Origin of the sequence: Sinomonas sp. B1-1 (genome assembly GCF_050474465.1) — a bacterium.
Taxonomy (GTDB): domain Bacteria; phylum Actinomycetota; class Actinomycetes; order Actinomycetales; family Micrococcaceae; genus Sinomonas; species Sinomonas flava.
The window spans coordinates 1-54,593 of sequence record NZ_JBCHVF010000012.1; the positions used below are offsets into that span (position 1 = coordinate 1).

The 54,593-nt window shown below is 71.3% G+C and carries 55 protein-coding genes and 1 pseudogene (1 of these 56 running past the window's edge); 26 read left to right on the top strand and 30 right to left on the bottom strand.

Annotated elements, in window-relative coordinates:
• The 4 genes and pseudogenes from ACQ5BE_RS15280 to ACQ5BE_RS15295 form a co-directional block, all read left to right on the top strand.
• Positions 1–200 (top strand): annotated as a pseudogene (locus ACQ5BE_RS15280) (phosphoenolpyruvate--protein phosphotransferase); the annotation flags it as partial.
• Between the two features lie 56 nt (positions 201–256).
• A complete protein-coding gene (locus ACQ5BE_RS15285) occupies positions 257–913 on the top strand; it encodes a GrpB family protein (protein ID WP_430297865.1) in 657 nt (218 codons plus the stop codon).
• 2 nt (positions 914–915) lie between these two features.
• The gene (locus ACQ5BE_RS15290; RefSeq protein WP_430297866.1) at positions 916–2,001 is read left to right on the top strand and encodes a lactonase family protein; all 1,086 of its coding nucleotides are present in this window, start codon (positions 916–918) and stop codon (positions 1,999–2,001) included.
• A 44-nt stretch (positions 2,002–2,045) separates the two neighbouring features.
• A complete protein-coding gene (locus ACQ5BE_RS15295; RefSeq protein ID WP_430297867.1) occupies positions 2,046–4,496 on the top strand; it encodes an HAD-IC family P-type ATPase in 2,451 nt (816 codons plus the stop codon).
• 18 nt (positions 4,497–4,514) lie between these two features.
• Here the strand turns inward: ACQ5BE_RS15295 and ACQ5BE_RS15300 are convergent, their stop codons facing one another.
• From ACQ5BE_RS15300 to paaZ, 3 genes are all read right to left on the bottom strand, one after another.
• Positions 4,515–5,933, bottom strand: coding sequence for a CoA transferase (locus ACQ5BE_RS15300; RefSeq protein ID WP_430297868.1), 1,419 nt, complete (start codon positions 5,931–5,933; stop codon positions 4,515–4,517).
• Positions 5,934–6,087: 154 nt separating this feature from the next.
• Positions 6,088–6,492: a VOC family protein gene (locus ACQ5BE_RS15305; protein WP_430297869.1), complete on the bottom strand. Its 405-nt coding sequence runs from the start codon at positions 6,490–6,492 to the stop codon at positions 6,088–6,090.
• A gap of 133 nt (positions 6,493–6,625) precedes the next feature.
• Positions 6,626–8,800 carry a phenylacetic acid degradation bifunctional protein PaaZ gene (paaZ, locus tag ACQ5BE_RS15310; protein ID WP_430297870.1) on the bottom strand — a complete coding sequence of 725 codons (2,175 nt, stop codon included), beginning with the start codon at positions 8,798–8,800 and terminating at the stop codon, positions 6,626–6,628.
• Between the two features lie 250 nt (positions 8,801–9,050).
• Between paaZ and ACQ5BE_RS15315 the strand changes: the two genes are divergently transcribed.
• The 3 genes from ACQ5BE_RS15315 to ACQ5BE_RS15325 all read left to right on the top strand — a co-directional run bounded on the left by ACQ5BE_RS15315 (position 9,051) and on the right by ACQ5BE_RS15325 (position 11,985).
• Positions 9,051–9,863: an SGNH/GDSL hydrolase family protein gene (locus ACQ5BE_RS15315; RefSeq protein WP_430297871.1), complete on the top strand. Its 813-nt coding sequence runs from the start codon at positions 9,051–9,053 to the stop codon at positions 9,861–9,863.
• Between the two features lie 190 nt (positions 9,864–10,053).
• Positions 10,054–10,875 carry an SGNH/GDSL hydrolase family protein gene (locus ACQ5BE_RS15320; RefSeq protein ID WP_430297872.1) on the top strand — a complete coding sequence of 274 codons (822 nt, stop codon included), beginning with the start codon at positions 10,054–10,056 and terminating at the stop codon, positions 10,873–10,875.
• Between the two features lie 204 nt (positions 10,876–11,079).
• On the top strand, positions 11,080–11,985 hold the full coding sequence (locus ACQ5BE_RS15325; RefSeq protein WP_430297873.1) for an SGNH/GDSL hydrolase family protein: 906 nt from the start codon (positions 11,080–11,082) through the stop codon (positions 11,983–11,985).
• 64 nt (positions 11,986–12,049) lie between these two features.
• Here the strand turns inward: ACQ5BE_RS15325 and ACQ5BE_RS15330 are convergent, their stop codons facing one another.
• The 6 genes from ACQ5BE_RS15330 to ACQ5BE_RS15355 all read right to left on the bottom strand — a co-directional run bounded on the left by ACQ5BE_RS15330 (position 12,050) and on the right by ACQ5BE_RS15355 (position 17,155).
• The gene (locus tag ACQ5BE_RS15330) at positions 12,050–12,640 is read right to left on the bottom strand and encodes a GNAT family N-acetyltransferase (protein ID WP_430297874.1); all 591 of its coding nucleotides are present in this window, start codon (positions 12,638–12,640) and stop codon (positions 12,050–12,052) included.
• Positions 12,641–12,660: 20 nt separating this feature from the next.
• The gene (locus ACQ5BE_RS15335; protein ID WP_430297875.1) at positions 12,661–13,377 is read right to left on the bottom strand and encodes a tyrosine-protein phosphatase; all 717 of its coding nucleotides are present in this window, start codon (positions 13,375–13,377) and stop codon (positions 12,661–12,663) included.
• Between the two features lie 29 nt (positions 13,378–13,406).
• Positions 13,407–14,066 carry a hypothetical protein gene (locus ACQ5BE_RS15340; protein WP_430297876.1) on the bottom strand — a complete coding sequence of 220 codons (660 nt, stop codon included), beginning with the start codon at positions 14,064–14,066 and terminating at the stop codon, positions 13,407–13,409.
• A 153-nt stretch (positions 14,067–14,219) separates the two neighbouring features.
• Positions 14,220–15,089, bottom strand: coding sequence for a 3-hydroxyacyl-CoA dehydrogenase family protein (locus ACQ5BE_RS15345; RefSeq protein WP_430297877.1), 870 nt, complete (start codon positions 15,087–15,089; stop codon positions 14,220–14,222).
• A 2-nt stretch (positions 15,090–15,091) separates the two neighbouring features.
• Positions 15,092–15,874: an enoyl-CoA hydratase/isomerase family protein gene (locus ACQ5BE_RS15350; protein WP_430297972.1), complete on the bottom strand. Its 783-nt coding sequence runs from the start codon at positions 15,872–15,874 to the stop codon at positions 15,092–15,094.
• A gap of 54 nt (positions 15,875–15,928) precedes the next feature.
• Positions 15,929–17,155, bottom strand: coding sequence for an acetyl-CoA C-acyltransferase (locus ACQ5BE_RS15355; RefSeq protein WP_430297878.1), 1,227 nt, complete (start codon positions 17,153–17,155; stop codon positions 15,929–15,931).
• 158 nt (positions 17,156–17,313) lie between these two features.
• Here ACQ5BE_RS15355 and ACQ5BE_RS15360 point away from each other — a divergent pair, with 158 nt between their 5' ends.
• Together ACQ5BE_RS15360 and ACQ5BE_RS15365 are read left to right on the top strand one after the other, a co-directional pair.
• Positions 17,314–18,048, top strand: coding sequence for a CPBP family intramembrane glutamic endopeptidase (locus tag ACQ5BE_RS15360; RefSeq protein WP_430297879.1), 735 nt, complete (start codon positions 17,314–17,316; stop codon positions 18,046–18,048).
• A gap of 6 nt (positions 18,049–18,054) precedes the next feature.
• Positions 18,055–18,756, top strand: a complete 702-nt coding sequence (locus ACQ5BE_RS15365; RefSeq protein ID WP_430297880.1) for a YceI family protein — start codon at positions 18,055–18,057, stop codon at positions 18,754–18,756.
• A 42-nt stretch (positions 18,757–18,798) separates the two neighbouring features.
• Here ACQ5BE_RS15365 and ACQ5BE_RS15370 read toward each other — a convergent pair whose 3' ends face one another.
• Positions 18,799–20,514, bottom strand: coding sequence for an ATP-binding cassette domain-containing protein (locus ACQ5BE_RS15370; RefSeq protein WP_430297881.1), 1,716 nt, complete (start codon positions 20,512–20,514; stop codon positions 18,799–18,801).
• 132 nt (positions 20,515–20,646) lie between these two features.
• Positions 20,647–22,083, bottom strand: a complete 1,437-nt coding sequence (locus tag ACQ5BE_RS15375; protein ID WP_430297882.1) for a hypothetical protein — start codon at positions 22,081–22,083, stop codon at positions 20,647–20,649.
• A 186-nt stretch (positions 22,084–22,269) separates the two neighbouring features.
• On the opposite strand from ACQ5BE_RS15375, the gene ACQ5BE_RS15380 reads away from it, so the two are divergent.
• Complete coding sequence (locus ACQ5BE_RS15380; RefSeq protein WP_430297883.1) at positions 22,270–22,707, top strand: VOC family protein; 438 nt, start codon at positions 22,270–22,272, stop codon at positions 22,705–22,707.
• A 55-nt stretch (positions 22,708–22,762) separates the two neighbouring features.
• On the opposite strand, the gene ACQ5BE_RS15385 is transcribed toward ACQ5BE_RS15380, so the two are convergent.
• Positions 22,763–23,716, bottom strand: coding sequence for an L-lactate dehydrogenase (locus ACQ5BE_RS15385; RefSeq protein WP_430297884.1), 954 nt, complete (start codon positions 23,714–23,716; stop codon positions 22,763–22,765).
• 77 nt (positions 23,717–23,793) lie between these two features.
• Here ACQ5BE_RS15385 and ACQ5BE_RS15390 point away from each other — a divergent pair, with 77 nt between their 5' ends.
• From ACQ5BE_RS15390 to ACQ5BE_RS15405, 4 genes are read left to right on the top strand one after another with little or no spacing between them, the layout of a single operon-like run.
• Positions 23,794–24,756: a 1,4-dihydroxy-2-naphthoyl-CoA synthase gene (locus ACQ5BE_RS15390; protein ID WP_430297885.1), complete on the top strand. Its 963-nt coding sequence runs from the start codon at positions 23,794–23,796 to the stop codon at positions 24,754–24,756.
• A gap of 8 nt (positions 24,757–24,764) precedes the next feature.
• Positions 24,765–25,937, top strand: a complete 1,173-nt coding sequence (locus tag ACQ5BE_RS15395) for an AMP-binding protein (protein ID WP_430297886.1) — start codon at positions 24,765–24,767, stop codon at positions 25,935–25,937.
• 53 nt (positions 25,938–25,990) lie between these two features.
• On the top strand, positions 25,991–26,872 hold the full coding sequence (locus tag ACQ5BE_RS15400) for a 1,4-dihydroxy-2-naphthoate polyprenyltransferase (protein ID WP_413248562.1): 882 nt from the start codon (positions 25,991–25,993) through the stop codon (positions 26,870–26,872).
• Between the two features lie 45 nt (positions 26,873–26,917).
• Positions 26,918–28,636, top strand: coding sequence for a DUF222 domain-containing protein (locus ACQ5BE_RS15405; protein WP_430297888.1), 1,719 nt, complete (start codon positions 26,918–26,920; stop codon positions 28,634–28,636).
• Here the strand turns inward: ACQ5BE_RS15405 and ACQ5BE_RS15410 are convergent.
• Positions 28,633–29,007, bottom strand: coding sequence for a DUF4229 domain-containing protein (locus ACQ5BE_RS15410; RefSeq protein ID WP_430297889.1), 375 nt, complete (start codon positions 29,005–29,007; stop codon positions 28,633–28,635). The genes ACQ5BE_RS15405 and ACQ5BE_RS15410 overlap by 4 nt on opposite strands.
• Before the next feature lie 25 nt (positions 29,008–29,032).
• Here ACQ5BE_RS15410 and ACQ5BE_RS15415 point away from each other — a divergent pair, with 25 nt between their 5' ends.
• Positions 29,033–29,296, top strand: coding sequence for a PLDc N-terminal domain-containing protein (locus ACQ5BE_RS15415; protein WP_430297890.1), 264 nt, complete (start codon positions 29,033–29,035; stop codon positions 29,294–29,296).
• A 54-nt stretch (positions 29,297–29,350) separates the two neighbouring features.
• Here the strand turns inward: ACQ5BE_RS15415 and ccsB are convergent, their stop codons facing one another.
• The 5 genes from ccsB to ACQ5BE_RS15440 are packed head-to-tail and all read right to left on the bottom strand — an operon-like array spanning position 29,351 to position 34,316.
• The gene (gene ccsB / locus ACQ5BE_RS15420) at positions 29,351–30,463 is read right to left on the bottom strand and encodes a c-type cytochrome biogenesis protein CcsB (RefSeq protein ID WP_430297891.1); all 1,113 of its coding nucleotides are present in this window, start codon (positions 30,461–30,463) and stop codon (positions 29,351–29,353) included.
• Positions 30,463–32,241 (bottom strand): cytochrome c biogenesis protein ResB, encoded by a 1,779-nt coding sequence (resB, locus tag ACQ5BE_RS15425; RefSeq protein ID WP_430297892.1) that lies wholly within the window; start codon positions 32,239–32,241, stop codon positions 30,463–30,465. The genes ccsB and resB overlap by 1 nt, the downstream gene beginning before the upstream one ends.
• A complete protein-coding gene (locus tag ACQ5BE_RS15430; RefSeq protein ID WP_430297893.1) occupies positions 32,241–32,990 on the bottom strand; it encodes a cytochrome c biogenesis CcdA family protein in 750 nt (249 codons plus the stop codon). The genes resB and ACQ5BE_RS15430 overlap by 1 nt, the downstream gene beginning before the upstream one ends.
• Position 32,991: 1 nt before the next feature.
• Positions 32,992–33,627: a TlpA family protein disulfide reductase gene (locus ACQ5BE_RS15435; protein ID WP_430297894.1), complete on the bottom strand. Its 636-nt coding sequence runs from the start codon at positions 33,625–33,627 to the stop codon at positions 32,992–32,994.
• 20 nt (positions 33,628–33,647) lie between these two features.
• The gene (locus ACQ5BE_RS15440) at positions 33,648–34,316 is read right to left on the bottom strand and encodes a histidine phosphatase family protein (RefSeq protein WP_430297895.1); all 669 of its coding nucleotides are present in this window, start codon (positions 34,314–34,316) and stop codon (positions 33,648–33,650) included.
• A gap of 208 nt (positions 34,317–34,524) precedes the next feature.
• Here ACQ5BE_RS15440 and ACQ5BE_RS15445 point away from each other — a divergent pair, with 208 nt between their 5' ends.
• From ACQ5BE_RS15445 to ACQ5BE_RS15460, 4 genes are all read left to right on the top strand, one after another.
• Complete coding sequence (locus ACQ5BE_RS15445; RefSeq protein ID WP_208710297.1) at positions 34,525–35,073, top strand: YceI family protein; 549 nt, start codon at positions 34,525–34,527, stop codon at positions 35,071–35,073.
• A gap of 121 nt (positions 35,074–35,194) precedes the next feature.
• Positions 35,195–35,929 (top strand): hypothetical protein, encoded by a 735-nt coding sequence (locus tag ACQ5BE_RS15450; protein WP_430297896.1) that lies wholly within the window; start codon positions 35,195–35,197, stop codon positions 35,927–35,929.
• A gap of 93 nt (positions 35,930–36,022) precedes the next feature.
• Positions 36,023–36,868: a hypothetical protein gene (locus ACQ5BE_RS15455; protein WP_430297897.1), complete on the top strand. Its 846-nt coding sequence runs from the start codon at positions 36,023–36,025 to the stop codon at positions 36,866–36,868.
• Positions 36,869–36,872: 4 nt separating this feature from the next.
• A complete protein-coding gene (locus ACQ5BE_RS15460; RefSeq protein ID WP_208710299.1) occupies positions 36,873–37,541 on the top strand; it encodes a hypothetical protein in 669 nt (222 codons plus the stop codon).
• 126 nt (positions 37,542–37,667) lie between these two features.
• On the opposite strand, the gene ACQ5BE_RS15465 is transcribed toward ACQ5BE_RS15460, so the two are convergent.
• Together ACQ5BE_RS15465 and ACQ5BE_RS15470 are read right to left on the bottom strand one after the other, a co-directional pair.
• On the bottom strand, positions 37,668–38,411 hold the full coding sequence (locus ACQ5BE_RS15465; RefSeq protein WP_430297898.1) for a redox-sensing transcriptional repressor Rex: 744 nt from the start codon (positions 38,409–38,411) through the stop codon (positions 37,668–37,670).
• A 152-nt stretch (positions 38,412–38,563) separates the two neighbouring features.
• On the bottom strand, positions 38,564–38,818 hold the full coding sequence (locus ACQ5BE_RS15470) for a glutaredoxin family protein (RefSeq protein ID WP_430297899.1): 255 nt from the start codon (positions 38,816–38,818) through the stop codon (positions 38,564–38,566).
• 54 nt (positions 38,819–38,872) lie between these two features.
• Between ACQ5BE_RS15470 and ACQ5BE_RS15475 the strand changes: the two genes are divergently transcribed.
• The gene (locus ACQ5BE_RS15475; RefSeq protein WP_430297900.1) at positions 38,873–39,682 is read left to right on the top strand and encodes an HAD family hydrolase; all 810 of its coding nucleotides are present in this window, start codon (positions 38,873–38,875) and stop codon (positions 39,680–39,682) included.
• 175 nt (positions 39,683–39,857) lie between these two features.
• On the opposite strand, the gene ACQ5BE_RS15480 is transcribed toward ACQ5BE_RS15475, so the two are convergent.
• The 4 genes from ACQ5BE_RS15480 to gdhA all read right to left on the bottom strand — a co-directional run bounded on the left by ACQ5BE_RS15480 (position 39,858) and on the right by gdhA (position 43,032).
• On the bottom strand, positions 39,858–39,956 hold the full coding sequence (locus tag ACQ5BE_RS15480) for a 30S ribosomal protein bS22 (RefSeq protein ID WP_003792170.1): 99 nt from the start codon (positions 39,954–39,956) through the stop codon (positions 39,858–39,860).
• A gap of 114 nt (positions 39,957–40,070) precedes the next feature.
• A complete protein-coding gene (locus ACQ5BE_RS15485; protein ID WP_208710303.1) occupies positions 40,071–40,280 on the bottom strand; it encodes a helix-turn-helix domain-containing protein in 210 nt (69 codons plus the stop codon).
• A gap of 10 nt (positions 40,281–40,290) precedes the next feature.
• Positions 40,291–41,436 carry a 3-deoxy-7-phosphoheptulonate synthase gene (locus ACQ5BE_RS15490; RefSeq protein WP_430297901.1) on the bottom strand — a complete coding sequence of 382 codons (1,146 nt, stop codon included), beginning with the start codon at positions 41,434–41,436 and terminating at the stop codon, positions 40,291–40,293.
• A 255-nt stretch (positions 41,437–41,691) separates the two neighbouring features.
• Complete coding sequence (gdhA, locus tag ACQ5BE_RS15495; RefSeq protein WP_430297902.1) at positions 41,692–43,032, bottom strand: NADP-specific glutamate dehydrogenase; 1,341 nt, start codon at positions 43,030–43,032, stop codon at positions 41,692–41,694.
• A gap of 131 nt (positions 43,033–43,163) precedes the next feature.
• Here gdhA and ACQ5BE_RS15500 point away from each other — a divergent pair, with 131 nt between their 5' ends.
• The gene (locus ACQ5BE_RS15500) at positions 43,164–44,183 is read left to right on the top strand and encodes a LacI family DNA-binding transcriptional regulator (RefSeq protein WP_430297903.1); all 1,020 of its coding nucleotides are present in this window, start codon (positions 43,164–43,166) and stop codon (positions 44,181–44,183) included.
• Positions 44,184–44,273: 90 nt separating this feature from the next.
• On the opposite strand, the gene ACQ5BE_RS15505 is transcribed toward ACQ5BE_RS15500, so the two are convergent.
• Positions 44,274–45,722 carry a sugar porter family MFS transporter gene (locus ACQ5BE_RS15505; RefSeq protein ID WP_430297904.1) on the bottom strand — a complete coding sequence of 483 codons (1,449 nt, stop codon included), beginning with the start codon at positions 45,720–45,722 and terminating at the stop codon, positions 44,274–44,276.
• Between the two features lie 134 nt (positions 45,723–45,856).
• On the opposite strand from ACQ5BE_RS15505, the gene ACQ5BE_RS15510 reads away from it, so the two are divergent.
• The 4 genes from ACQ5BE_RS15510 (at position 45,857) to ACQ5BE_RS15525 (ending at position 49,798) form a co-directional block, all read left to right on the top strand.
• A complete protein-coding gene (locus ACQ5BE_RS15510; RefSeq protein ID WP_430297905.1) occupies positions 45,857–46,879 on the top strand; it encodes a LacI family DNA-binding transcriptional regulator in 1,023 nt (340 codons plus the stop codon).
• A gap of 269 nt (positions 46,880–47,148) precedes the next feature.
• The gene (locus ACQ5BE_RS15515; RefSeq protein WP_430297906.1) at positions 47,149–47,871 is read left to right on the top strand and encodes an ANTAR domain-containing protein; all 723 of its coding nucleotides are present in this window, start codon (positions 47,149–47,151) and stop codon (positions 47,869–47,871) included.
• Positions 47,872–47,973: 102 nt separating this feature from the next.
• Positions 47,974–48,666, top strand: coding sequence for a nucleoside/nucleotide kinase family protein (locus ACQ5BE_RS15520; protein ID WP_430297907.1), 693 nt, complete (start codon positions 47,974–47,976; stop codon positions 48,664–48,666).
• 100 nt (positions 48,667–48,766) lie between these two features.
• Positions 48,767–49,798, top strand: a complete 1,032-nt coding sequence (locus ACQ5BE_RS15525; RefSeq protein ID WP_430297974.1) for a YihY/virulence factor BrkB family protein — start codon at positions 48,767–48,769, stop codon at positions 49,796–49,798.
• Between the two features lie 83 nt (positions 49,799–49,881).
• Here ACQ5BE_RS15525 and ACQ5BE_RS15530 read toward each other — a convergent pair whose 3' ends face one another.
• The 3 genes from ACQ5BE_RS15530 to ACQ5BE_RS15540 all read right to left on the bottom strand — a co-directional run bounded on the left by ACQ5BE_RS15530 (position 49,882) and on the right by ACQ5BE_RS15540 (position 52,642).
• Complete coding sequence (locus ACQ5BE_RS15530) at positions 49,882–51,072, bottom strand: acetyl-CoA acetyltransferase (protein ID WP_430297908.1); 1,191 nt, start codon at positions 51,070–51,072, stop codon at positions 49,882–49,884.
• Entirely contained in the window at positions 51,072–51,770 is a 699-nt protein-coding gene (locus tag ACQ5BE_RS15535; protein ID WP_430297909.1) for a 3-oxoacid CoA-transferase subunit B, read from the bottom strand. The genes ACQ5BE_RS15530 and ACQ5BE_RS15535 overlap by 1 nt, the downstream gene beginning before the upstream one ends.
• Before the next feature lie 137 nt (positions 51,771–51,907).
• Positions 51,908–52,642, bottom strand: a complete 735-nt coding sequence (locus ACQ5BE_RS15540) for a CoA transferase subunit A (RefSeq protein WP_430297910.1) — start codon at positions 52,640–52,642, stop codon at positions 51,908–51,910.
• Positions 52,643–52,858: 216 nt separating this feature from the next.
• Between ACQ5BE_RS15540 and ACQ5BE_RS15545 the strand changes: the two genes are divergently transcribed.
• Positions 52,859–53,587 carry an IclR family transcriptional regulator gene (locus ACQ5BE_RS15545; RefSeq protein ID WP_425564437.1) on the top strand — a complete coding sequence of 243 codons (729 nt, stop codon included), beginning with the start codon at positions 52,859–52,861 and terminating at the stop codon, positions 53,585–53,587.
• A 39-nt stretch (positions 53,588–53,626) separates the two neighbouring features.
• Here ACQ5BE_RS15545 and ACQ5BE_RS15550 read toward each other — a convergent pair whose 3' ends face one another.
• Both ACQ5BE_RS15550 and ACQ5BE_RS15555 read right to left on the bottom strand, forming a co-directional pair.
• The gene (locus ACQ5BE_RS15550; RefSeq protein ID WP_430297911.1) at positions 53,627–53,782 is read right to left on the bottom strand and encodes a hypothetical protein; all 156 of its coding nucleotides are present in this window, start codon (positions 53,780–53,782) and stop codon (positions 53,627–53,629) included.
• A 328-nt stretch (positions 53,783–54,110) separates the two neighbouring features.
• On the bottom strand, positions 54,111–54,593 hold the 3' portion of the coding sequence (locus tag ACQ5BE_RS15555; RefSeq protein WP_430297912.1) for an ArsR/SmtB family transcription factor. 237 nt of this gene lie beyond the right edge of the window; only the last 483 of its 720 coding nucleotides appear in the window; its start codon lies beyond the right edge, outside the window; its stop codon occupies positions 54,111–54,113.

A 54,593-nucleotide genomic window follows, 5' to 3' on the forward strand; every position in this document is an offset into this window, starting at 1 on the left:
CCGCCGTCCTCGTCGGCCTCGGCGTCACCACCCTCTCCATGACCCCCCGCGCCCTGGCCGCCGTGAACAAGGTCCTGGCCACCATCACCCTCCCCCAAGCCCAGCACCTCGCCACCCTCGCCCTCGCCGCCCCCACCGCCCAACACGCCCGCGACACCACCCGCAACCACCTCCCCATCCTCACCACCCTCGGCCTCTGAAGACCGGTAGGAGCCATCTCCGGGCCCCCTCGCCCGCCCGCTGCTAGCGTGGGCGCATGCCATCCCCCAACGGCCACGCCGGGCTCACCGAGCACGAATGGCGGGCAGCAGTCATGCGCCACCACGAGCCGGCCCCCGGCGTGGACCCCTGGGTGGGGCCGCCTCCGGTAGCCGTGCCAGTGCGGGTAGTGGAGTACGACGCCGCGTGGCCGGCGCAGTTCGAGGCCGTCGCCGCCGGGATCCGCGCCGCCCTCGGCGGCCGGGCCCTCGTCATCGAGCACGTCGGGTCCACCTCCGTGCCGGGCCTGCCCGCGAAGCCGGTGATCGACGTCGACCTCACCGTGGCCCACCCCGAGCACGAGGCGGACTACGTGCCGGCTCTCGAAGCGGCGGGGTACCGGCTCCGCGTGCGCGAGCCCGAGTGGCACGAGCACCGCTGCCTGGTCCGCGCGGACCCCGCCGAGCAGCCTGCGGTCAACCTCCACGTCTTCGGCCCGCACTGTCCCGAGACCGAACGCCACCGCATGTTCCGCGACTGGCTGCGCGCCACCCCGGCGGACCGCGCCGAGTACCGGGACGCGAAGCTCGCCGCGGCGAACGCGGCAGGCGAGCAGCTCGTCATGGACTACAACCGACACAAGGAGCCCACCATCCGCCGGATCTACGAGCGGATGTTCCGCGCGGCCGGCTGGCTCGACGACGCTGAGGAGTAGCGATGCCCACCACCTATGTCTTCGTGGCCTGCCAGACCGGAGGTACCGTCGACGCCCTGTCCCTCGACCAGGACACAGGTGCGCTCGAGCACCTCTCCCGCGCCGAGGGCCTCCCCCGCGTCGCGGCCCTCGCCCTCGACCCCGCCGGCCCGGGTGGCTCCGCCGCCACCCTCTACGCGGGCCTCAACGCCGATCCGCGGCGCACGGTCGCCCTCGCCCTCGACCCCGCGACGGGCGCCGCCACCCCCGGCTCCGCCCGCGAGGTCCCGGCGAGCACGTGCTTCATCTCGCTCGCACCCGAGGGAGAGAGGATCTTCAGCGCGTCCTACCACGAGGGCCTCATGGTGGCGTACCCGGTGCCCGGACGGCCCGGGGACCCGGTCGAGTACCAGTCAGGGCGCAACACCCACTGCGCCGTCCCCAGCCCAGACGGTCGCTTCGTCTACGCGGCATCCCTCGGCGAGGACCGCATCTCGTGGTTCGCCCTGGACGCCGCACCCGGCGGCGGCTCGGCAGGCGAGGGGCGCCGCGGCGTCGTGCGTCCCGACGGGCAGGTGGCCGAGCAGCCCGGATCGGGGCCGCGGCACCTCCGCTTCAACGCGGCGGCCGACCGCGTCTACGCCCTGCACGAGCTCTCGGGCGACGTCACCGTCTACGCGCGCGACGCCGCCACCGGCGCGCTCACGCTCCTGCAGCGCATCTCCGCGGTCGAGGGCCTGGGCCTGGGTCCCGGCTCGATCCGCTCCACGGGCAACCCGGACCCCGGCCCGGACGTCGTGTGGTGCGCGGACCTCCGCCTCACCCCGGACGGCCGGTTCCTCTTCGCGACCGAGCGCTCCACGAGCACCATCGCGCGGTTCACCGTCGACGGCGACGGCCAGCTCGCGTTCCTCGGCCACACCCCGACGGAGACGCAGCCGCGCGGAATCGCCGTCGACCCCTCCGGCCGCTTCCTCCTCGCCTGCGGCGAGCGCTCCGACCACCTCACGGCCTACCGGATCGGCGACGACGGCGGCCTCACCGCCGTCTCGCGCGCCGCGACGGCCGGCAATCCGCTGTGGATCGAGGTCTGGGCACCGCAGGGCTGAGCCGGGGCTGACGCACCCGCGCGCGGCGGCACTAAGGTTGTCGTGTGGGCTCTGAAGCAGGCGTCGGGACGACGACGACGGGGGGCGAATCCGGCCTCAGCGCCATCGAGGTCGCCCGGCGGGTCGCCGACGGCGCCACGAACGACGTGCCCCCGCGCGCGAGCCGCAGCACGTGGGAGATCGTCCGCTCGAACGTCTTCACGCGCATCAACGCGATCTTCGCCGTGCTCGCGGTGATCATCTTCTCCACCGGGCACATCCTCGACGGCATGTTCGCCGGCCTCATCGTCGCCAACTCGATCGTGGGCATCGTCCAGGAGCTCCGCGCCAAGCGCACCCTGGACCGGCTGGCCATCGTGGGCCAGGCGCACCCGCACGTTCGCCGCGACGGCCGCACCGCCCAGATCCCGCCCCACGAGATCGTGCTCGATGACGTTATCGAGCTCGGCCCCGGCGACCAGGCCGTGGTCGACGGCGAGGTCCTCGCCGCCGACGGGCTCGAACTCGACGAGTCCCTCCTCACCGGCGAGGCGGACCCCATCCCGAAGGTCCCGGGGAGCCCTGTCCTGTCCGGCTCCTATGTGTCCTCGGGGACGGGCCTGTACCGGGCCACGAAGGTGGGCCGCGAAGCGTACGCGGCGCAGCTCGAGGCGGAGGCGAGCAAGTTCACGCTCGTGAACTCGGAGCTGCGCAACGGCATCAACACGATCCTCAAGGTCATCACCTGGCTGCTCATCCCTGCGGGCATCCTCTCGGTCTACAACCAGCTCACCGGCCAGGAGGACCTGCCGGACGCGCTGCGCGGCATGGTCGCGGCGCTCGTCCCGATGGTCCCGGAGGGCCTCATCCTCATGACGACGATCGCCTTCGCGGTCGGCGTCGTCCGCCTGGGCCGGCGCAACTGCCTCGTCAATGAGCTCCCCGCGATCGAGGGGCTGGCCCGCGTGGACGTTGTCTGCGCGGACAAGACGGGAACCCTGACCGAGAACGCGATGGAGCTCGCCGACGTGCGGCAGCTGGCGCACGACGGCGACCCGGGCCTCGCGCTCGCGGCGCTGGCCGCCGCGGACAAGCGGCCGAACGCGAGCATGCAGGCCATCCGGGACGCGTTCCCCGACTCCCCCGGCTGGACGGTCGAGGAGACCCTCCCGTTCTCCTCGGCCCGGAAGTACGGGGGCGTTCGCTTCGCGGAGCACGGCGCGTGGCTGCTGGGCGCGCCGGACATCCTGCTGCCCGAGAGCGCCGCGGGCCGCCACGAGGCCGAAGAGGTGGGGGCGCGCGGCCTGCGGGTCCTGCTGCTGGCCCGGGCCGACTCGCTTCCCGCCGCGGCATCCCAGGGCGCCGGCGAGCCGCGATCCGCCGATCCTGCCGCGGGAACCCGGCCCGCCGACGTCATGCCCCGTCTGGAGCCTGCCGCCCTCGTGGTGCTGGAGCAGAAGGTGCGTGAGGACGTCCGGCCCACCCTCGACTACTTCGCCGCGCAGAAGGTCACGGTCAAGGTCATCTCGGGTGACAATGCGGCGTCGGTGGGCGCGGTGGCGGCCCAGCTCGACCTGCCCGGCGCCGACTCCCCCGTGGACGCACGCCGCCTCCCGGACGACGACGAGCGGCTGGCCGGGGCGCTCGAGGAGCGGACCGTGTTCGGCCGGGTGAGCCCCGCACAGAAGCGCGGCATGGTCCGGGCCCTCCAGTCCCGCGGCCACACCGTGGCCATGACGGGCGACGGCGTCAACGACGTCCTCGCGCTCAAGGACGCGGACATCGGGGTCGCGATGGGCGCGGGGAGCCCGGCCGCGAGGGCCGTAGCGCAGATCGTCCTCCTCGACAACCGGTTCGCGACGCTCCCCCACGTGGTCGGCGAGGGGCGGCGGGTCATCGGGAACATCGAGCGGGTCGCGAACCTGTTCCTGACCAAGACCGTCTACTCCGTGCTCCTCGCCATCATGGTGGGCATCCCGGGGCTCATCGGGCTCGAGGCGCTCCCCTATCCGTTCCTGCCGCGCCACGTGACCATCACCGGCTGGTTCACGATCGGGGTACCGGCCTTCATCCTCTCGCTCGCCCCCAACCACGACCGCGCCCGCCCCGGCTTCGTGGGCCGGGTCATGCGCATGGCCATCCCGGCAGGCGTCGTGATCGCCGTGGCGTGCTACACCTCGTACCTCATGGTCCGGCCGTCCGTGCTCGCCGGCGGCACCACCCAGGTCCAGGCCAGCACGTCCGCCCTCATCACCTTGATCGCCATCGCCCTATGGGTCCTCGCGATCGTGGCGCGGCCGTACGCGTGGTGGAAGGTCGGCCTCGTCGCGGTGATGATGGCGGCCTCGTTCGCCATGTTCGCCCTGCCGTTCACACGGACCGTCTTCGAGCTGGACCCGAGCAACTGGGAGCACACGTGGTCGGCGCTGGCATGCGCGGGCGTGGGGATCGTGCTCGTGGAGCTCGCGTGGTGGATCGACGGGTGGCTTCGCCGCGCGAAGGCGGTACGGGGCTGAGGAGCCGCGCCCGGAGGGCTACGCCCCCGTGCCCCAGGCCAGCGGCGAGGAGCCGTAGCGGCCCGGGACCCGCGGGTAGGCAAGCTGTGCGCCGTCGAGGAGCAGGGGCGGCGGGACGAAGTCGAGCGTGCCGTAGGGAGACTCCGCGCGGTTCAGGGGCACTGGCAGGTCTGCCTTCGCCCCCGGGACCTCCGGCGGCGCAGCGCCGAGCAGCTCGTTGGCCGTCCCGATGAGGCTCAGGCGGGCGCTGCCCGCGATCCCTCGGCCACGCGCGGCCAGCAGTCCGACGGCCGCCGCGGCCATGCCCATCCCGGTCGCGTGGTCGAGGGCCTGGACCGGCAGCGCCCCGGGACGCCACCCCGGCGGCCGCTGCGCGCCGTCGTGCGTGCCTTCCTCCGGCGGGGTCCCGTACACGTGGGCGATCCCGCAGGCGGCCTGCACGATGCTGTCGAAGCCGCGCCCGTCAGCCCACGGCCCGTCCCATCCCCACGCGTTCAGGGCGACGACGGCGAGGTGCGGGAAGTCCGCACGCAGGGCGTCCGGGTCCAGCCCGAAGCGCGCGAGCGCGGCCTGACGGTAGCCGAGGAGGACGACGTCGGCCTCCCCCGCGAGCGCACGGACACGGAGAAGCTGCTCGGCCTCCCGGAGGTCAGCCACTGCGCTGCGCTTGGCGAAGTCCGTGTCGAGGTGCGCGTCGGGCAGCTCGGGATGCTGGGGCGGGTCGACGCGCAGCACGTCTGCGCCGAGGGCGCCGAGGAGGCGGGTGGCGCTCGGGCCCGCGATAACACGTGTGAGGTCCAGGACCCGGACGCTGGCGAGCGGGAGGCCCGCGGCATCCGTCTGCGGGAGGGGCCGGACCGGGTCCGCTCCGGCGAGGGAGAAGCGCATCCACGGCTCGCCCGCCGCGGCCTGGCCCGCGGACGACGCCGCCCACTCGCCCCGCGTGCGGACGGCGGCAGCCACTCCGCCCGCGGCACGGACGGTGGCCTCGACGTCGAGCGCGGACTGCTCCAGCAGCGCGGCACCGAGGTGGTCCGGGGAGGCGATGCCGACCGCGGCGAGGAGCCGCTGGGCGTGGTGCGGGTAGTTCGCGTGCAGGCGGACCCAGCCGTCCGCCGTTGGATGGAAGCCGGACATGGGCGCCCAGATGTCCAGGGCCCGGCCGTCGACGCGGAGGTGGCGGATGGAGTCGAAGGAGGCCGCGACGCCGGCCGCGCTCGTCGCCGCGCGGCGTCGTGCGCCCTGGGCGTCGTCCAAAGCTGCGAGGGCTGCGATCAGGGCGCCGACGGACCCGAGCGCGAGCCCCTCGACGTCGAGCGGGCCTCCCCACCACCTCCGGGGCCCGTCCCACCAGCCCTCAGGCGAGGGCAGCGGATCGACCACGGGCGCCAGGTGGCGGCGCAGGTCCAGGAGCCCCGGGGGCAGGTCGTCGTGCATGGATCCAGAGTGGCCGGAAGCCGCGCGCAGGGCAATCGGCCGGCCTGCTGCAGGACGCACGACGGCGGCGGGCCGGGTGGCGTACCCGGCCCGCCGCCGTCGAGCGCGTCGCAGCGCTGCAGGCAGTGCCCAGCGCTACATGTTGTACTCGGGGCTACATGTTGTACTCGACCGCCCCGCCCTGGTGCAGGCAGAGGATGTTGCCATCAGGATCCGCGAACCACGAGGCGCGTTCGCCCTCGGTGCTGAAGATGTGATGCTCGTCCGTCTTCAGGTCAGGCAGGTCGTAGTCCTCGAAGTGCACGCCGCGCCCCTCGAGTTCCGCCATGGCGCCCTCGATGTCGTCGACTTCGAAGGTCAGGGCGGTGTGGCCGGAGTGGACCGAGTTCGGGTCCACCATGAGGCCCAGTGATGCGGATCCGTCCAGACCGAGGATCATCATCCCGGTCGGGTCCTTCCCGCGGACAGGGAGCCCCAGCGCTCCCTCGTAGAAGTCCTTGGCGCGGGCCTCGTCGGCCACCGTCAGGATCGTTGTTGCCGGTCTGCTCGCCAGATTCATGGCGCACCTCCACGAGGGGTAACTGACGGGCCCATTTTAATCCCGCCGCCCGGTTTTGGCCCCGGAGAACCCGAAGACGACGGCAGGGCCGGGGACGTGCCCCGGCCCTGCCGTCAGCGCCTCCGTGCGCGCGTCAGAGGGCCTGGCCCACCGTATGCTGGGGAGCCTGCTGGCCCGGCCACGTCTTTGCGACGAGCGTGAGCACGTCGTAGTTGGCGATGAGCTCGTCGTCCTGGTTCGTCAGGACGGCGTCCCAGCGGACCTCGCCGTACTCGTCGGTGACTCGCGGGGTGATTTCCTTCGCGGTGAGGGTCACGCGGATCGAGTCCCCGGCGGGGACCGGCTGGAGGAACCGCAGGTTCTCGAGGCCGTAGTTCAGCAGGACGGGGCCGGGCTCCGGCGAGACGAACAGGCCCGCGGCCCAGCTCACGAGCAGGTAGCCGTGCGCCACGATCCCGGGGAACACGCCGGCGGCGCGGGCTGCCTCGGCGTCGGTGTGGGCGTAGAACGTGTCGCCGGTCTCGTTGGCGAACTTGGTGATCTCCTCGAGGCTGACCTCGCGCAGCTCGGAGCGCATCGCGTCGCCGATCCGGAGGGTCTCGAGGGACTTCCGGAACGGGTGGGTCGACGGGTCGGCCGGATCCGCGAGGTTGCGGTCCGCGCCGGTGTGCCAGACGCCCGTCACGGCGGTGAGCATGTTCGGCGAGCCCTGGACGGCGGTGCGCTGCATGTGGTGCTTGACGGAGCGGATGCCGCCGAGCTCCTCGCCGCCGCCCGCGCGGCCGGGACCGCCGTGGACGAGGTGCGGCACCGGGGAACCGTGCCCGGTCGAGGTCTTGGCGTCCTCGCGGTTCAGGACGAGCACGCGGCCGTGGTGGGCGGCGATCTCGGTGACGAGGTACTGCGCCGTCGAGGGGTCGTTGGTGCAGACGGAGGCCACGAGCGAACCCGAGCCCATCGCGGCGAGGTCGACCGCCTCCTTGAGGGAGGAGTATCCGACCACCGAGGAGACGGGGCCGAAGGCCTCCGTGCCGTGGAGCGCCGGGGCGAGCGCGTCTTCCCACGTCAGGACGATCGGGGACATGAACGCGCCGTCGGCCACGACGGCCTTCTCGCCACTGGCCGTGACGACCTCGGGAGCGTCGAGGGAACCGAATGCGATCCGGCCGCCCGCGTCCACGAGGGACTGCACGGCGTCGCGGACGTCGTTGAGCTGGTCCACGGAGGCGAGGGCGCCCATCGTGACGCCTTCCGCACGGGGATCACCCACGACGACGCGCTCGGTGACGCGCGCGCCGATGGCGGCAACGACGTCGTCCACGAGCTCCGCCGGGACGATGGTGCGCCGGATGGCGGTGCACTTCTGGCCGGCCTTGACCGTCATCTCGGTGACCACGGACTTGACGAAGGCGTCGAACTCCGGGGTGCCCTTCACAGCGTCGGGACCGAGGATCGCGGCGTTGAGCGAGTCGGTCTCCGAGGTGAAGCGGACCCCGCCGTGGACCACGTTGTCGTGGGACTTGAGGAGGTTCGCGGTCGAGGCCGAGCCCGTGAACGAGACCAGGTCGCGGTAGTCCAGCTCGTCCAGCAGCGAGCGGGCGGAGCCGGAGATGAGCTGGATGGAACCGGCAGGGAGGATGCCGGACTCGACCATGAGGCGGACCATCGCCTCGGTGACGTAGCCGGTCGGGGTGGCGGGCTTGACGATGGTCGGGACGCCGGCGACGAATGCGGGGGCGAACTTCTCGAGCATGCCCCAGACCGGGAAGTTGAAGGCGTTGATCTGCACGGCGACGCCCGGGATGCGTGTGTAGATGTGCTCGCCGACGAACGAGCCGTCACGGGAGAGGGTCTCCATGGGCCCTTCGACGATCACATTCGTGTTGGGCAGCTCGCGGCGGCCCTTGGAACCGAAGGTGAAGAGCACGCCGATGCCGCCGTCGATGTCCACCATCGAGTCGATCTTCGTGGCGCCGGTCTTGTAGGAGAGCTCGTAGAGCTCCTCGCGGTGGCCGTTGAGGAACTGGGCGAGCTCCTTGAGCTTGAGGGCCCGCTCGTGGATGGTGAACTTGCCGAGCTCCGCCTGGCCCACCGTGCGGCCGTACTCGACCATGCCGGCGAGGTCGAGGCCGTCGGCGTTCACGACGGCGAGCAGCTCGCCAGTGCTCGCGTCGCGGACCTCGGCGCCCGCCCCTCGCGCGGCGCTGTCCGTGCCGCTGGCAGGCGTCCACCACGAGTCGCGGACGTAGCTCGGGACGACGGCGGCGGCAGCGGCGTCCTTGGCGGGTGCTTCCGGGGCAGTGGTCATCGTCGACGGATCCTTCCGGTGGATGGGCCTGGGGCGCGGGCAAATTACTGACCGGCCGTTCGGTAATGGATTCAGGATACACGGTCGCCCTTCCGTGCACGAGGGCGTCCGCCGCACTGCTCCGGACCTTCTTCTCCAGCGGGAGCGGGCCTACCATGGCGGACGTCAGGACTGTCAGCCTCTCCGGCGCCAGTCCACCAGCTGGGGGATGGACGACGACGGCGGGGCGCCTCACGCCAGGAGCCGCACCATGCAGACCCACCCCAGCCCCCCGCCGTCGAGCGCGCGCTCACGCTTCCTGCGGGCCTTTCTTTCCCTCATCGCCGCCCTCGGCCTCGTCGCGGGGGCCTCCGCGCTGCCCGCCTCGGCCGCCACGCCATCCACCTACATCGGCCTCGGCGACTCCATCGCGGCCGGGACCGGCGGCACCGACTACATCGACCAAACGTGCCTGCGCACGCTGCAGGCCTACCCGACCCAGCTCGGCGGGACGAATGCGGCATGTTTCGGGGCGACGGCAACCGGAACGGACAACTCTGTGGTGTCCCAGTCGGCCAACCTCAATGCATCGACGACACGGGTGACCATCACCGTCGGTGCGAACGACATCGGCGCCGGTCAGGTCGCCAACATCTGCATGGGGACGGATACGACCGCCTGCCAGACCGCTATTGCGGGCGCGACGGCGGCCCTCAAGGATCTCCCAACCGGGCTGACCACGGCGATCCGGGCGGTCCGCACGAAGGCGCCCAGGGCTCTCATCACGCTGACCGGCTACCCGCTGCTGTTCACGGTCCAGGGCCTCCCGCTGGCGCAGCAGCCGGTCGCCGCTCAGATCAACGGCGCCACCGCGCTCTTGAACTCGACAATCGCCACAACTGCGCTGCGGAATGGCACCCTCTATGCGGACGTGTCCTGGCGCTTCCTCGGCCACGGCATCGGCTCCTCCGACCCGTGGATCCACGCACCAGGGGACAGCAGCTACGCGTTCGAGGCCTTCCACCCGAACTCGAAGGGCTACACCTACGGCTACGTGCCCGCCGTGCGGCCGTTCGTCGGCTGACGCCGCAGGCGCGACCGGCGGCAACCTACAGGGCCCCGGCCCCGCGTCCGTTCGGGCGCGGGGTCCCGGCATGTTCGGGCCAGTGCTGTTGGTCCCTACCCGCCCGGCGACCTCGCACCGTAGCGTATGGGCACGGTCGCACCCGGCCCGCCTGCGCCTGCAGGCGTTCACTCCATGCAAGGAGGCACCAGTGAGCACACCTGTCCGGACAGCACACCCGGTGGCGAGGGTCCTGACGGCCCTGTTCGCCGCCGCCGGACTCGTCGCGGGGGTCGGCGCCCTTCCGGCCTCGGCGGCGCCTCCGCAGCCCAGCTGGTACTACGCGCTGGGCGACTCATACGCTGCCGGCGTCGGCGGCGACGAACCCGTTCTTGACGGCACCGACTGCGGCCGCACTTACGATTCCTACCCCGCCCTCCTCGGCGCCAAGAAGAACATCTCCTGTGGCAGCGCAACGACGGAGGACGTGCTCAAGCAGGCCAAGACCATCCCCCCGAACACGGGCCTGATCTCAGTCACGGTGGGTGGCAATGACGTCGGCGCCATTCAGACAACCACCGCCTGCCTGAACGGCTCACCGATGTGCGGGCAGATGATTGCTGACTCGACGTTGGCGGCAGCAAGCGTCCTCCCCGGCAAGCTCGATGGCGTGATCGCGGCGATCCGCGCTCGAACTCCCAACGCACAGATCGTGATGACCGGTTATCCGCATCTCTTCGAAGCGCAGAACCTCGCGGGTGACCCCACCCTCCAGCAGCTTGCGGTGGCCCTTAACTATGGAGCCGATGTTCTCAACCAGTCGATCGAGGCGGCCGCAGCCCGTAACGGCGTTCCCTTCGTCTCCGTGACTGGAGCATTCACCGGGCATGCCTGGCCTTCGGCCGATCCGTGGATCCACTCGCCTTTGGACCCGGGCGTCGGACTGCACCCGAACGATGCGGGTTACCTCCTCGGCTACGCGCCTCTGGTGGGCGCCGCGCTCGGCCTGCCAGTACCCGCACCCGCGGGCTGATCCGACTTCCCACCGACCACCACCCAGCGCACGACGACGGCGGCTGCACCCGCCGTCGTCGTGCGTTCCTGTGCGGCTCGCCGCGCTCACGCGTGCCGTTCGGCCCTAGCTGCCCTGAGCACCGGCCCCCTACGTTGAGGGGGCGGTTCGGTTGGACCGTGCCGGACGCCCGGACGGGCCTATGACTTCATGCAAGGGGACACCATGAGCCGCTCGAACCACAGTCCACGCTTCATCGCCCGCGGGCTTCTCGCGCTCGCCGCAGCGGTCGGCCTGACCGCTGGAGCAGGCATCGTGCCGGCGTCCGCAGCGCCGCCCGGCGACCAGGACACTAGCGTTGCCCGCGCCGTCCAGAGCGCCGCGAAGGCCGGAGGCGGAAAGCCCGCGCCCGCCACCACCGTCAACTATGTGGCCCTCGGCGACTCCTACACTGCGGGCCAGGGTGCCGGGCCGTACATCGACACCACCTGCTACCGCAGCATCACCTCGAGCTACCCGATCTTCGCCGACACCCTCAACTCCCGCGTGGACCTGAAGACCAATCAGGCCTGCTCCGGCGCGAGCACCAGCGACATCCCGGCCCAGCTCAGCGCGCTCCCCACGACCGTCGACCCGAGCACCGTCGGCCTCGTGACCCTCACGGTCGGCGGGATCGACGCCGGCTCCAACCAGGTCGCGACGGCCTGCCCCAACGGGACCGTCACGCAGGCCTGCATCGACCTGCTGACCCTCACCTCTGCAGAGCAGGCCGACCTGACCACGAAGCTCACCGGCGCGTACAAGGCAGTCAAGGCCAAGTTCCCGAAGGCGAAGGTCGTCGCGGCCGGCTACCCGCGGTTCTTCACCGGCCTCTACCTCTTCAGTGACTTCCCGCGCCGGCTCAACGCCTCGATCGACACGCTCGACTCCGTGATCAAGAGTGCCGCGGCGGCGAACGGCGTCACCTTCGTGGACGTCCGCGACGAGTTCAACGGCCACGAGATCGGCTCGTTCTCCGGCCAGTGGATCAACTACGGCTCCACCGACCCGAACGAGGACTTCCACCCCAACGCCTCCGGCTACCGCTACGGCTACTACCAGGCGCTCGTGAACGACCGCGTGCTCCCGTAGCACCCCTCACTAACGCACGACGACGGCGGGCGGCCCCCGTCGTCGTCGTGCGTGGCGCTGGCAGTCAGCGCCGGGCGAGCCGCAGTTCGAGGCCGTTGCGGACCATCGGCCACTCGGAGGCGATGACCGAGTAGACCACGGTGTCGCGCAGCGAACCGTCGGGCATCATCTGGTGGCTGCGGAGGACCCCGTCCTGCTTCGCGCCGAGGCGCTCGATGGCCGCCCTCGACTGCGCGTTCATCCAGTGCGTCCGGAACTCCACGGCGATGCAGTCGAGGGCCTCGAACGCGTGGCGGAGCAGGAGGAGCTTGGACTCGGCGTTGGTGCCGGTGCCGTGGGCGCTCTGCGCGTTCCAGGTCGAGCCGATCTCGAGCCGGCGGTTGGCGGCGTCGATGTTCATGTACGTGGTCATGCCGATGGCGCGGCCGTCGGTCACGCGCCGCGTGACGAAGGGCAGCATGCTGCCCGCGTCCTGGAGCGCGAGCCGGCGGTCGACCTCCGCCACGACACCCTCGGGGCGAGGCACCGAGGTGTACCAGAGGTTCCACAGCTCGCCGTCGCGCACCGCCTCCTCGAGCTCGGCGCAATGCTCCCGCGACAGCGGCTCAAGGGTCACGAGGAGGCCGCGCAGCGTCACGGGTTCAGCGAAGGGCATGGCGAGAGCCTACAGCCCGACTACCCCCGCATCTTCGCGCGCACCCGCTCGATCTCCTCCGCGCTGAGGCCATGCTCGAGCAGGAACCGTTCGACGTCGAGCCCGGCCGCGAACATCGCAAGGGCCTCCTGCCTCTCGGCGATGATCGGGGCGAGCTCCGCGTCGTCGTGCCACCGCTCGTAGGGGTGCTTGACCGGGCTGATGCGGTGCCACGCGTTGATGCCGCGGACGCTCGCCTCGTACTGCTCGGCCACGGACCGGACGGCGTCCCGCCCGTCCGCGCCGGCGGCGAGCTGGAGCAGCATGGTGACGATGAGGCCGGTCCGGTCCCGTCCTGCGGAGCAGTGGAGCACGACGCCGGCCGGCGCCTGGGCGATCGCGCGGAAGACCGCGACGATCCTGTCGGGGAAGAGCCGGACAATCCCCTCATACCCCCGCGGGTGGTTGAGGTACGGCGGCATCTGGCCGCGGTACAGCTCGGCGTGCTCGGGATGGTCGGGATCCTCGGTCGGAGCACTCACGATGTCGACGCCAGCCATGGCCTCTGCGCCCACCTCGGGGTCGGTCGGGCGACGGCGCTGCTCGCCGGGGTTCCTCAGGTCGACGACGGTGAGGACGCCGTCGTCGTGCATCTGGCGCCAGCCGCGCTCGGTGAGCCATTCGCGGCGGCCCATCCGGTACACGCAGCCAGCCACACGGCGCGCGTTGACCGCGCCCTCCCAGGAGACTTCGCCCACCGGTCCAGTGTTCCACGGGCGAGGCGCACTCACGCCGTCGTGCGCGGACCCGTGGGACGGCGCAGGAGGCGCAGCGCCGCCCAGCCTGTGACAGCTGCCATGGAGACGGCCATGGCCGCAGCGCCGAGGGCGCCGATCGCGAGCACGACGACGAGCGGCTGCCCCTCGTGCCACAGCGGCGGGGCGATCGCGAAGAACGCACCGAGGCCGACCAGCCATGCCCCCGCCGTCGCGAGGATCCAGAGCCACGCGCGGGCGGTGTGGCGGCGGAGCTCCAGCCACTGGCCCGCGCCGATGGTCGCGAGCAGGGCGAACCCGAGCACGACGGCGGCTGTCAGGACGGCTGCCATCGGCCACTCCGTCCAGGCTGGGGCCGCGACGACGGGGAGCATGCCGAGTGCCCACGCGAGCATCGCGGCGGCCGCGGTGAGGACGACGAACCGCCTGCGGTTCAGGTTCGGAAGCTCTCGGGAAAGCCGCCACCCCTGCACGGCGCCGAGGACGGCCCCCTCGCCGGCGCCGGCGACGACGACGACGACGAGTGCAGCCCCCGGGAGGTCCTCGAGGCCGAGGGAGATAATGAGCGCCTCGGCAGCCGTCGGGATCAGGAAGCCGGCGAACTCGCCGAGGGCAACCCACCCGAGCCACGCGAGGAAGAACTGCCGCGGCGACTGTCCGGAAGGGAGCACCTCACCATCCTCCCGCAGAACGTGACTCCTCAACACAGGGACATGCACGGACAGGACCCCTCAACCCGGATGGGTTGCGGGGTCCTGTCCCTGCGGTTGTGGGGTCCTGTCCCTGTGTTTGCGGGGTCCTGTCCCTGCGGGGGGTGTGGGGTGTCAGTCCCAGTCGTAGAAGCCCTTGCCGCTCTTGCGGCCGAGTTCGCCGCGGGCGACCTTGTCCCGCAGGATCTGCGGGGGCGCGAAGCGGTCCCCGAGGGTGGTGTGGAGGTACTCGGCGATGCCGAGGCGGACGTCCAGGCCCACGATGTCGGTGGTCTTGAGCGGCCCAGTGGGGTGCTTGTAGCCCAGGACCATGGCGTTGTCGATGTCCTCCGGGGTCGCGACGCCCTCCTCGACCATGCGCATGGCCTCGAGCGCGATCGCCACGCCCAGACGGGAGGACGCAAAGCCGGGGGCGTCCCTGACCACGACGGCCGTCTTGCCCAGCCCGGCCACCCAGCCGCGGGCCGCGGCCTCGGCCTCCTCGGAGGTCTTCTCCGCGATGACGACCTCGATCAGGGTCGAGGCCGGGACGGGGTTGAAGAAGTGCAGGCCCAGGAACCGCTCGGGCCGGGCCAGGGACTCGGCCAGCTTGGACACTGACAGCGAGGAGGTGTTCGTGGCCAGGAACGCCCCCGGGCCCAGCTGGGCCTCCACCGCGGTCAGGGCGGTGGTCTTCAGGCCCGGGTCCTCGGGCACCGCCTCGACGACGAGGTCGCTGCCGGCGAAGTCGGCGTAGTCAAGGCTCGTGGAGAAGGATTCGAGGATCTCGTCCAGGTTCCCGTCGACGGCTCCCCGCTCGATGGACTTCGCGACTGAGGACTCGACCCGTTCCCGGGCGCCCTGGGCGGCCTGCTCGTCGCGCTCGACGACGACGACCTTCGCCCCGCTCATGAGGAACGCGTGTGCGATGCCGGCGCCCATGCGCCCGCCGCCCAGGACCCCGACGTTCGCCGGAATGCCCTGGGCCAGGTGGAGTGCTCCCATGTCTACTTCTTCCCGTCCTTCTTCTTCTCGAGGAATGCCTGCATGCGGTCGAACTTGGCCTGGGACTCGAAGAGCATGCCCTGGGCCAGGGTGTCGATGAGGGGGTGCACCTCCCGCGGGGTGTGGAACACGGCCTTGGAGATCCGCACCGCCAGCGGGTCCTGGGAGGCGATGCGGTCCGCCAGGCGGTGCGCCGCGGGGATGAGGTCCGCGGGCTCGACCAGCTCGGTGACGAGGCCCGCGGCGAGGCACTCGGAACCCTTCAGGACCTTCCCGGCCAGGAGGATCTCTTTGGCGAGGGGCTCGCCGACGAGCTCGCGCAGCCGCCATGTGGCCCCGGCCGCGGCCATGATGCCCAGCCCGGTCTCGGGGTTCCCGACGCGCAGGGACTCGGTGCCGATGCGGAAGTCCGCCGCGTAGGCCAGCTCGGCCCCGCCGCCCAGGGCGTACCCCTCCAGCGCCGCGATCACGGGCATGGGGAGCTTCGCGATGCGGTCGAACACGGTCGAGTTGATCCCGGCCAGGGCGTCGTCGCGGCGCCGCTGGCGCAGCTGGGCGATGTCCGCCCCGGAGGCGAAGATCCCCTTCGCCCCCGGCGCCTCCCCGGCGGGGGTGCCGGAGAGGATCAGGACCTTCGGGTGCGCCTCCAGATGCGCGCAGACCCGGTGGAGCTCGTCCACCATGGCCTGGTCGATCGCGTTCCTGACCTCGGGCCGGTGCAGCCGCGCGTGCAGCCGGTCGCTGCGCTCCTCGACCAGCAGCGTGGCGAACCCGGAGACGTCCAGGCGAGGGCCGTCGTCGTGCGCCTCGGTCACGCTCCCATCCAGGGTGTCCGTCACCTAGACCCCCTCGATGAGCAGCGCGGTGCCCTGGCCGACGCCCACGCACATCGTGGCGAGGCCGAGCTTGCGGCGCGCCCCGGTCAGCTCGCGGTCCATCCGGCCCAGCAGCGTCACGACGAGGCGTGAGCCCGAGGAGCCCAGCGGGTGGCCGAGAGCAATCGCGCCACCGTCATTGTTGACGATGTCGGCCTCGAGCTTGAGCTCGCGCATCACGGCCAGGGACTGGGATGCGAAGGCCTCGTTCAGCTCCACGGCGCCGAGGTCGGCGACGGAGAGGCCCTGGCGCTCGAGGACCTTCCGGGTCGCCGGGACCGGGCCCATGCCCATGATCTCGGGGGCGATGCCGGCCGAGGCCCCGTCCAGGATCCGGGCACGGGGAGTCAGGCCGTACTTCTCGACCGCGGCCTCGGAGGCCACCACGATCGCGGAGGCGCCGTCGTTCAGCGTCGAGGCGTTGCCCGCCGTGACGACCGAACCGCCCTTGACCACGGGCCGCAGCTTTGCGAGCACCTCCATCGTGGTTCCCGGGCGCGGGCCCTCGTCGGTGTCCACCACGGTCTGGGCGCCCTTGCGGCCCGTGACCGTGACGGGGACGATCTCGTCAGCGAAGCGCCCGGCCTCGATCGCGGCGATCGAACGCTCGTGGGAGCGGACGGCGAAAGCGTCGCAGTCCTCACGGGAGGTATCGAAGACGCGGGCGACCTCCTCGGCCGTCTCCGGCATGGAGAAGGTGGCCTTGCCGTCCCGGGAGAGCTCTCCCGAGAGGAAGTTCGGGTTGGTGAAGCGCCAGCCGATCGAGGTGTCGAACACCGCGCCGGGCTTGGCGAAGGCCTTGTCCGGCTTCTCCATGACCCAGGGCGCACGGCTCATCGACTCGACCCCGCCGGCCACCACGAGGTCAGCGGCACCGGCCTTGACCATGTGCGAAGCCATGATGACCGCGGACAGGCCTGAGGCACACAGCCGGTTGACCGTGATGCCGGGGACGGCGTCCGGGTACCCGGCCAGGAGCCAGGCCATCCGCGCCACGTTCCGGTTCTCCTCGCCCGCACCGTTGGCGTTGCCGAGGATGACCTCGTCTACAGCGCCCGGGTCGATCCCCGCGCGCTCGACGGCGGCACGCACCGTCAGCGCGGCGAGGTCGTCGGGACGGACGGAGGAGAGGGAACCGCCGTAGCGCCCCACCGGGGTGCGGGCGCCACCGATCAGAAAGGCCTCAGCCATGTGCACTTCCTTATGCCTAGGTCTCGCGCGGGTCGGACCGGAGCGCGCAGGGGCGCGCAAATAGTTACCGACCGTTCGTTCTATAAAGATTCTCACCCCCGGCGCTGCGGGTCAAGGCATGCCGGAACGGCGTCGGGCTTTCGTTCGTTCACCGAACGATGCTGCACCCAACCTCCACCCAGCCAGCCAAGCCGCGGCGCTTCGGCCGCTACACCGCGACGGACGCGCTCGCCGTCGTGCTCTACATCGGGCTCCCGGTCGCAGCGGCGATCCTCCCCCTCGAGCAGGTCACGGCCCTGCGCAGCAATCCGCTGGTCGGCTCGTACCTGCTCAACCTCGGCGTGTACGCGGTGGTGCTCGTCGCAGCCCTCGTTGCCGCGCGGCAGTACGTGGTGCGGGACCTGAGGATCCTCGGCACGCGGCCGTGGTTCACGCTCGGCGTCCTGCCCCTGCTGCTTGTCGCGATGCTCATCGTGACGGTCATCGTCGTGATGCTCGCCGGCGGGATCCGGGAGTCCGTGAACCAGACGGGCCTCGAGGACATGACCCGGCAGGTCCCCTGGTACCTCACCGCTCCTCTGCTCGTGCTCATCGGCCCGTTCGTCGAGGAGTACATCTTCCGGCACCTGATGATCGGCAAGCTGAGCCTCTACCTGAACCGGTGGATCTGCTACGCGCTCTCGGCGGTGCTCTTCGCGGCCCTCCACATCGCCGGGAGGGAGGACATCACGTTCCAGTCGCTCGCACCGTACCTTGGTCTAGGCCTTGTCCTCGTGTTCGCGTACGCGTGGACGGCCAACAACCTGATGTTCAGCTACTTCCTGCACGCCTTGAAGAACCTGCTGTCCGTGGTGGTCATGTACACCGTGGACATCAGTTCCCTGACCCCCTAGGACCCTGTGAGCAAGCGCAGACTCTGGATCGTCGTCGGCCTCTTCGTCATCGTCTTCGGCATCGTCGCCGCCGCCGCGGGACCCCGCCTCTACGCCGCGGCCCAGCCGGAGGCCCGGGATCCGCTCAGCGTCACGGCGGCAGCCCCGCCGTCGTCCGCCTCCCCGGGCACGACGTCGCGCCCGGCCACCGCGGACAACGGCGCCTGGACCGTGGGGGCAGGTTCACAGGCCGGGTACCGCATCCGCGAGGTCCTCAATGGGGCAGACGTGACCGTCGTCGGCCGGACGGACAAGGTCACCGGCTCGGCGATGGTGGCGGACGGGAAGCTGACGGCGGCCACCATCGCGGCGGACGCGGCGAGCATCGCCACCGACAACAGCGGCCGCGACAACTACTTCCGCTTCACCGTCATGGCCGCCGGGAAGTACCCGAACGCGACCTTCACCCTCACCGGCCCCGTCACGCTGCCGGAGATCGGCGCCTCGCCTGTCGAGGTCACGGCACCGGGGACGCTGGAGCTCGCCGGGAAGAAGCGCGACGTCACCGTCACGCTGAAGGTGGTGCGGGACGGCGATCGGGTCTCGGCGTCTGGGTCCATCCCCATCGCCGTGCGGGACTACGGCATTGACCCGCCGAACCTCGGCTTCGTCAAGGTCGAGGACACCGGGCAGGTCGAGTTCCTGGTGAACCTGACCCAGGGCCGCTGACCCCACCCATCCAGGGCCCCTCACTTCAGGGGCTGAGCCGCGCTAGTGGTGTGCGTGCAGTCTGCCCCGTGCGCCCAACGGGTCAAGGGCGAGCCTCCGGCTCCGCCCACCGCCAGCCTGCCCACCGCCGACCTGCTCGTCCAGCGCCGAGAACCAGCGGGCGAGCGCCCGGTCGTGGCTCGCCACCACGAGCGTGCCCCGGTACCGCGTCAGTGCCTCCTCGAGCTCGCTCACGAGCAGGGGCGCGAGGTGGTTCGTGGGCTCGTCGAGGAGCAGGAGCTCCGCCCTGCCCGCCAGGAGCCGGGCGAGGGCAAGCCTGCGGTACTGGCCCGCGGAGAGCGAGCCCACGGGCACGAAGAAGTCCTCGACCCGGAACAGCCCCGTGTGCATGAGGGCCTCGGCGTGGTCGTCGAGGTCGCCGGGCAGGCCAGCGGCGTACGCGGCGAGCAGCCGCACGTGGGGGTCCCGCGGCGGCGGGACCTCCTGCGGCAGGATGCCCACCGCGGCCGGCCGCTCGCTCGACGCCGACACCTCCACCGTGCCCTCGTGCCGGACGGCCCCGGCCAGCACGCCCAGCAGGGTCGACTTCCCCGCGCCGTTGGGCCCGGTCACCAGCAGCCGCTCCCCTGGGCCGAGGCGGCAGTCCACGGGCGAGAGCCGCCCCGGCACCGAGACGGCGCCCAGCGTGACCGCAGCGCCAGTCTCGACCTCGAAGGCCGCGGCGAGGTGCAGCGGGCGGGGCGGAGGCGGCACGGGGGCGGCTTCGAGCCGGCGAAGCCGTTCGCGGGCGGACCGGATCTGGCTCTCGACCGCGGCCGAGACACGCTGTCCGAAGTAGTTGAACCCGGACTTGTCGTTGTCGGTGCGACGCCCGTAGGCGACGCGATCGGTCACGGCTGCGGCCTTCCCACGCTCGCGCTCCTTGGCCGCGATCCACGCCGCGTACCGGCGCTCCCACTCGCGCCGTTCGCGGGCCTTCTCGGCGCGGTAGCCGGCGTACCCGGCGCCGTAGCGCCGCACGGCGCGGCGGTCGGCGTCGACCTCGAGGATCACGCGGGCGAACCGCTCGAGGAAGTCGCGGTCGTGCGACACAGCGACCACAATCCCCGCGCGCGCGGCCACTTCGGCCTCGAGCCAGGCGAGGGCCTCGGCGTCAAGGTGGTTGGTGGGCTCGTCGAGGAGCAGGATGGGTGCCGGATCCGCAAGCGCGAGAGCGAGGGCCACCCGTTCGGCCTCCCCGCCGGACAGGCTGCCGAGGGGGCGGTCACGCGCCTCGCGGGCCAGATGGCCTACGCCGAGGCGTTCCAGGGCGATCGCCGCCGCGACCTCCGCGCGCACGACGGCGCTGCCCGCCTCGTCCGTGTCGGCCTCCGGGTCGTCCTGCTCGCCGCGCTCGGCGGCCTCGAGCTCCGCGACCCGCTCCGCGGCGGCGGCGAGGAGATCGCCGAGGGGCGTGGCGGCGTCGTGCGTCTGGGCGAGCCGCGAGGTCCGGCCGTGGACGGTGACGGTCCCCGATTCGGGCTCCTCGTGCCCCGCGAGGAGGCGCAGGAGCGTCGACTTGCCGGCGCCGTTCTCGCCCACGACGGCGATCCGCTCGCCGTCGGCAATGACAAGGTCCACGTGGTCGAGGAGGAGGCGGTCGCCGTAGCCGTGGCTCACGCCGGAGGCGGTGATGTGGATGGAGCGGCTGGACGCCGGGCCGGCGTGCTCACGTGACTCGTGCCGGCTGGACTGGAAACGGTTGAGGGGTGCATGCATGGCTGGCCTCGCTTCGGCGGCTCGCGGGCGCAGACAGGTGCCCGGGCGGACTGGGGGACGGGAAGCGGTCAGCGGAGCATGCCTTCAAGAGTCCCGGGCGGTAGGCGGGGTGTCAAGGGCGGTCGAGGGCGTTCAGAGTCCGGCCTTCGCGAAGACCTGGTTGATGAGCGCCGTCAGGGCGTCGGCGGCGGGCTGGACCTCAGCGTCCGACCGCACGAGGTCAGTCGCCTCCACTGTCAGGGTTCCCCGGCGGGCTCCGACGCTGAGGTGCTTCTCCCCGGTTCCGTCCGAGAGCTCGTGGACGACCGAGTAGGCCGCATCTCCGCCCGGAGCTCCGGACAGTTGCCGCAGTGAGGACCACGGCCGGCCTTGCACGCCTCCGAGGGCATTCTCAGTGATCGACTGGCAGTCCCGCAGGCTCGCGGCGCGCGCATCGAAGGGGTACGGCTGCGCGACGGAGTCGGCCATGCTGATCACCGTGATGCTGGTGTAGGACTTCGCGGCCGCTCCGGAGAACTGCGCCTGCGCCATCGAGGAGCCGGCGAGCGCACCGAAGTACGCGGCGTCGTCGTAGGTGCAGGTGGCTGCGGCGGGCGTCGTGCCCGAGGACCTGATGAGCTGGGCCTGGAGCATCGGCGTGCTCCCGCCCGGACCCGTCACACCCTGGATCAGGGCGGCGAGCTGCTCGGGCGTGCGGGAGTTCGGTGCCGGCGGAGTCACCGTCGGCGCGTTGTTGGCGGCCTGGTCGATGAGCTCCCGGGCGATGGCGGCCATGGACCCCAGTGCAGGCTGGGCATCGGCATCCGACGCGACCGACAGCGAGAGGCTCACGGAGAGTGTCCCGGCCAGCACTCTGAGACCCGTCCCTCCTTGGTCCCCGGGGTTCCGCGGTTTCGCAGTCTGCAGGGTGGCGACGGCCTTCTCCCCGATCTGGGGCGGCGGCAGCAGCTGGACCGTGGAGGCCCACGTGTTCGAGCGTTCGGTGTACGCGACGTCGAAGGTGCCACAGCGGGACGCCAGCCCGTCATCGTAGGCGAACTGGGACCCCCTGAGCGCGTCACCGGCCGCGCTGCGGACCGTGAACATCACGGTCGAGGTCGGACCGCCCGACCCGCCCTCGAGGGGGAGGGCGCCCATCGCGAAGCTCACGCTCTTGTCCCCAGCCGTCTCCTCGGGGCTCTTCTCCAGAAAGACCTGGCACTCGCTCGGCGCCGCAACCGCTGTCTGAGCAGAGCCTGAGTTGGCCGTGAACGCGATACGGAGCCGCTGGGTGTCCTGGGCGCCGTAGGGGACGCCTCGCTTCTGGGCGACGCCGTTGACCACGGCCATGAGCTCCTCATCGGTGAACACCTTGGTGGGCATCCCGGATGGCGCTGCCGTGGCGGACCCAGCGCTGCTCGGCGTCGGACTGCCGGAAGGCGCCGGTCCTCCGGCCTGCGGGGAGCAGGCAGCGAGTGTCAGGGCTGCTGCAGCGAGGGCCGCCGCCCAGGGGAGGGTCCTGCTGCTCCTGCGGTCCTGCCCTGGGCGTGCGCGGTCCACGCGGTGGCTTTCCTTCGCGGATGCGGACATGACCGTTCTCCTGCCTGCTCGGGCTCCCAGTGTGTCGGGCACCGGGACGACTGCGTAGAGGACTTCGTCCCGTCCGAGTCTCGGGTCGGCGTAGGCCGGCCGGCGGCGGGGCGCCCGCCTCGGCTGCGGACGCCACCTGTCCGCTACCGCCTTCCGCCACGGCGGCGCCGCCCCTAGCGTTGGGGCATGGCATACAGGTTCCAGGTAGTCGTGGACAGCCGTGATCCCCACGCGCAGGCAGACTGGTGGGCCGAGACGCTCGGCTGGGCGGTCGAGCCGAGCGATGAGGACTTCATCCGCCGCATGGTCGAGCAGGGCTACGCCACCGAAGCCGAGACGACCACCCACAACGGCGTCCTCGTCTGGGCATCGGCCCAGGCGATCTGCCCGCCGGATCAGGTCGGCCAGCAGGGCCGGCAGCGGTTCCTCTTCCAGACCGTGCCCGAGGGCAAGACAGTCAAGAACCGCGTCCACTGGGACGTCCGTCTCGACGGCGACGACAAGGACGAGGTGCGTGCCACGCTCGAGGCCCGCGGCGCCACCTTCCTCTGGAAGGGCAGCGAGGGCCCGAACTGGTGGTACACGATGGCGGACCCGGAGGGCAACGAGTTCTGCATCTCGTGAGCCGGGCCGGCCGGCGGCGGCCCTCAGTGGCCGCGGCCCGCCCCGAGCCCCGCAGTCAGTAGCCCAGCGACCTCGCCGAGGCCCGCAGCGCCTCGGCCGAGCGCGCGAGCCGCGCCAGCTCGCCGTCGTCCATCGGGACCTCGAGGACGCGCCGCACTCCCCCGGCACCGACTACCGACGGGAGGCTCAGCGCCACCCCGTCGATCCCGTGCTGCCCGGACAGGACCGTGGAGACCGGCAGGACGGCGTCCTCCCGTCCGAGGACCGCCTCCACGATGCGCGCCGCCGAGAGCCCGATGGCGTAGTTCGTGGCCCCCTTGCCCTCGATCACGCGGTAGGCGGCTGTGCGCACCTGCTGCGCGAGCTCCTCCAAGGCCTCGGGGCTGAAGGCCTTCCCGCCGCCGTCGGCTGCCCAGTCGCGCAACGGGACGCCGCCGATGGTCGCGCAGGCCCAGAGCGGGAACTCCGTGTCGCCGTGCTCGCCGACGATGTACGCGTGCACCGAGGACCGCGAGACCCCGACCCGCTCGCCGAGGAGCCAGCGGAGCCTCGATGTGTCCAGCACGGTCCCCGACGCGAAGACCCGTCCAGCCGGAAGCCCGGCGATCCGCTGCGCGACGACCGTCAGCACGTCGCACGGGTTGGTCACGAGGACGAACACCGCCTCGGGTGAGTGCTCGAGGAGCTGCGGCATCAGGGCCTCGAGGATGCGGGCGTTGGTGCCGGCGAGCTCGAGGCGGGTCTGGCCCGGCTTCTGCTTGGCGCCGGCGGTGATCACGACGACGTCGGCCCCCGCCGTGAGCGAGATGTCGGTCCCGCCGGTGATGCTCGAGGCGCCGGTGAACTGGGTGCCGTGGGCGAGGTCGAGCACCTCGGCATCCACCTTGGCCTGGTCGATGTCGTAGAGCACGACATCGCGCGCCGAGCCGCGGATCAACGCGGCGTAGGCGGTCGAGCTGCCCACCGCCCCGGCACCGACCACCACGAGTTTCCCTGCCTGTGCAGCCATCCCAGCCCCCTGGGGTCCGTGGCCGCCCGTGCGGCCGACTGAGGCCAGCGTAGCGGCCCGGACTAGACTCTCCTCATGTGACCACCTCCGCCGTTCCCGCCCTGCCCGAGAAAGTCTCCGACACCTTCGACCCGACGCACTGGCGGGTTGTCGAGGGCTTCGAGTTCGAGGACCTCACGTACCACCGCCAGGTCGAGCGGGACGCGAGCGGCGCCGTCGTGCGCGACCTCCCCACCGTGCGGATCGCCTTCAACCGGCCCGAGGTGCGCAACGCCTTCCGCCCGGGCACCGTGGACGAGCTGTACCGTGCGATGGACCACGCGCGCATGACGCCCGACGTCGCAACCGTGCTCCTGACCGGCAACGGCCCCTCCCCCAAGGACGGCGGCCACGCATTCTGCTCGGGCGGGGACCAGCGGATCCGCGGCCGCGAGGGCTACAAGTACGCCTCCGGCGACACCGCCGAGACCATCGACCCGGCGCGCGCCGGCCGCCTGCACATCCTCGAGGTGCAGCGCCTCATGCGGACCATGCCCAAGGTGGTCATCGCGGTCGTGAACGGATGGGCGGCCGGCGGCGGGCATTCGCTGCACGTCGTCGCCGACCTCACGATCGCGAGCCGCGAGCACGGGAAGTTCAAGCAGACCGACGCGACGGTCGGCTCGTTCGACGCCGGGTACGGCTCGGCGCTGCTGGCCCGCCAGATCGGGCAGAAGCGCGCGCGGGAGATCTTCTTCCTCGCCCGCGAGTACTCGGCCGAGGACATGGTCGCGATGGGCGCCGTGAACGAGGCCGTGGACCACGCGCGGCTCGAGGAGGTCGCCCTCGGGTACGCGGCGGACATCGCACGCCAGTCCCCGCAGGCGATCCGCATGCTCAAGTTCGCGTTCAACCTCGCCGACGACGGCCTCGCCGGGCAGCAGGTGTTCGCCGGAGAGGCCACGCGCATGGCCTACATGACGGACGAGGCCGTCGAGGGCCGGGACGCGTTCCTGCAGAAGCGCGACCCCGACTGGTCCCCCTTCCCGTACTACTTCTGAGGCGCACCGTGAACCTGGACCCTGTGCTCAAGGCGCTCGCCGCCGCGCTCGCCGGCGAAGGGCCTGCTGTGGAGTTCGGCCCCTCGGGCCGTCACGACCCGGCAGCGCACGACGCCGCGTGGCGGCTCTGGCGCCCCACGGAGGCCGCCGCCGACCTCCCCGAGGGGACGGCCGTCGTCGTGCGCACCTCTGGCTCGACGGGGGCACCGAAGGCAACGGCCCTGACCGTCGACGCGCTCGCGGCCTCCTCGATGGCCACGGCGATCCGGCTCAGGGGCGAGGGGCAGTGGCTCCTCGCGCTTCCCCTCGAGTACGTGGCAGGGGTCCAGGTGCTCGTGCGGTCGCTGTTCGCCGGGACCCGGCCGTGGGCCATGGACCTCACCGGCGGATTCAGCCCCGACGCCTTCGCGAACGCCGCCGCGGGCCTCACCGACCCGATCCGCTACACCTCGCTCGTCCCGACGCAGCTCCGCCGCCTGCTCGAGGACGGCACGCCGCGTGTCCTCGCCGCCCTGCGCCGCTTCAACGCGGTACTGCTCGGCGGCGCGGCCATCCCGCCGGGGCTCCTGGACACGGCGCGCGAGGCCGGCGTGAGGGTCGTGACGACGTACGGCTCGGCGGAGACCTGCGGGGGCTGCGTGTACGACGGCGAGCCGCTCGAGGGCGTCGAGGTCCAGCTCGTCGACGGACGCGTGTGGCTCGGAGGAGCGGTCGTCGCGGCGGGGTACGTGGGCGACCCGGAGCGCACGGCGGAGCACTTCCGCACCGACGACGGCGGCACTCGCTGGTACGTGAGCTCGGATCTGGGCGAAGTGGACGGCCATGGCCGCCTCCACATCCTCGGCCGCGCGGACGACGTCGTGATCACCGGCGGTGTCAAGGCCTCCGCCGCGCGCGTGGCGGCCGAGCTCGAGGCGCTCGACGCCGTGCGCGAGGCCTTCGTCGCAGGGGTGGACGACGCCGAGTGGGGCCAGGCGCTCGCCGCGGCAGTCGTGCTCCAGCCGGGCGCGGAGGGTGCGCCCGAGGCGGCCCTCGAGGCGGTACAGGGCGCCGCCGTCGTGCGCCTGGGCCGGCTCGCGCCGAAGACATGGCTCGTGCTCGCCGAGATCCCGCTCCTGCCCAACGGCAAGCCGGACCGGCAGGCCATCGCCGAGCTCCTCCGGGCGGAGCACCGGGCATGAGGCGCGCCTCCGTCCCCGCACCCATCACCGACCAACTGCAGAGGATTCAACCCGTGGCAACACTCGCCCAATGGATCGCCGGGTCCCGGCCGCGCACGCTGCCGATGGCGGTAGCGCCCGTCGTGATCGGCAGTGCGGCCGCCTTCGGCCTGGGCGAGTTCAAGCCGGTCAACGCCGTCCTCGCCGCCCTCGTGGCGCTCCTGCTCCAGGTCGGCGTCAACTACGCCAACGACTACTCCGACGGGATCCGCGGCACCGACGACAACCGTGTGGGCCCCTTCCGGCTCACCGGGTCAAAGGCCGCCGAGCCGGCACAGGTCAAGCGCGCAGCGTTCATCGCGTTCGGCGCGGCGATGGTCTTCGGGCTGTTCCTCGTGGTCCTGTCCCAGACGTGGTGGCTCCTGCTCGTGGGCCTCGGCTGCGTCGCGGCGGCCTGGGGGTACACCGGCGGGAAGAACCCGTACGGCTACCTCGGCCTCGGGGACGTGTTCGTGTTCGTGTTCTTCGGCCTCGTCGCGACGCTCGGCACCACGTACACGCAGGCGCTGACCCTCAGCCCGTCGGCGTGGATCGGTGCGGTCGGCACGGGGCTCATCGCGGACGCCCTCCTCATGGCCAACAACGTCCGGGACATCCCGACGGACCGCGTCTCCGGCAAGCGGACCCTCGCGGTGCGCCTGGGCGACTACCGGTCGCGGCGGGCGTACGTCGGGATGCTCGGCGTGGCGGTGCTGTCCTCCCTCCTGCTCGTGCCGTGGAACCCGTGGATGCTCATGGTCCTTCTGCTCGTCCCGGCCTGCCTCACTCCCGCGTGGCTGATGCTCGGCGGGAAGAAGGGGCCGCGCCTCATCCCGGTCCTCCAGCAGACCGGCTTCATCAACCTCGGCTACGCCGCGCTGTTCTCCCTCGCCATCGTCCTGGGGACGGTCTTCTAGCCTGTTCCAGTGAAAACTGTCGTAGCCCTGTTCTAGCCTTGGATCATGGATGGGGAACGCAGGTTCGAGGTGTCGGGGAGGGCTTCATCGGCCCGGCCGTGGTGGCTTGAGCTCGAGCTCGCCGACATCCGCGAGTCGGAGGCCGCGTGGGCCAGCGCCAACGCTTCCACACCGCCGGAACCGGAGCCTTGGATGCTCCGGGAATGGCAACTGCTCGACGATCCCCGGAGCCGACGCGTCAGGGCGCCGAGCCTCGACGAGTCATTCCTCGACCTCGTCGCAGAGGAGGGTGGCGACGGCGGTGACGACTTCGGTGACGACTGCGATAGCAGCGGCGGCACGGACGGCTTCCCGCTCCCGCCTCCTGAGGCAGTTGTCGTGGGACTGCAGGACGAGGCTGCCGATCTCCTGGTCGCCCGCATCGAGCGGCTGGACCGGGAGGAGTCGGCGCGCTCGGCCGAGCTCGCCGCGACCTTGGCCGCCCTCGTCCAATGCCTCGGCGGGACCTCAGAGGACCCCTTCCGTCGGCTCGACGCACCCACACTCGCCAGCGGCGAGGTCTCCGCGGCGCTCCGGGTCTCCGCCCGCTCAGCCAAGGCCATGGTCCACGAGGCCCTCGAATTGACCCGCGGCGCCTGGGCACCGGTCTTGGAAGCCATGTCCGCCGGGCGCATCCCGCACCGTCGTGTCCGTACGATCCTTGACGCCGCCGTGCCGGTTCCGGCGCAGAGGCTCGCCGCTTTCGCCGCCGAGGCGGCGGTCCTTGCCGGCCCCTCCCGCCCTGACGGGACTGTGGACACGGACAGCCTGCCGAGCCCCGGAGCATTGGGCAGGCGTCTGCGCCGGCTCGCCGAGAAGCACACCGCTGAGCCCCTCGCTGCCCGGAAGGCCGCAGCGCTGGAGCGCCGCACGGTGGACATCGAACCGGCCGGAGACGGCATGTGCTGGCTCACCGCCTACCTGCCCCTTGAAGCGGCCGCTGCCATCGACACACGCCTCGAGGCCATTGCCCGCTCGCTCGCCTCGCCGCGTGACGGCCGAACCGTGGCTCAGCGCCGGGCCGACGTCTTCGCCGACCTCCTCACCGACGGAGTGCCGGAGAGCGGCCCCGCCACCGGCACGCGCACCGAGGTGATCGTGACCATCCCGGCGCGCGTGCTTGCGGGTACCCTCCCGACGGCCGGAAGCACCGACAGTGGAGCCCGGGAGGCGAAGGGGCGCGGAGAACAGGCTCGCGACGACGTCGCAGAAGTCCTCGGCTACGGAGACATCGATGCCGAAGCCGCCCGGCTCCTCGCCGCCCACGCCTCGACCTGGACGTGCATGTGGGTCGATCCGGCCAGCGGCGCGCCGCTCGCCGTCGGGCGTCGACGGTACACGCCGACAGCAGCAATGCGTCGCTTCCTGGGCGCACGAGACTGCACGTGCCGCTTCCCCGGCTGCGACAAGCCCGGGGCTGCCGCCGAGGCGGACCACACGCGCGACTGGTCCACGGGCGGTCCGACGAGCACAGACAATCTCGCCCTGCTCTGTCCGGAACATCACCGGCTCAAGACGCTCGGCTACTGGACAGCGAAACAGGTCGGCCGGGGCGGTGAGCCGCGACGAGACTCCGCGACGACGGCAGCCGATGGGCGCGTGAGCGCCGGCGTCGCGGCAACGCGCGGGGCTCGGGGTGAGCCTCCGGGAACGATCGAGTGGACGTCGCCCACGGGTCGGCGCTACCTCACCCGCCCCGAGGCGGATCCGCCGCCGCCCTTCTAGCGGGGCCCCTGCTCGTCGTTGCCGTCGTCCGCGCGCGGCTGCCTGCGCTCCGAGGTGTCCGAAGTCTGGCCGTCGTGGCCGCGCGTCTGGGGACCCGATTCCTGGGCGCGCAGGGCCTCATCGACGGCGTCCTCCGCCTCGGCGTCCTCCACTTCGCGCTTCGTGCGTGCCTGCTTCCGGCCGCCGAACACGTCACGCACCTCGGCGGCTGCCGCGTCGCGCTGTTTGTAGAGGAACAGGTAGTTGATCCCGAACGCAATCAGGACGGCGAACACCGCCGAGAAGATGGGACCGACCCCCAAGGCCATGCACACAGCGAACGGGACGACGAACAGGACGGTGCGGATCAGGAAGTACTTGAGGGATGCCACTGGACGAGCTTACTAAAATGGCCATATGCTCCGCGTTCTCCCCTACCTCCTGATCCTGGTCTTCTGGCTCTACGGCATGGTGGACTGCGCGCTCAGCGACCGCCGCCAGGTCCGCGGCGGCCTGTCGAAGACCACGTGGTTCCTCATCTCGGTCCTTCCGGTGGTCGGCATCGTCCTGTGGTTCGTGCTGGGCCGGCCCCGCGGCACGACTCCGCCCCGCGCGGACAAGGGACAGGGCCGCCGCCCGGTTGCTCCGGACGACGACCCCGACTTCCTGCGCGGCCTCTGAGGCTCCCCGCGCACGTTGGCAGCCCCGATAGGGCCTGACGACGACTGACGACGATCAGGGCGTGACGCCGCCGTAGGAGTGCAGGCCCGAGAAGTACACGTTCACGATCGTGAAATTGAAGATCACGCACAGGTACCCCACGATCGAGAGCCATGCGGCGCGGGCGCCGGTCCAGCCTCGGGTCGCGCGGGCGTGCAGGTAGGCGGCGTAGACCACCCAGATCACGAAGCTCCACACCTCCTTGGTGTCCCAGCCCCAGAAGCGGCCCCAGGCCTTCTCGGCCCAGATGGCGCCGAACATGACCGTCAGGGTCCAGCCCACGAAGGCGATCGTGTTGATGCGGTAGGCAAGGGTCTCGAGCGTGAGGGCGCTCGGGACGAGGCGCATGAACCCTCCGCGATCGGGCTCCCCAGCGGCGATCTTCGCCTCACGCCGGCCCTGGATCAGCTGCAGGACACCCATCGAGAAGGTCAGCGTGAAGAGCGCGGACGAGAGGACCGCGATCGAGACGTGGATGACGAGCCAGTAGCTCTGCAGTGCCGGGACGAGGTGCCCCACCGGGACGAAGAAGGCTACCGAGGCGGCGACCATCATGACCACCGCGAGGCCGAGCACGAACGTGCCGAGGAACCGCAGGTCGCGGCGGATGAGCACGGCGAGGAAGACCGCGACGACGATGAACGCGCCGGTCGTGCAGAACTCGTACATGTTGCCCCACGGCACGCGCCCTGCAGCAACGCCACGGGTCAGGACTCCGGCCGCGTGGATCGCGAGGCCGAGGGCGCTCAGCGCGACTCCCACACGGGCGGCCTTCCGCCGGTCGCGGTACTTCAGGTCGGACTCGGCGACCTCGGCGGTCGCTCCGGTCCGGGCGCCCTGCGCGCCACCCGCGGCCGGCACGGACGACGCCGCACTGTCACCGGCGGCGTCGACCGCTCCGGCGGCCCCTGCGGCACCGACGGCCGCAAGCGAGCGCTGCTTGCCAGCCTGGGCGGAGGCCGCAGAATCCTTGGCGTCCGCGAGCAGGGCGGCGTCGCGCTGGGCGACGCGCCCGCTCGTGGCCATGTCCCACGCGAAGGCGAGGAACGCCACCGTGTACGTTCCTGCCGCGAGCAGCATGAACAGCTCGCTGTACGCACCCAATGACTGGTTGATCGTGGAGAGCATCAGACGTCCTTCGCAGTGCTGGTCGAGTCGGGTCTGGTCGATTGGGAGCCGGTCGAATCCGGGCCGGTCGAATCCGGGCTGGTCGATCCGGGGGTGGAGGCCCCGGCGTTCCTGTCTGGCGGCGCCTCGGCGGAGACGCCCCACGCTTCGGCGAGCGCGGCCTTCACGGCGGCACCCTCCGCCGCGAGGCCGCCACGGTCCTCCCCGCGGGTGAGGAGACCGTACTCCACCATGGTGCGCCCATCCTCGTGCTGGCCCGCACGCACCCAGAGGCGGCGGCGTGAGAGGAACAGGGAGGCGATGAGCCCGGCGAGGGAGAACAGCGCGAAGCCGAGCGCCCATTCCTGCCCCGGGTTGTGGTGGATATCGAGCGCCACGTAGCGCTTGAGCCCGTCGAAGCTGATGGAGCCCTGACCGTCCGGAAGCGTGTACGTCTGGCCGGCGCCGAGCACGATGCCGCCCGCCGGCTTGTCGCGGCCGTTGACCTGGGAGAGCTTGGCGACGTCGAGGGCGTAGACGTTCTGCGGCTTGCCCTTGTCCAGGCCGAGGTCCCCCACGTAGGAGTTGAGGTTGAGCTGGACGTTGAGCGGATCCGGGTCTGCGCTGAACGCGACGCCGTTCTCGCCCATCTGGGACGTGGGCAGGAAGAAGCCGACGAATCCGAGCTGGGTCGGCTTCGCGTCCGGCGCCTTGACCACGATGGTCGAGGTGTAGACCGCGTCGGTGGGGATCGAGGGCACGGGTCCCTGGAAGGCGATCTGCCCGTCGCCGCCGCGGACCGTCACGACCGGAGCGTAGCCGTTCCCGACGAGGTACACGTTGGTCCCGCCGATCGAGACGGGATCGTTGACCTTGAGGACGCGGTCCTCCGAGGGGGCGTCAGGCGAGTCCTTCGTGGTGACCCTCGCCGTGAAGTCGAGCGGCTGGCCGAACTGCTTGACCGACTCGCGGTCGTAGCGGACCTCGAACTTGTCCAGCTGGAAGGAGTACGGCTGGAGCCAGCCCGACTGGAAGTTCGTGCCGGGGTTGAAGGTGTCGTAGCCGACGAGGGTGTTGACGAACGTCTCCCCCTCGACGAGGGTGCGCTGGCCGCTGTAGCCGAACAGGCCGCCGAGCGCCACCGAGACCAGCACCCCGACCAGGCCCGAGTGGAAGCAGAGGTTTCCGAGTTCCTTGAGGTACCCCTTCTCGGCCCCCACGGAGTAGAGCGCACGGTTTGGCAGGGCGCCGTCGGGCGTGCGGAGGTCCACGCGGTAGCCGCGCTTCTTCAGCAGCGCCGCGGCCTGCCCGGCGGCGTCGGCGGCGGCGAGGCCGCGGTCGGCGGGGACAACCAGCGTGCCGTACACAGGGAGGCGGGACAGCCGCGCAGGAGTGCGCGGGGGCTTGGACCGCCAAGCCTTCCAGTGGGCGATCGCCCGCGGGACAACGCACCCGATGAGGGAGATGAACAGCAGCAGGTAGACGGCGGAGAACCAGACCGACGAGTAGACGTCGAACATCTGCAGGGCGTCGAGGATCGGCCCGTAGTCCGCGTGGTCCTTGAGATACTGCGTGACGACGGCGGGGTTGGCCGGCCGCTGGGGGAACAGGGAGCCCGGAACGGCGGCGACCGCGAGGAGGAGCAGCAGGAAGAGCGCGGTCTTCATGCTCGTCAGCTGCGTCCACGCCCACCGGAGCATGCCGATGACACCGAGGGCCGGCAGCGCCACGTCGTCGCGCCGCGACTGCTTCCCGCGGCTCTTCGCGCCCTTGGGGGTCTTGGTCTTTGTCTCGGTCATCAAACGGGCAGCTCCACGGTTCCGATCCAGATCTGCAGCTGGCTGATCCAGTGGCTCCACACGCCGGAGACCATGAGGACTCCGACCAGGATCAGCAGCCCGCCGCCGGTCGCCTGCAGCGCGCGGCGGTGCTTCTTGAAGAAGGCCATAGCTCCGAGGCCTCGGCGGATGCCGAGAGCGATGAGCAGGAAGGGCACACCCAGTCCGAGGCAGTAGACGAACGTCAGCAGCGCGCCCTTGTAGGCGCTCGCCCCGTCGGAGAACGCGAGCAGCTGCACGGCTGCGAGGGTCGGCCCGATGCACGGCACCCAGCCCAGGCCGAACGTGATGCCGAGCAGCGGCGCGCCCCAGAGCCCCGCCGGGGGCCGGGCGTGGACGCGGGCCTCGCGCTGGAAGATCCCGAGGCCGCCCATGAAGACGATGCCCATGATCACGACGACGATGCCCAGCACCCGCGTGAGCCAGCCCGAGGAGATCGCGAGCCACGATCCGAGCTGGCCGAAGACGGCGCCCGTGGCGACGAAGACCGCCGTGAAGCCGAGCACGAACAGGCCGATGCCCGCGACCATGCGCCCGCGGCGCTGCTTCGCGAGGTCGACGCCGGTCAGGCCGGTCACATAGCCGAGGTACCCGGGCACGAGCGGGAGGACGCACGGGGAGAGGAACGAGACGAGCCCCGCAATGAGTGCCACCGGAAGCGCGAGCAGGAGGGAGCCGTTGAGGACGGTGTCGCTGAAGACGCCGCCCACGCTACTCGCCCACCGCGGACGTGATGAGGGCCTTGAGCGTGCCCTTCTCGAGCTGCCCCAGCACGCGCGAGGCCACGCGTCCCTGCTTGTCGAGCACGAGGGTGGTGGGGACGGCGCCCGGGGGGACCATGCCGGAGAGCGCGAGGAGGACCTGGCCGTCCTTGTCGTTGAAGCTCGGGTAGGTGATGCCGAAGTTCTGCTCGAAGGCCTGCGCGGTGCCCTGCTCGTCGCGGAGGTTCACCCCGTAGAAGGCGACGCCCTGAGCGGCGAACTCGGTGTGGAGGTCCCTGAGTTCGGGGGCCTCGACGCGGCACGGCGCGCAGGCTGCGAACCAGAAGTTCAGGACCGTGACCTTCCCCGCGAAGTCGGCGGAGTTCACCTTGGTGCCGTCGTACAGGGTCCCGGTGAACGCGACGGGCGGCTTGCGCGTCTCCTTCGCGTACTCGGTCACCGAGCCGTCGCCCGCCACGTAGTTCTTGTTGTCTCCCGCGCGGGCCTGAGAGGCCAGCGGGTCGTCCGCGGCGCAGCCCGAGAGCACAGCCGCGAGCCCGAGCGCGGTCGCCGCTCCTGCGGCGGAGAGGATCCGCCGGCGCGAGAGGCCGTTCGACTTGCCGGGGACGGGGGTCTGCTGGGTCATGCTCTTAGTTCTTCCGCGCATCATGCACCTGGAGTCGAGGCGGCTCCGGGGAGGAGCCGGGCGGCGGGTTCGGAGTAGCGGACGCGGATGACGGCGCCGGTGTCCGCGTCGATGTCGAGGGACGTGACCGAGGTCAGGGTGCACTCGCGGCGGCGGGGATCATGGGCGAGCCGGCGGCCCTCGGCCTTCAGCCGGGCGGCCCAGATGGGCAGCTGGTGCGCGACGAGGATCGCCTCGGCGCCGTCGCCCCCGCGTTCGACGGCGACGCGCGCCGCGTCCGCGACGGCCTCGAGCACGCGGGCTGCCTGCTCCTCGTAGGGTTCGCCCCAGGAGGGCCGGAGCGGGTTGACGAGGTAGCGCCAGTGCCGCGGCCGCAGGAGCTCGCCCTTGGTGACCCGCAGGCCCTCGAAGTGGTTCTCGGCCTCGATGATGCGCGGCTCCGTCTCCACCTCGAGTCCGAGCGCGGCCGCGGTGGGCGCCGCCGTCTCCTGGGCACGGGTCAGGGGCGACGCCGCGAGCAGGACGAACCGCGCGCCGTCGTGCGCCTGCCGCGCGAAGTGCTCGGCGAGGCACTCGGCCATCTCCCGGCCGAGCGCGGACAGGTGGAAGTCCGGCAGTCGGCCATAGAGCACCCGGGCGGGGTTGTGAACCTCGCCGTGGCGCAGAAGATGGACGGTGGAGGTGGGCATGACATCCAGTTTCTCAAAGGTTGCGGGCGGCAGCGAAATCGCAGGCTCGGCCCGCGCAGCCAGTTCTACGAGAGGTAGAACTATCACGCCTACCCGAGAGTTCCCTGCATGAACCGCATCACACCCCTTGTGCTTATATGCAAATGCATGCTTTGATGGATGCATCGTTTAGTTGACGCTTCAATCAACCTTCAAGGAGATGAGCCCCGTGACGCTGCCCCACGGCCTGACCACTGGAACCTGGAACCTCGACGCCTCGCACAGCGAGATCGGCTTCACCGTCCGCCACGCGGGCATCAGCAAGGTCCGCGGCCGGTTCGCGGACGCGACGGCGACGGTCGAGGTCGGGCACTCGCTCGCCGAGACCAAGGCCACCGCCTCCATCAAGACCGCCTCGTTCGACTCCGGCGACGCCAACCGCGACGCCCACGTCAAGGGCCCCGACTTCTTCGACGTCGAGCAGTTCCCCGAGATCACCTTCACTGCGACCTCGATCGAGGCGAACGGCGACGAGTTCGACGTGACCGGCGACCTCACGATCAAGGGCACCACCAAGCAGGTCACCATCGAGACCGAGTTCAACGGCGTGGCGGTGGACCCGTTCGGCAACACGCGCGCCGGCGTCTCGGGCGAGACGACCATCTCCCGCAAGGAGTTCGGCCTGACCTGGAACGCTGTGCTCGAGACCGGCGGTGTCCTGGTCTCCGACAAGGTCGTCATCTCCCTCGACCTCGCGTTCGTCGCCGCCCAGGCGTGACCCCTTCCGTCCCGGCCTCCGGGCCGAGACGACCGGCCCCGCTCCCGCTGAGGGGGCGGGGCCTTTCCATGTGGGCGACGGCCTCTAGTACGCATGTCCACGCGGGGATACAGTGACCGCCATGAGCACCCCGTATGAGCAGCCGGCCTCCGAGAGCCCCGAGGGCCAGGACCCGCACAGCCCGAATCCCCAGGGGCCGAACCCACAAGGTCAGAACCCGCAGGGCCCGAACCCCTACGGCCAGAACCCGCAGGGCCCGAACCCCTACGGCCAGAACCCTCCTCCTCCGCCGCCGCCCGGGACCGGCCCGTACGGGGGAGCTCCGGGATACGAGCAGCCGGGGTACGCGCAGCAGCCCGGGGGCCAACAGCCGGGAGGGTTCCGCTTCGAAATGCCGACGGACGCCCCGCGCAGCGTGCAGGACGTCATGCCGGTCGGGGGCCTCTCGGGCATCTTCACGACCAACGGGCTGCCGACAGAGCTCAAGGTGTCCTACTGGATCTGGCTCATCGGCGGAGCGCTCGGCGTGGTCTTCGGCCTCTTCGGCATCCTCGCAGGGCTCGCGGCCCTCGCGCTGGCGGGCGCGTTCGGGGCCCTCCTGCTCGTCCTGGTGCTCATCGGGCTCGTGCTCGCAGCGGCGCAGGTCATCCTCGCGATGAAGATGAAGGAGGGCAGGCAGTGGGCCCGCCTTGCCCTGTCCGGCGTCGCCGCCCTGAACCTGATCCTTGCGATCATGGCTTCCGGCGGCAACGGCGGCCCCAACTGGTTCGGGGCGCTCGTCTCGGTCACCGCCGCAGTCCTCATGTGGGTGCCCAATTCGCGGGCCTGGTTCGACGGAGTGGCGAGGCACGCCTGAGTCGCGGATGCGCCAGCGGCCAGAAGGTAGGCTGTGGTCAACGCGGCGGGGGCGCGCATCCGTTCCCGTCGGTCCTTCGATGATTGGACCCTCATGAGCACGCCCTCCGTCCCGCCCGGAAGCGAGCAGCCGGAGCGCCGGGAGACTGGCGACTCCGGTGGACAGCCCTCGGGCAATCCGCCCGAGCAGGGCCCGGGCACAGCCGGCCGGCCCGCGCCCCGCTACGGTCAATACGCTCCCGGGCACGAGGGCCAGCAGCCGCCCCAGTACGGCCAACCCCAGTACGGGCAGCCGCCCCAGTACGGCCAACCCCAGTACGGGCAGCAGCCGCCCCGGTACGGCCAAGGCCAGTACAGCCAGCCCCAGTACGGCCAAGGCCAGTACAGTCAGCCCGCGTATCCTCCGCCCTACGGCACCATGGCAGCTTTCGGCGCCCCGTCCCCAGAGCAGCAGCGGTCTGCCGTCCGGTCGGCGTCCGTGCTCATGTTCGCAACGGCGGCGGCGGAGCTCGTGATCGCCGTGATCGCCACCATCGTGGCTCTGGCGATCCCGGCCGACGCGCTTCGGGAGCTGTACGACCAGGCGAGCGGGTCGTCGTCGGGCATGTCCTTCGCGCAGTTCCGCCAGTTCATCAGCGGATTCGTCTGGTTCGCCCTCGCGTGCGTGGTCGTCAACGCCGCCGTGCTGGTCGTCTGCGGGATCTTCCTCCCGAAGGGGAGACGCTGGGCGCGCACCACCGGCACCATCTTCCTGTGCCTCACCATCGGCAGCGTCTTCTCGGGAGGCCTGTTCGCCCTCGTGACGATCGCGCTCGCGGTCGCGGCAATCGTGGCCCTCTTCCGGTCGCCGGTGACGGCGTTCCTCGCCGCGCAGAACCAGTTCGCCAACCCGTACTCGGGGCCCAAGGGCCCCTCCCTCGGAAACCCCTACGGACAGTGACGCCATGACCCAGCCCCACGGGAACCCGTACCCCTCCTCAGGCCAGCAGCCCCAGCCTCCGGCCTACCAGCCGATGCCCCCGCAGGGCTCGTACCAAGGACCGTGGCCGAGCCAGCTCCCGAGCGGTACCTTCCCGGGCATGCCCGTGGTCGGCCTGCAGCGGCCGGTCAGCCTGACCGTAGCGTTCTGGCTCATGGTGGCGTACGGGGTCCTGCCGCTCCTGAGCATCCCCTTCATCATCGAGTGGGCCGAGGCGTACATGCGGGACAGCATCGCGATGGCCGCTGCCCAGAGCGGCCGCAACGTCCCGCCGGGCTTCATGCAGCAGTTCACGTCGATGATGACGCCGATGGCGTGGGTCTCGGGGATCATCGGTGCGGGCATCGCCGTGCTGCTCGGTCTGGGGCTGCGCGCCGGAATGAACTGGGTGCGCATCCTGCTCACCGTGTGGGCCGGCCTCTCGCTGCTCAGCACCGTCGGCTCCTTCGCCCTCATGGCCGCCCTCGGCCTTCCCGCCCAGCTCATGTTCCCCCTCCCGGCGGGGGCCTACGCTGTCTCCTTCGCGACCGTTGCCCTCTTCCTCGCAGCGGTCGTCGTCTCGTGGCTGCCGTCCTCCAGCCGCTATGTCGCAGCCCGGCGCGCCGCCAAGCTCGGGGGCGGATACCTCCGCTGACCTGCCGCCTCACCAGCGCACGACGCCGGCCCACGCCTCAGCCGGGGCCCGGCACCCCAGGCGCGTGCCGCCGTCGTGCGTTCTCTGGGCGGGCTCTTCGGGCTGCGCCCAGATCGTGCTCCGTGGTCAGGCGGATTCCCCGCTCGGGTGGGCATCGTCGTCGTGCGCCGGTGCAGGCAGGCCGCTCTCCCCGCCCGACTCCCCGCGCTGAGCGTGGTAGGCGAGGATCTGGAGCTCGGTGGCCATGTCCACCTTCCGCAGGGTCACGCCCTCAGGAACCTGCAGGATGGTCGGGGCGAAGCTGAGGATGCTGCGGACGCCGGCGGCGACGACGCGGTCGCACACCGTCTGCGCGACCGACGCCGGCAGCGCGAGCACCGCCATGTTCGTGCGGGTCCGGTCGAAGATCGCCTCGAGGTTGGCGGCGTCGGAGACCCGCAGCCAGCCGACCTCGTTGCCGATGATCTGAGGATCGGTGTCCAGCAGCGCCACAACGTCGAACCCCCGGGTTCCGAACCCGCCGTAGCGGGCCAGCGCGCGACCCAGGTTGCCCGCGCCGACGATCGCGACCCGCCAGTGGCGCGTGAGGCCGAGAGCGGCCGAGATGTGCTCCTCGAGGTTCCCCACCTCGTAGCCGACGCCCCGCGTGCCGTAGGAGCCCAGCTGGGAGAGGTCCTTGCGGAGGGTCGCCGAGCTCACCCCGGAGGCGTCGGCGAGGGCGTCGGAGGACACTCGCTCGGTGCCGTCCGCGATGAAGGTGTTGAGGGCTCGCAGGTACACGGTGAGGCGGGCGACCACCGCAGGCGGGAGCCTCTTCCCGTCGGGCGCAGCGGCAGGCCCCTCGTTCCCCGTCCGGGCCCGTCCTGCCACCTGCACACCTCATTCCCTCGCGATTCCCTCGCGCGGAATCTTCCCTCACACGCGGCCGCTTCGGCGGCCCCATCCACTCTAGAACCGCCGCGAGGGCTCGGCCAAAAGCCCACGCGGCCCGCAGCGCCCCTGAGGCCTGCAGGGCAAGCCCGTCACGCGGCCCGCGCGGCCTCCACGATGCGGCGCAGGCGGGCCTCGTCGATGCGCCAGAAGTCGCGCTGGGTCCCGTCCACGAGGACCACGGGAACCTCCTCCGCGAAGCGGTCGTGGAGGGCGGCGTCGTCGTCGATGCTGCGCTCCTCCCAGGCAAGCCCCGCCTCGGAGGCGACGCGGGTGACGACGTCGCGCGCGTCGTCGCAGAGATGGCATTGGTGCTTCGTGACGAGGACGATCTCGGGCGTGCGCATGCGACCAACGGTAGCGCGCCGCCGCGCTGCGGGGCCCGTCGCTAGACTCGGACCATGCCCTTGGAGAGGAAGACGGCTGCCGGCGTGCGCGCAGCACAGCCCCACCGGCCGGGGGAGGCGGCGTTCTTCGACGTCGACAACACCCTCATGCGGGGCGCGAGCCTCTTCCACGTGGGACGCAAGATGTACGAGCGGGGGGCCTTCACGTTCCGCGACGCCCTGGGCTTCGCGTGGAAGCAGGCGGCCTTCATCTTCCGCGGCGAGAGCCTGAAGGACATCCACTCCATCCAGGCCTCGGCGCTGTCCCTCGCCGCGGGGATCCTCAGCGACGACGTCAGGAGCCTCGGGCACGAGGTGTACGACGAGTTCATCGAGTCCCGCATCTGGCCCGGCACGAAGGCCCTGGCCGAGCAGCACCTCCGCATCGGCCGGCGGGTCTGGCTCGTCACCGCCACACCGATCGAGGTGGCCTCGGTCATCGCGGAGCGGCTCGGCCTGACCGGGGCGCTGGGAACGGTGGGCGAAATCGAGGGCGGAGCGTACACGGGCCGGCTGGTGGGCGAGATCCTGCACGGGTCCGCCAAGGCCGAGGCCGTCGCCGAGCTCGCCGAGCGGGAGGGGCTCGACCTGCGGAGCTGCTGGGCGTACTCCGACTCGCACAACGACATCCCGCTGCTGACCATGGTGGGGCATCCTGTGGCGATCAATCCCGACACGCGGCTGCGCATGCACGCCCATGCGCGCAACTGGCCCATCTACGACTTCCGCTCGGGACGGCAGGCCGCCACCCTCGGGCTCAAGCTCGCCACCGTCGGAGGGGCCGCGTACGGCCTCTGGCGCGGCTACGCTCGGCTGCGCAAGTAGCGCAGCGTACGCGCCGCGGGGAACGGGGTGACCTCGGCGCCACACGCGGTGACCTCGGCGCCACACGCGGTGACCTCGGCGGCACACGGGGTGACCTCGGCGGGGACGCAACGAGGCCCGCCCCGGTCGGGGACGGGCCTCGTGTCACTGACACCCCCGGGCGGGGGCGGCGCGGCTACTTCTTGTTGCGGCGCTGGTGACGAGTCTTGCGGAGCAGCTTGCGGTGCTTCTTCTTGGCCATGCGCTTGCGGCGCTTCTTGATAACCGAACCCACGTAAAGTTCCTTACAGTAGTTGTCCCGGCTGCTGGCCGGACGCGCGCACAGGGCGGCTTCAACCAACTGCTGGTGACGTGACGTTAAACGTTCCTGAACAGAATACCGTACCCGTCAGGCGGTCTCGCTCCGGCCGTCGACCACAGCGTTCTTCAGGTACTGCTCGACGGCCGCTTCGGGAACCCGATAGGACCGCCCGAACCTCACCGCCGGCATCTCCCCCGAGTGGACCAGCCGGTACACCGTCATCTTGGACACGCGCATCATCTCGGCGACCTCAGCGACGGTGAGGAAACGCGAGGAAGAGAAATCCATCGCAGTCATGCAAATTACTTTAGTGGCTGGAGTGGCTCCTGTGAACGCGGCGTGTCCGGGCAGCTTCCGCGAGCCGCTCCAGGACCTCCCCGGTGACGTCCCACTCCATGCACTTGTCGGTCACGCTCTGGCCGTAGACCAGCTGTGTGCGGCCAGCCGCAGGCTCGACGACGTCGAGCGCCTGGGCTCCGCCGACGAGGAAGCTCTCGAGCATGACGCCGGCCACGGCCTCGGCCGCGTCGCCCCCGTTCGCAAGCTGGGCGCCGATCTCGAGGGCCACCTCGGCCTGGCGGTGGTGGTCCTTGCCGCTGTTGGCGTGGCTCGCGTCCACGATGAGTCGGGGGTTCAGGCCCTTGCCGGCCATCGCCGTGGAGGCGGCCAGGACCTGGTCGGCCGAGTAGTTCGGGCCGTCGGATCCCCCGCGGAGGATCACGTGGGTGTCGGCGTTGCCGGCCGTCGAGACGAGCGACGCGCGGCCGGCGTCGTCGATCCCCAGGAACGCCTGAGGCGCGGAGGCGGCGCCGCACGCGTCGATCGCCACCTGGAGGCCGCCGTCGGTCCCGTTCTTGAAGCCGACCGGCATGGACAGGCCGGAGACGAGCTGGCGGTGGATCTGGCTCTCGGTGGTGCGGGCGCCGACCGCGCCCCACACGATGGCGTCTGCGGTGTACTGCGGGCTGATGGGCTCGAGGAACTCCGTCGCGGTGGGCAGGCCCAGCTCGAGCACGCCGAGGAGGAACTCCCGGGCGGCACGGAGCCCGGCCGCGATGTCGTGGCTGCCGTCGAGGTGCGGGTCGTTGATGAGGCCCTTCCAGCCCACCGTGGTCCGCGGCTTCTCGAAGTAGGTCCGCATGACGACGAGGATGTCCTCGCGCAGGTCGCGGGCGACGGCGGCGAGTCGCCGTGCGTAGTCGAGGCCCGCCTCGGGGTCGTGGATGGAGCAGGGGCCCACGATCACCAGGAGGCGGTCATCGAGGCCATCCATGATGGCCCTCACCTCGTCGCGTCCGCGGGCCACGGTGCGCTGCGCCTCCCCGGCGAGCGGGAGCTCGGCCAGGAGCTCACCCGGGGTGGGGAGCGGGGTGAACTCGGCGACGCGGAGGTTGTTGGTCGTCGAGGAGGCGACGCCGGCTGCCGGGGCTGCTGTTGCGGTGAGCGGGTTCATGGGGTCCTGTCCTCGTCTGTGACAGGCCCCGAAGGACCAGAGCCTGCCGCTGGAATGGCAAAGGGCAAGGACCGTGAGGTCCCTGCCCTGTTGGCTCTGGAGTCGGTACGCGAAATCCTACGCTTGGCCCTCCAGAGCCAACGCAAAATACGCATACCAACGCTTGATCATGCGCTCACCATAGCGGGCGCCGCGTCCGCAGTGCAAACGTGCGCCCGCATGGTGGACAGGAGACCCGTGCGCCAGATGAGGCCGTCAGATGAGGCCCTGGGCGAGCATCGCCTTGGCCACCTTGACGAAGCCGGCGATGTTGGCGCCCAGCACGTAGTTCCCGGGCTGCCCGTATTCCTCGGCCGTCGCGGCGCAGCGGTCATGGATGCCGACCATGATCTCGCTGAGGCGCTCCTCGGTGTGCTCGAAGGTCCACGAGTCGCGGCTCGCGTTCTGCTGCATCTCGAGGCCCGACGTCGCGACCCCGCCGGCGTTCGCGGCCTTCCCGGGGCCGAACAGGACGCCGGCCTTCTGGAACACCGCCACCGCCTCGGGCGTGGACGGCATGTTCGCTCCCTCGGCCACGACCTTCACCCCGGCCTTGACGAGACGGACTGCGGCAGCCTCGCCGAGCTCGTTCTGGGTCGCGCAGGGAAGCGCCACCTCGGCGTCGACGTCCCAGACGCTCCCTCCCTCCACATAGGCCACGGCCGAGCCGCGGCGGAGGGCATAGTCCTTGAGCCGCCCCCGTTCGACCTCCTTGATCTGCCGGAGGAGGTCGAGGTCGATTCCGTCCTCGTCCACCACATAGCCGGACGAGTCCGAGCAGGCCACGACCTGCGCTCCGAGCTGCTGGGCCTTCGCGATGGCGTAGATCGCGACGTTGCCGGATCCGGACACGACGACGCGGCGGCCCTCGATGCTGCGCCCGCGGGTCTTGGCCATCTCGTTCGCGAACAGCACGGTGCCGTAGCCGGTCGCCTCGGGGCGGACGAGGGATCCGCCCCAGGAGAGCCCCTTGCCCGTGAGCACGCCGGACTCGTAGCGGTTGGTGATCCGCTTGTACTGGCCGAACAGGTAGCCGATCTCGCGACCGCCCACGCCGATGTCCCCAGCGGGCACGTCCGTGTACTCGCCGATGTGGCGGTAGAGCTCCGTCATGAAGGACTGGCAGAACCGCATGACCTCCGCGTCGGACCGCCCCCGGGGATCGAAGTCGGAGCCGCCCTTGCCGCCGCCGATCGGCATGCCGGTGAGGGCGTTCTTGAAGATCTGCTCGAAGCCGAGGAACTTGACGATGCCGAGGTACACCGAGGGGTGGAACCGGAGGCCGCCCTTGTAGGGACCGAGGGCGGAGTTGTACTCGACGCGGAAGCCGCGGTTGATCTGGACCTTGCCCGAGTCGTCGGTCCACGGCACGCGGAAGATGATCTGCCGCTCCGGCTCGCAGAGCCGCTCGAGCACTGCCGCCTCAACGAACTCCGGGTGCCGGTCCATCACTGGGCCGAGGCTCTCGAAGACCTCGTCCACGGCCTGGTGGAACTCGACCTCCCCTGGGTTGCGGGCCAGAACCTGGTCCCGGGCGGCAAGCAGCTTCGCGTGCATGGTGACCCTTCGTTGTCGGTGCGATGCCCGGTATACCCCACGGGCACCGCAAGTATTCCAGAAACGAAACGGTCAAGTCACAGGCCGCAACCCGGTTGCTAAGCTGGGCGGAGCCCACCGACGGAGGTTCCATGGCCCGCACGAGCACCCGTGCTTCCGGCCGCGCCACGATCGCACATGTTGCCGCGGAGGCCGGCGTCTCCCGGGCCACCGTGTCCCGGGTGATGAACGGGCTCTCGACGGTGGACCCGGCGATCGGGGAACGCGTCCGCGCCGCCGCGGCGAAGCTCAGCTACTCCCCCAGCACGGTGGCGCGCAGCCTCGCCATCGGGCGCACGCAGACCGTGGCGATCGTGGTGCCGGACCTCGCGAACCCCATGTTCCAGGAGACACTGCGCGGCCTCTCGCGCGCCGCCGCCCGCGAGGGCTACCGGGTCCTCGTCGCGGACTCGGTGGAGAACCCCGCCGAGGAGGTGATCCTCGCGCGTGAGGCACGACGCCGGTGCGACGGTCTCGTGCTCGTCGCGCCTCGCATGGACGGCGCGCAGCTTGAGGAACTCCTGCCCGATCTTGCACCGGTCGTCCTCGTCAACCGGACCACGGGGATCCCCGGCGTGCCCGTGCTCGCCGTCGACTACGCCTCGGGCATCCGCGCCATGGTCGCCCACCTCGCCCAGCTGGGCCACCGGCGCATCGCCTACGTCGCGGGACCGAGCGCGAGCGCCGGGGACCGTGCCCGCCGCGAGGGCCTCGGCCATCCCCTCCCCGAAGCAGCGGGGACCGAGGTCGTGGTGATCCCCTGCGGGGCGATGTTCGAGGACGGCTACTCCGTGCGGGACGAGGTGCTCCGCTCGGGCGTGACCGCTGCGGTGTGCTTCAACGACGTCGTGGCCATGGGCCTGCTCGGCGCGCTGCACGAGGCCGGGGTTGCAGTCCCGGAGCAGCTCTCCGTCACCGGCTTCGACGACATCGCCTTCGCGCGCTACACGTCGCCGGCCCTCACCACGGCGTCGGTCCCCCAGACGCAGCTCGGCGAGCAGGCGTGGGACCGCCTCTCCGCGCTGCTCGACGGCCAGGCGCCCCCGCCCGACGTCGACATCAAGCCCCGGCTTGAGCCCAGGGCCAGCTCCGGGCCAGCGCTGGCCCCCTGACGCGCCTCACCAGACCCGGCGCACCTGACACAGCATGCACGCCAGGGGCCCCGCTCCCGCGCGTGCGGGAGCGGGGCCTGGACGCCGTCGCTACTTCTTGTGGACGAGGTAGATGGCGCCGGTCGTGACGTCCTCCTCGAGGGCCTCGAGGGTGCGCCCCCGCGTCTCGGGAACCTGGGTGTAGATGAAGACCAAGGCAGCGATGCCGACGACGCCGAACAGGAAGAAGGTCCCGGTGATCCCGACGGCGGCGACGAGGCTCGGGAAGAACAGGCCGAGGAACGCGTTGGCGATCCAGAGGCAGAACACGGAGACTCCGATCGCGAAGCCGCGGATGTGCAGCGGGAAGATCTCCGAGAGCATGACCCACACGGCGATGTTCAGGAACGTCTGCATCGAGCCGACGAACGCGACCACGAGGAACAGGATCACGAACGGGCGGGCGGCGTTGCCGACAGGCAGCAGGATGGAGGCCGCGCCGATGAGGAAGTGGCAGACGGTCGTGAGGGCGAAGCCGATGAGCAGCGTGGTCCGGCGGTTCATGGTCTGCATGTTGCGCAGGGCAATGACACCTCCCACCACGGCGATGACGCCGGGGGCGATGTTGGCGATCAGCGCGGCGCTGGAGCTGAAGCCGGCCTCGACGAGCACGGACTGGCCGTAGTACATGATCGAGTTGATGCCGGTGAGCTGCTGGGCCACGCCCAGGCCGATCCCGACGAGCACGATCCGCAGGATCCACTTGTTCTTCAGGGCGCCCCAGCCGCTGCTCCGGGAGACCTTCTCCTCGTCGGCGAGGTGCTTCACGTCGGCCATCTCCGCCACGGCCCGCTCGGGGGAACGCACCGTCATCAGGACTTCGAGGGCGTCAGCAGCCCGGCCCTTCGAGAGGAGCCAGCGCGGAGACTCGGGCACGCGCAGCATGCCGACGAACAGCGCGACGGCGGGAAGCGCGGCGACGGCAAGCATGACGCGCCACACTCCGCCGTACTCGCCCCAGAGGTTGCCGATCACGGCGTTGACGGCGAATGCGGCGAGCTGGCCGATCACGATCATGAGCTCGTTGCGGCCGGCGAGGGAGCCCCGGATCTCGTAGGGGGCAAGCTCGGCGAGGAACACGGGGACGACCGTGGACGCGCCGCCGACGGCGAGTCCCAGGATCACGCGGCCCAGGACCATGACCCCGAAGTTCGGGGCGAAGACGCAGGCCAGGGCACCCGTGAGGAACATGACGGCCAGCAGGAGGATGGTCTTCCGGCGTCCCCACGCGTCGGAGAGGCGTCCGCCCGCCATCGCCCCGGCAGCGGCGCCGAAGAGCAGCGAGCTCGTCACGATGCCCTCGGTGAGCGGGGTCAGCCCCAGCTCCTCGGTCATCGGGCGCAGCGCCCCGTTGATCACGCCGGTGTCGTAGCCGAACAGCAGGCCGCCGAACGTCGCGACCATCGCGACGACGCCGAGCCTCTTGCTGTGGGGCCCGGCCGTGAGGGCCGGGAGCGTGCCGGGCGCTTCGGCCGGGGCGATCCGTTGCGATGTTGCCATCATGACTCCTTCGTCGTGACCGAGGTCTGGGACTTGCGCTGGTGCGCTGGATCACATCCAACGCTAACGCGCGAAAGGCAGTATGTAAAGACAAAATGCCAAACTCCTCACCGAACGCATGCGAGGATGGCCGCGTGAGCTTTCCCGCCGCATCCGGACGCCGGCGTCCCGTGACCCAGGAGGACGTCGCACGCGCCGTCGGGGTGTCCCGGACCCTCGTGTCCTTCGCGTTCCGCGGCGCCCCCGGGGTGAGTCCTGAGACGCGGGACGCGATCCTCGAGGCCGCCCGGCGGCTCGGCTACCGCCAGAATGTCCTCGCCGCCGGCCTCGCGAGCAAGCGGGCCTCCGCCGTCGGGCTCTACCTCCTGGACCTGCACAACGAGGTCTACGCGGACATCTTCGCCGGCGTCAGCGAGGCCCTCAGCGACGGCGGGCATCGCCTGATCCTCGGCGTGACGGACAGCCCCAGCGGATCCGGACGCGCGGCGGCGGACTCGCTCATCGAGGCCCGTATCGGCGTCCTGATTGCGGCGACCCTGACCGATCCGGATGCCTACGTCCGCGAGCTCACGCAGACGGTCCCGGTGGTCAACGTCGCCCGGCTGGTCTCTGGCGTCGACAGCATCTACTCCGATGACCGTGCCGGCGCATCCGCCGCAGTGTCGCACCTCCTCGGCCTCGGCCATAGGCGCATCGCGCACATGGCGGGGCCGCCGCACGAAGGGCACCTCGAGCGCCGCAGGACGTACGAGCGCCTCATGGTCGCCGCCGGGCTCGAGCCCCGGGTCGTGCAAGCGCAGGACTACACCCAGGAGGCCGCCGAACGCGCAGCCCACGCCCTCCTCGCCGCACCCGAGCGCCCCACCGCCGTCTTCGCGCACAACGACGAACTCGCGCTGGGCGTCCGCGAAGCGGCCTACGCGCTCGGGCTCCGGGTCCCACAGGACCTGTCCCTCATCGGCTACGACAACTCGCGGCTGGCCCGCCTCCACGGGATCGACCTCACGTCCGTGGACCTCCACGCCCGGGAGCTGGGGAAGGCCGCGGGCGAGGCAGCGCTCCAACGGCTCGCCCAGCCCGAGGCCCCCGCCATGGAGAGGCGCTCCGAGCCGCACCTCGTCCTCCGCGCCTCGACCGGTGCCCCCGCCCGCAGCTGACCCCCGCCCCCGTCTGGGGGTCACCTCCTGCGAGTCGCCTCCTGAAGGTCACCTCCTGAAGGTCACCTCCTGGGAGTCACATCCCGAGAGCCGACGCCGCCGTCACCGCCCTTCACAGCACGGGCCCCCGATTTGACCGGCCCTCGCACTTCGTCAAAGATGATCCGCAGGGCAACGCTCGCGTGGCCCCCGTGCGCTCAAGAAATGGGCATCCGCTATCCACGCGGCCACGCCCCCCGCAGTGGCTGCTGCCCTGAAGGAGCGCACCAATGGCCGCCCGGCCTCAGAACGACGACGCCACGCACGACTTGATGCACCTGCTGCTGGCATGCTCGTCGCTCACGGCCTTCCTCCCCGCGCTCGCGGAGAGGACACACCGGCGGTTGGCCTCCCTCGGAACGCATGACTGTGCCCTCATCCTCCGCCGCCGCAACCGGCCCGCGATCACAGGCGCCAGCAGCGAAGCGCTCGCGGCCGTCGTCGAGGAGCGGCTGTCCGACGACGACCAGCGGCTCGCCGCCGCCCTCGAGCGCTCCCAGCTGACGATGGAACCCCGCCTGCCCGCGTCCTGGACCTCGGGGATGGCGTGGGGCGTCGACGCAGGCCTCCTCGTGGTTCCCGCCCCGGCGGGCTCCTCCGCGGCGGCGGCACTCGCCGTCGTGGGTACCGACCCGGTCGACGACGACGCGCGGCGCACGCTGCTGGCCGCCGTCGGACGTGTGCGCAATCAGGCCTCCTGGGCCCTCCAGCTCGCCGTGAGGCTCAGCGACTGGAACGAGCTCGCCGAGCACCGCGCCCAGGCCATGCAGAACCGCACCGTCATCGATGTGGCGATCGGCGTAATCATGGCGCAGAGCCGCTGCTCCGCCGCGGAGGCCTTCGATGTCCTCCGGCGCGCCTCGAACAACCGCAACGTCAAGCTGCACACGGTCGCCGCTGAGCTCGTGCAGCGCATCCACCCCGCCCTGCCGGAGACCGCTTTCAGCGAGTGAGGCGGTCCTGACGGCGGGCTGCGCGGCAGGAGTCGGGACTTTTGGCCCTCCAGAGCTCCAGACCGGTGCGCGGACGGCGGGACGGCCAGCCATCATGGGCTCATGGAACTCCGCGAGCTCAGCCGCCGTGCCACAGCCCTCGTCCCCGCCGATGGACGACGGCGGGCCATCCTCGGGATCTGCGGGCCGCCCGGGGCGGGCAAGACGACGCTCGCGGAGGACCTGGTCCGGAGCCTCACGGACAGCCATGGGGAGCGCTGGGCCGTCCACGTGCCGATGGACGGGTTCCACCTCGCCGACGTCCAGCTCCGGCAGCTCGGGCTGGCGGACCGCAAGGGCGCCCCCGAGAGCTTCGACCCCGACGGCTACGCCGCGCTGCTGGGCCGGCTAGCCTCCGGCAGCGGCGCGGTCGTGTACGCCCCGGGGTTCGAACGCGACCTCGAGCAGCCCATCGCCGCGGCGATCGCCGTTCCTCCCGAAACGCGCCTGGTGGTCACCGAGGGGAACTACCTTCTCCTCGAGGACCCCCAGTGGGCTGCCGCGCGGTCCTGGATGCGTGAAGTCTGGTACGTGGACGCGGATCCCGCCCTGCGGCGGGAACGGCTCATCGCCCGCCATGTCCAGTTCGGCAAGACGCCGGAGAACGCGCGGGAATGGGTGCTCCGCGCAGACGAGGCCAACGCCCGGCTGGTGGAAGCCACGAGACACCGCGCGGACGTGGCGGTGGGACAGCCGGGCGGTTTCAGGTGGGGCGCCTTTGGGGAGTGGACGTGTACCCGTCCCTCGAAGGAGTGATCCCGTGAGCCAGCGACATTCGGCGAGCGCCAGCACGTCCGGCAGAACCGGAGCGTCTGACGACGCGAGCACCTCGAGCACCGCAAGCACCGACAAGGAGATGACGGCGCCGGACCCCAATGACTCCCGGAAGCCGAAGAGTCCGTCCAAGGTCACCAAGCCCTCGTGGAAGTTCATCGTCAAGAAGACGTTCCGCGAGTTCAGCCGGGACCAGTGCCCCGACCTCGCCGCGGCCCTGACCTACTACGGCATCCTCTCCCTCTTCCCAGCGCTTCTCGCGCTGGTCTCCCTCCTTGGCCTCTTCGGGCAGGCCGAGACGACAACCAACGGCGTGATGGACATCATCGAGAGTGTGGCGCCGGGATCGACGGCTGACACGGTCCGCAAGCCGATCGAAGAGCTCGTCCACAGCCCCGCCGCCGGCCTCGCGCTCGTCGGCGGCGTCGTGGGCGCCCTCTGGTCCGCCTCGGGCTATGTGGGAGCGTTCGGCCGTGCCATGAACCGGATCTACGAGATCGACGAGGGGCGGCCCTTCATCAAGCTGCGCGGCACCATGCTCGGCGTGACGGTCGCCGGCGTCGTCGTCGCGGCCGTCGTCTCGGCGATGCTGGTGCTCAGCGGGCCGGTGGCCAAGGCCGTGGGCGGCGCCATCGGGCTCGGCGACGTGGCGGTGATGGTCTGGGACATCGCCAAGTGGCCTGTCGCCATCGCCCTCGCGATCTCGCTCATCGCGGTCCTGTACTACTTCACGCCGAACGTGCGCCAGCCGAAGTTCCGCTGGATGAGCCTCGGTTCCCTGATCGCGCTCCTGGTCTTCGCGATCGCCACGGCCGGGTTCGGCTTCTACGTGGCCAACTTCGCGAACTACAACAAGACCTACGGCGCACTCGGCGGCGTCATCATCCTGCTCCTGTGGGTCTGGCTGCTGAACATGTCCCTGCTCTTCGGTGCGGAGTTCGACGCCGAGGTCGAGCGTGGGCGCGAGCTCCAGGCCGGCATGGAGGCGGAGAAGACGCTCCAGCTGCCACCGAAGGACACCAAGGCCTCGGACAAGCGGCAGAAGCAGGAGGAGCAGATGATCCGCGACGGCGAGGCCCTGCGCGAGAACCGCGGCGAGCGGCCGGCGGAATAGGAGCCGGCGCGACCCGGCTCAGGACGGTCTCGGGGCCCGCCCCGATCCCCTACAGTGGGGGATCGGGGCGGGCCCCAGCCGTGTCAAACGGCCTCGAGCACGCTCACATAGTTCGCGATCGCGAGACCGCCCATGTTGTGCACCGCCGCCCGCCCGGCCCCGGGCAGCTGCATCTCCCCCGCCGTCCCGGACAGCTGCATGGCTGCGACCACATGCTGCGACACCCCCGTCGCGCCGACGGGATGGCCCTTGGCCTTCAGCCCGCCCGAGAGGTTCACCGGCAGCCGGCCGCCGCGGTACACCGACCCGTCCCCGACCGCCACGCTCCCCTTCCCCCGCTCGGCCAGGCCCATCACCTCGTACATGATGAGCTCAGCGATGGTGAAGCAGTCGTGCACCTCGGCGAGGTCCAGGTCCGCGAGGCCGACGCCCGCCATGCCGAGGGCGCGGGCCCACGCGGCGCGGCTGCCCGCGAACTCGAGCGGGTCCCGCTTGGCGGCGGGGAGGAAGTCGTTCGCGTGCCCGAAGCCAGCCACGCGCACGGGGGCGGCCGCGGCGCCCGACGGCGCGTGGCCGGCCGAGAGGACGAGGGCAGCGGCGCCGTCGGACACCGGCGAGCAGTCGGTGCGGCGCAGCGGCGCGTCGACCATCGGGTTCTTCTCGGAGACCGTCCGGCAGAACTCCTCGCCGAAGTCCCGGTGCATGTGGGCGTACGGGTTGGCCATGCCGTTGCGGTGGTTCTTGGCGGCGATCGAGCCGAGCACGTCCGAGACGGGGCCGTAACGGTCCTCGTACGCCCGGGCGACCTCGGCGAACAGGCCGGTGAAGCCCGTGCGCGACGGGTGGCCCGCCGACTCGTAGCCCGCGCCCAGCAGCGCGGCGCCCACGACCTCGGGCCCGGCCGCGGTCATCTTCTCGGCCCCGACCACGAGCACGTTGCGGGCCGTGCCCGCCAGGAGCGCCTTGACGCCCTGCTGGAACGCCCCGGACCCGGAGGCGCAGGCGTTCTCCACGCGGGTCGCCGGTACGTTCGCCAGCTCGTCCGAGACCTGCAGCGCGAGCGAGGAGGCGAACGCGAGCGGGACCATGCCGGCGTTGTAGGTGCCCACATAGACCTCGTCGATCTGGCCGGGCTCGAGCCCGGAGTTCGCGATGGCCTCGCCTGCCGCCGCGACGAGGAGCGATTCCAGCGTCTCGCCCTCGAGCTTGCCGAACCTCGTGTGGGCCCACCCGGCGATGAGGACGTCCGTTCCGAACTGGTCCTTGAGCGGCATCAGCGGGTCGCCTCCGCGAGGGCCTCGGTGCCCGTTGCGGCGGCGGCCTCGAGGTCGACGTCGAAGGCCGCGCCGGTCTTCTCCCGCAGCTCCTCGATCCCGACGCCGGGGGCGAGCCGCGCGAGCGTCAGCCGCCGCGCGCCGTCGTGCGCCGTCACGATGTCGAAGACCGCGAGGTCCGTGATGATGCGGTCCACCACGCCGACCCCCGTGAGGGGGAGCGTGCAGTCGGCGACGATCTTGGGGGTGCCGTCTTTGGCGACATGCTCGGTGAGCACGACGACGCGTGGCGTCCCGGCGACCAGGTCCATGGCCCCGCCCATGCCCTTGACCATCTTGCCGGGGATCTGCCAGTTCGCGAGGTCGCCGGAACCGGAGACCTGCATGGCGCCGAGGATCGCCACCTTGACGTGTCCGCCGCGGATCATGCCGAAGCTCGTCGCCGAGTCGAAGATGGAGCCGCCGGGAAGGATGGTCACGGTCTGCTTGCCGGCGTTGATGAGGTCGGCGTCCTCGTCGCCCTCGTAGGGGAACGGGCCCATGCCGAGCAGACCGTTCTCGCTCTGAAGGTGCACGGTCACGCCATCAGGCAGGTGGTTGGCCACGAGGGTCGGGATGCCGATCCCGAGGTTCACGTAGTCGCCGTCGGAAAGCTCGGTGGCGGCGATGGCCGCCATCTCGTCGCGGGTCCAGGGCATGGAGGTCTCCTTGGGAAGTCGAAGTCTGTAAGTGAGGTTCTGGGGGTCACCTTCTGGAGGTCACCTTCTGGAGTTCACCTTCTGGAGGTCACCTAAGGTGACCCTCAGGAGGTGACCCCCCAGAGGGAGACAGGGGGTCAGCCGGCGACGGTGGCCGCCGCCTTCTGGGCCTCTGGCCGCGGGCGGGTCGTCACCTGCTCGATGTGCTTCACGCGCTCCGTGGCCTGGACGAGCCGCTGGACGTAGACGCCGGGGGTAACGATGTGGTTCGGGTCCAGCTCCCCGGCGGGCACGATGTGCTCGGCCTCGGCGATGGTGAGCCGGCCTGCCGTCGCGGCGACGGGGTTGAAGTTCCGGGCGGTGTAGCGGTAGACGAGGTTGCCCGCGGTGTCCGCGGTGTGCGCGTGGACGAGCGCGACGTCGGCCACGATCCCCCGCTCCCGCACGTACAGCTCGCCGTCGAACGTCTCGTGCGGCTTCCCCTCGGCGACGAGGGTGCCCACGCCGGTCTTCGTGTAGAAGGCCGGGATGCCCGCGCCGCCCGCGCGGAGCCGCTCGGCGAGGGTGCCCTGCGGCGTGAACTCGACCTCGAGCTGTCCGGCGAGGTACTGCTCCGCGAAGAGCCTGTTCTCCCCGACGTAGCTCGCGATGACCTTCGCGACCTGGCCGGCCTCGATGAGCACGCCCAGGCCCTTCCCGTCGACACCCATGTTGTTCGAGACGACGGTGAGGTCCCGGACCCCCGAGTCGCGGACGGCGTCGATGAGGTCGGCGGGGATCCCGCTGAGGCCGAAGCCTCCGACTGCTAGCGTCATCCCGTCGGCGAGCGCTCCGGCCAGGGCCTCGGTGGCGTCCGTGTGCAGCGTGGGCATGTGCTCCTCCTCGAGCTGGCGGTCTATCCACGTTGTGGACTGTTCTGATGAGCGAGCCTAGGCAGGATGTCGCGTGCGTCACAACCGTTCCCCCGCCCAAGTGTTCACTTGATGGCAGTCCACCCCTAGAATGTCCACAATGTGGCTGATTTCCGGGAGGAGCGCATCGTGAGCGATATCCAGGGCACGCAGGTGGTGGGACGGGTCGCCCTGCTGATGCGCATCGTGGCGAAGGCGGGCGGCACCGGCCTCTCGCTCCCGGGGATCGTCCGCACCTCGGGCCTCTCCCGCCCGACGGTCCACCGGCTCCTCAAGGCCCTGGCCGCGAACGGCCTCCTCGACCTCGACGAGGCATCCGGCCGATGGCACCTCGGGCCCGAGCTCTACGTCATGGGCACGGTCGCGGCCGGCCGCTTCGCCGTCGAGCACCTCGCCCGGCCCGCCCTGCGCCGGCTCGCCGAGGCCACCGGCGAATCCGCGTTCCTCTCGATCCGCCGCGGCGAGGAGACCGTCTGCCTGGCCCGGGAAGAGGGCAGCTTCCCCGTCCGCTCGTTCGTGCTCTACGAGGGCGTGCGCTTCCCCCTCGGCGTCGCGTCGGCGGGCATCGCGATCCTCGCCTTCCTGCCCGAGGCGGAGGCGGAGGCGATCATCGATGACGACGGCGAGCGCACCGAGCGCTTCGGGCCCACCCACGCGGCTGGTCCCCTGCGGGATCGGCTGGCCCAGACGCGCGAGCTGGGCTACTCGGTGAATCCGGGACTCGTCGTGGAAGGGTCCTACGGCCTCGGGGCAGCGGTGTTCGACCCGGCCGGGCGCCCCGCCTGGGCGCTGTCGCTCACGGGCATCGAGCCGCGCTTCCGGCCCGGGCGGCGCGAGGAGCTCGGCGAACTGCTCCTGGCGGAGGCCCACAGGCTCTCGACCGCGATCGCCGCGCCGAGGCCCTGAACCAGGCCCCGGCGCGGGCGCTGACGGGCGCCGTGGGGGTCAGCCTCCCCAGACGTCTCCCGCGGCAAGCCGGACCATCTGGGCCTGGGCGTCCTCATGGCTGAGCCCGGCCTGAACCAGGCTCTCCAGCCCGCGTCCGTGGGCCCGGCGCTCGCGCGACCCGTGGGAGTGCAGCTCGGCGCGGTGCGGCAGCACGAGTCCCCCTTCACCGGGGTGAGGACCGCCTCCGTGAGGCCCGCCGGTGTGGGGGGCGGGGTGCTGGGCGGCGGACGGACGGGCGGTGGCTCGATGCATGTCTTCAGTCCTCGGCTTCGGTCGGGCCCCGGAGGGCGTCACGGTCGTGAGCAGTGGACCGGGGGTTGAGGCCTGAGGCGAGGCAACGTCGCGCCGCCAAGCAGGACTGCGGGACGTCCTCGGTCCCTTGCCGCATGCACGGTTCGGCCTCCGTCATCGAAGGGAGGCGCGTCTTCCATAGGATCGCCGAATCGCCGGCGCCCCGGACAGGGCCGAAAGACCCTAGCGCCTATTTGCCCCGGCGCCCGAACTTCGGCAGGTTCGCCATGATCTCGGTGGCGCGGGCGGCAGCACGCTCCACGGTGCGCTCCACCGTGCGCTGGATCTGGGCAGGCCGGCTGTGGTCGCCCGCCGCCGACGGCTTCTGGACCGGGGCAGGCACGACGGCGGCCGGCACCAGGACGAGCTCGTCGCCGGTCGTCGTGGTCGCCTCGATCGGCTCGGCCCGTGCCAGCGGGGCCTCCCGGACCTCAGCCGCCGCCGGTTCCGGACGGCCCATCGGGCTCGCCAGGCTGTCGGCGGCGCCGAGGCCATCGTCAGCGTGCCGGCCGTCCGCCGCGGCGAAGGCAGCGTCCGCAACCGTGGCGTCCGCCAGAGCAACGCCGCCCGCCAACGCGAGGCCGTCCCGACCCCGCGTGCCATCCTCGGCCGCCGCGGCGGGCGAGGAGGCGTCGGGAGCCGGGGACTCCGGCGTCGTGCGCAGGCCGGCGAG

Bases quoted from the DNA above. Each gene is read 5' to 3' on its own strand.
- ACQ5BE_RS15540 (WP_430297910.1), bottom strand. From the start codon at position 52,642: ATGCCCACGCTGCACACGGACGCCACCGAGGCCCTGGCCGGAGCGCTC.
- ACQ5BE_RS15415 (WP_430297890.1), top strand. From the start codon at position 29,033: ATGCTCCGCGTTCTCCCCTACCTCCTGATCCTGGTCTTCTGGCTCTAC.
- ACQ5BE_RS15485 (WP_208710303.1), bottom strand. From the start codon at position 40,280: ATGACTGCGATGGATTTCTCTTCCTCGCGTTTCCTCACCGTCGCTGAG.
- ACQ5BE_RS15470 (WP_430297899.1), bottom strand. From the start codon at position 38,818: ATGCGCACGCCCGAGATCGTCCTCGTCACGAAGCACCAATGCCATCTC.
- ACQ5BE_RS15385 (WP_430297884.1), bottom strand. From the start codon at position 23,716: ATGGCTGCACAGGCAGGGAAACTCGTGGTGGTCGGTGCCGGGGCGGTG.
- ACQ5BE_RS15490 (WP_430297901.1), bottom strand. From the start codon at position 41,436: ATGAACCCGCTCACCGCAACAGCAGCCCCGGCAGCCGGCGTCGCCTCC.
- ACQ5BE_RS15435 (WP_430297894.1), bottom strand. From the start codon at position 33,627: ATGACCCAGCAGACCCCCGTCCCCGGCAAGTCGAACGGCCTCTCGCGC.
- ccsB (WP_430297891.1), bottom strand. From the start codon at position 30,463: ATGCTCTCCACGATCAACCAGTCATTGGGTGCGTACAGCGAGCTGTTC.
- ACQ5BE_RS15500 (WP_430297903.1), top strand. From the start codon at position 43,164: ATGGCCCGCACGAGCACCCGTGCTTCCGGCCGCGCCACGATCGCACAT.
- ACQ5BE_RS15305 (WP_430297869.1), bottom strand. From the start codon at position 6,492: ATGAATCTGGCGAGCAGACCGGCAACAACGATCCTGACGGTGGCCGAC.
- ACQ5BE_RS15375 (WP_430297882.1), bottom strand. From the start codon at position 22,083: ATGTCCGCATCCGCGAAGGAAAGCCACCGCGTGGACCGCGCACGCCCA.
- ACQ5BE_RS15535 (WP_430297909.1), bottom strand. From the start codon at position 51,770: ATGCCCTGGACCCGCGACGAGATGGCGGCCATCGCCGCCACCGAGCTT.
- ACQ5BE_RS15545 (WP_425564437.1), top strand. From the start codon at position 52,859: ATGCGCATCGTGGCGAAGGCGGGCGGCACCGGCCTCTCGCTCCCGGGG.
- resB (WP_430297892.1), bottom strand. From the start codon at position 32,241: ATGACCGAGACAAAGACCAAGACCCCCAAGGGCGCGAAGAGCCGCGGG.
- ACQ5BE_RS15285 (WP_430297865.1), top strand. From the start codon at position 257: ATGCCATCCCCCAACGGCCACGCCGGGCTCACCGAGCACGAATGGCGG.
- ACQ5BE_RS15460 (WP_208710299.1), top strand. From the start codon at position 36,873: ATGACCCAGCCCCACGGGAACCCGTACCCCTCCTCAGGCCAGCAGCCC.
- ACQ5BE_RS15520 (WP_430297907.1), top strand. From the start codon at position 47,974: ATGGAACTCCGCGAGCTCAGCCGCCGTGCCACAGCCCTCGTCCCCGCC.
- ACQ5BE_RS15330 (WP_430297874.1), bottom strand. From the start codon at position 12,640: ATGCCCTTCGCTGAACCCGTGACGCTGCGCGGCCTCCTCGTGACCCTT.
- ACQ5BE_RS15505 (WP_430297904.1), bottom strand. From the start codon at position 45,722: ATGGCAACATCGCAACGGATCGCCCCGGCCGAAGCGCCCGGCACGCTC.
- ACQ5BE_RS15475 (WP_430297900.1), top strand. From the start codon at position 38,873: ATGCCCTTGGAGAGGAAGACGGCTGCCGGCGTGCGCGCAGCACAGCCC.
- ACQ5BE_RS15355 (WP_430297878.1), bottom strand. From the start codon at position 17,155: ATGGCTGAGGCCTTTCTGATCGGTGGCGCCCGCACCCCGGTGGGGCGC.
- ACQ5BE_RS15315 (WP_430297871.1), top strand. From the start codon at position 9,051: ATGCAGACCCACCCCAGCCCCCCGCCGTCGAGCGCGCGCTCACGCTTC.
- ACQ5BE_RS15380 (WP_430297883.1), top strand. From the start codon at position 22,270: ATGGCATACAGGTTCCAGGTAGTCGTGGACAGCCGTGATCCCCACGCG.
- ACQ5BE_RS15360 (WP_430297879.1), top strand. From the start codon at position 17,314: ATGCTGCACCCAACCTCCACCCAGCCAGCCAAGCCGCGGCGCTTCGGC.
- ACQ5BE_RS15440 (WP_430297895.1), bottom strand. From the start codon at position 34,316: ATGCCCACCTCCACCGTCCATCTTCTGCGCCACGGCGAGGTTCACAAC.
- ACQ5BE_RS15300 (WP_430297868.1), bottom strand. From the start codon at position 5,933: ATGCACGACGACCTGCCCCCGGGGCTCCTGGACCTGCGCCGCCACCTG.
- gdhA (WP_430297902.1), bottom strand. From the start codon at position 43,032: ATGCACGCGAAGCTGCTTGCCGCCCGGGACCAGGTTCTGGCCCGCAAC.
- ACQ5BE_RS15530 (WP_430297908.1), bottom strand. From the start codon at position 51,072: ATGCCGCTCAAGGACCAGTTCGGAACGGACGTCCTCATCGCCGGGTGG.
- ACQ5BE_RS15525 (WP_430297974.1), top strand. From the start codon at position 48,767: ATGACGGCGCCGGACCCCAATGACTCCCGGAAGCCGAAGAGTCCGTCC.
- ACQ5BE_RS15450 (WP_430297896.1), top strand. From the start codon at position 35,195: ATGAGCACCCCGTATGAGCAGCCGGCCTCCGAGAGCCCCGAGGGCCAG.
- ACQ5BE_RS15405 (WP_430297888.1), top strand. From the start codon at position 26,918: ATGGATGGGGAACGCAGGTTCGAGGTGTCGGGGAGGGCTTCATCGGCC.
- ACQ5BE_RS15345 (WP_430297877.1), bottom strand. From the start codon at position 15,089: ATGGGAGCACTCCACCTGGCCCAGGGCATTCCGGCGAACGTCGGGGTC.
- ACQ5BE_RS15290 (WP_430297866.1), top strand. From the start codon at position 916: ATGCCCACCACCTATGTCTTCGTGGCCTGCCAGACCGGAGGTACCGTC.
- ACQ5BE_RS15455 (WP_430297897.1), top strand. From the start codon at position 36,023: ATGAGCACGCCCTCCGTCCCGCCCGGAAGCGAGCAGCCGGAGCGCCGG.
- ACQ5BE_RS15515 (WP_430297906.1), top strand. From the start codon at position 47,149: ATGGCCGCCCGGCCTCAGAACGACGACGCCACGCACGACTTGATGCAC.
- ACQ5BE_RS15325 (WP_430297873.1), top strand. From the start codon at position 11,080: ATGAGCCGCTCGAACCACAGTCCACGCTTCATCGCCCGCGGGCTTCTC.
- ACQ5BE_RS15370 (WP_430297881.1), bottom strand. From the start codon at position 20,514: ATGCATGCACCCCTCAACCGTTTCCAGTCCAGCCGGCACGAGTCACGT.
- paaZ (WP_430297870.1), bottom strand. From the start codon at position 8,800: ATGACCACTGCCCCGGAAGCACCCGCCAAGGACGCCGCTGCCGCCGCC.